Origin of the sequence: Niveispirillum sp. SYP-B3756 (genome assembly GCF_009495745.1) — a bacterium.
GTDB lineage: Bacteria > Pseudomonadota > Alphaproteobacteria > Azospirillales > Azospirillaceae > Niveispirillum.
Genome location: NZ_WIDQ01000001.1, coordinates 729,150 through 785,179, shown reverse-complemented (window position 1 = coordinate 785,179; position 56,030 = coordinate 729,150). Strand labels below are relative to the sequence as shown.

Sequence of the window (56,030 nt, the reverse complement as noted above, 5' to 3'; positions counted from 1 at the left end):
CATGGCGCCCAGCACCGACAGGTCGATATGGCCGCCACGGATCATGGCGAAGCTGTCGGCACTGCTGAAATAGCTGCTATAGGGCAGTTCGGTGATGGTCTGCTTGCCGGCATTGATCAGGTCGGCATCCTCTTCCCCCTCAAACGGGAAGGGGCCCATGCCCAACATGCCATTTTCCGACTGCAAGGTGACATGCATCCCGGCAGGGATATAGTTCGCCACCAGGGTCGGGATACCGATACCCAGATTGACATAAAAACCGTCGCGCAGTTCCTTCGCAGCGCGGGCGGCCATTTCATCGCGGGTCCAAGCCATATTGCTGTCTCCTTGGTCCTTGTTCCCTCAGGCGCCGGGCGGGCGCATCCGCGCCCTTGGCTTGCGCGCCACGTGGCGCGGGCCGGCAGTCGCCGGCCTACCCGACGCCCGCCAGGGCGGGCATCGGGTTAATCGCGCTTACGCGTGGTGCGCTGTTCGATGCGCTTCTCGTGGCTGCCCTCGATGATGCGCTGCACGAAGATGCCGGGCGTGTGCACATGGTCCGGGTCGATGGTGCCGACATTGACCAACTGCTCCACCTCCGCCACGGTGATCTTGCCGGCCATGGCCATCATCGGGTTAAAGTTGCGCGCCGTCTTGCGATAGATCAGGTTGCCTTCCGTGTCGCCCTTCCAGGCCTTCACGATGGCCAGATCGGCGCGCAGCCAGCTTTCCATCACATAGGTTTCGCCATCGAACTGGCGCAGTTCCTTGCCTTCCGCCACCAGGGTGCCGACACCCGTCTTGGTGAAGAAGGCGGGGATGCCGGCCCCGCCGGCGCGGATGCGTTCGGCCAGCGTGCCCTGGGGGTTGAATTCCAGCGCCAGTTCACCCGACAGATATTGTTGCGCGAACAGCTTGTTCTCCCCGACATAGGAGGAGACCATCTTGGCGATCTGTTTGGTTTCCAAAAGCTGGCCCAGGCCAAAGCCATCGACGCCGGCATTGTTGGAAATCACCGTCAAGCCCTTCACGCCCGACAGTTTGATGGCGGCGATCAGGTTTTCGGGAATGCCGCACAGGCCGAAGCCCCCGGCCATGATGGTCATGTCGTCGCGCAATACGCCCGCCAAGGCGGCGACGGCATCAGGATAGACCTTCTTGCTCATCGGATCTCCTGTCGGCCTCCCTATCGTTGGCCCGGTCAATGCATCGGGTTGCGGCTGCGCGGGCATTCTACCACCCACCTGCCATGGATGGGGATATGCTCAGGCCCGCACCCTGTCAATCTGACACAGTGCTAACAATTCATCCATTGATGAATTTGCTGTGGATAACTTGCCATGCGGCGGAATTCTGGCTGTCATGGCGGTGGTGCCATGGCATGGGACGGCTGCTTGTCCGGTGGGTGGACAGGGTGGGGGGCTTGGCGTTACAGCAGCTTTTTTAAGCCTTGGTGCCTGTGAAAATGTCCTCCGACTTCCTGCTTTCCACCTTCATCGCCTTCTTTGTCACCATCGACCCGATCGGGCTGGGGCCGATGTTTGCCGGCCTGACGGCGGGCATGGACACCCGTCTGCGCCGCCGCACGGCCATCAAGGGCGTGACCATCGGCACCATCCTGCTGTTCGGCTTTGCCTTTGTCGGCGACCTGCTGCTGAAATCGCTGGGTATCAGCACGGCGGCCTTCCGCATTGCCGGCGGCGTGCTGCTGTTGCTGGTGGCCATTGAAATGGTGTTCGCGCGTGAAAGCGGCCTGCGCACCGCGACGGAGGATGAAAAGCAGGAGGCGCGGCACCGCGCCGATATCTCGGTCTTCCCGCTGGCCATCCCGCTGATCGCCGGGCCGGGGGCCATGACCTCCACCGTGCTGCTGATGGGTCGCGCCCAGGGTGACCCGCTGATGCAGGTGGCGGTGCTGGGGGTGCTGGCGCTGGTGCTGCTCTCCACCCTGGTCTGCCTGCTGTTCGCGGGCGAGGTGTCCAAGCTGCTGGGCGTCACCGGGATCAATGTGATCAACCGGGTGCTGGGTATCCTGCTGACGGCGCTGGCCTGTCAGTTCGTCATCGATGGGATTATTGAGAGCGGGATTATGCGGTAAGGGGTGTCTGGAAGATTGCTCTTCTTTTTCAGAACCTTACCATTCCATTTCCGTCATTCCCGCGAAGGCGGGAATGACGGTTAAAGGGCTGGAAAAGCCGCATGGTTTCAGCGTGAACGCTGTTGGGGGCGTGCGCCGTTGGCACCCGCCCCCCTTATCAATTCTTGATCGGCACCTGGAGTTCCACCGCCGCATCGCGGCCATCGGTGATGTCCAGGGTGCGGAAATCGAAATCGCGTTCCGGGCCCTTGAACACATCATATTCCAGCACCCGGTCCACGCTGTTATCGGCATGGAAGGTCAGCACCTTGGGCTTGATGCTGTAAAGCTGGTCCGGGGTGACGCTGGCGGAAGCGGCGATGATCACCTCATCCCCCTTCTGGCAAGTGCGGGCGGCGGCCCCGTTCAGCACACAGGCCTTGGAGCCCGGTTCGCCGAAAATCACATAGGTGGAGATGCGGGCACCACTGCTCTTGTTCCAGATTTCCACGAATTCCAGCGGATAGATGCCGGCCAGGGCGCACTGTTCCGGGTCCAACGTGATGGAGCCGTGATAATTGAGATCGGCGCCGGTAACCCGGATGCCGTGGAACTTGGCGCGGACGATCTTGATCATGGTGGCGGTCATTTCCTTGGAATGTTCTGCGCGGCTTTCCGATACTCAGCCGATGCGGTCGGCCACCGGATGTCGGTTGGTGACGATGGTATGGGAAATCCGGCAGGCTTTGGCAATGGTGCTGGCAGCCTCTGATGCTGCATCGGCGCTGCGCGCGTGGATCAAGGCCAGCGGGCGACCGGCCTGCCGTCCCACGACAGATCCCAACGGTGCCATGCCTGTCAGGCCCACGGCCGCATCAATACCATCGCTGGGCCGCACCCGCCCGCCGCCCAGCCCCACCAGAGCCAGCCCGATGGCGCGCACATCCTGGACCGCCAGGAACCCCTCTTCCAAGGGCCAGACCGGCAGGGTCACCGGGGCCTGGGCCAGATAGGCCTCGGGCCGCTCCAGCAGGTCGGCCGGGCCGCCCAAGGCTGTCACCATGCGGGCGAAACGTTCCGCTGCGGCCCCGCTATCCAGTGCTTGGGTAACCTTGGTTTCGGCGTCGGCCAGATCGGCAGCCAGCCCGCCCAGCAACAGCAGTTCGGCGGCTTGCGCCCGCGTCACCTGCCACAGCCGTTCATCGCGGGCACCGCCGGTCAGCAGGGTCAGGCATTCCCGCACCTCCACCGCATTGCCGGCACTGTCGCCCAGCACCTGATCCATATCGGTCAGCAGTGCGACGGTGGGCAGGCCGGCCCCCTTGGCGGCTTGCACCAGCGCCTGGGCCAGCGCTTCCGCGCGGGGATATTCGGGCATGAAGGCGCCGGATCCGAATTTCACATCCAGCACCAGCCCCTGCAGCCCGGCGGCCAGCTTCTTAGACAGGATGGAGGCGGTGATCAGGTCCACGCTTTCCACCGTGGCCGTGACATCGCGGATGGCATAAAGCCGCCGGTCTGCCGGGGCAATGTCCGCCGTGGCACCGACAATGGCACAGCCGACCGACGCCACCACCTGACGCAGCAAGGGCGTGTCAGGCTGGCCGACATAGCCGGGGATGGCGTCCATCTTGTCCAGCGTGCCGCCGGTATGGCCCAGCCCACGCCCGGAAATCATCGGCACGAAGCCGCCGCAGGCGGCGATGATGGGGGCCAGGATCAGGCTGACCTTGTCGCCCACCCCGCCGGTGGAATGTTTGTCCAGCACCGGGCCGGGCAGGGCATCGGGCCGCCAGTCCAGCACGCTGCCCGATGCCGTCATGGCGCGCAGCAGGGCGATGCGTTCGGGCAGGTCCATCCCGCGCAGATAGACGGCCATGGCGAAGGCGGCGGCCTGCCCCTCCGACACGCTGCCATCGGCGATGCCGGTGATGAAGGCGGCGATCTCCGCCGCTGTCAAGGCACCGCCATCGCGTTTGGTGCGAATGATCTCCTGCGGCAGAAAAACGCTCAAAGCCTAACCCTTTTCAGTTCAGCGCGGCCCCCGCGCGGACAGGCCCCCTAGCGCGGGCCACCGCGCGGGCACGCCATGGTGATGGGGTCAACCCGGTAGAAACCGTCCAGCCCCGGATGCAGCGGCGCCGACATGCGCAGCGCCACCGGCCGCAGCAACGGCACATCCCGACCGCCCTTCTGCAAGACAGTGCGGTTGGGGGTACTGGTCAGGGCGCGGCCCAGGGCGCGGGCCAGATCCTTATCCACCGCCGGGCCGGCGATCCAGACCACCGGCTGCATCAATGTATCCACCCCCTTGATGCCAGGGTAGGCCCCATCGTCGATATGGCCGACGGAACCGAACGGATGCAGGCCGGACAGGCGGCCCACCGCATCACCGGCCACCGGCAACAGGCGCAGAGGCGGGGCATCAGTGCGGGCGGTCAGATCGGCCAAAGCGGCATCGGGCACAGCGGCGATGCGGAACAGCGCATCCAGCTTGCCATCGGCCAGCGCTGCCAGCGCCTCCTCCCCCGCCAGTTCCACCCCCCGGATATCCTGGCGGCGCAGGCCATGGGCGGACAGGGTGCGGTCGGCCAGCAGCCGGGCGGGGCTGCCGGCGGGGCCGATGGCCACGCGCTTGCCCTTCAGCCCGGCAATGCTGTCGACCCTGGCATCGGTGCGCACCAGCACATGCAGCGCCTCGTCATACATTTCCCCCAGAATGGTGATGTTGTCGGGGTTGGCGGATTGGCAGCGCGCGGCATAGACACGGTCGGCCGGCACCAGCCCGGTTTCCAGGCGACCCGTTGCCACATCGGCCACGATATCGGCACTGCGCGCTTGGGCTTGGGCCAGCGCCACCATGCCAGGCACGCCGCAGGCCCGGTCATCGGCACAGGCCGGCATTCCCGGCGGGCGCGACAGCATGGCGGCCAGGGAGGCGCCCATGTCAAAGCCCCGCTCGCCGGTTTCCACCACGCCAATGCGCAGATAGCGCACCACCAGATCGGGATCAGCCGGCGGACGCGCCAGAGCAGCCAGACCCAGCAGGGGCAGGCAAAGGGGAAGGATCAGCCAGGATTTACGGGACATGGGTGCGAAACGCCGGGCGCAGCCAAAGTTGGCCCACATCGCCCGGAACTCAAGGGTAAGTCAAATGCCGCCAGCGGATGGCAGCAATCTCCCGCTATCGGTCGGATATCACAGGGGCACTTGACGATTTGTAAAGTTTCGCGCGGGGCGTTGTGTGCCCCGTCACCCTGCCTTGTCGCAGGTTGCACGATCATCGGACAGCGGGCGGCAGGTCAGGCCGCCATTGCTTTTGAAATTATTGTTGCCGGTGCGGCGGACGGAAACATTGTTGGTGAACTGCACCCAGCCGGCACTGCCCCAGTGCGAACTGATGCCGTTGGAAAAGGACAGGGCACCGTTCTGGCCCTTATAGACGGTGGTGCCGTCCATATAGCGGATGCGCCCTTCCTCATCCTCCGTCGCCACGGCACCATTGCTGCATTTCACCACCGGGGTAGCGGCCGCGTGCCGTTCGCAGGTCAGCGGGGACTGCCCGCCGGAGAGGATCATGGCGTAAAGCGCCACTTCGAACACGTTGAGAGCCATCCGCCATCCCCTTCCCGTTATTGTTCAGCAGCGGCGACCGTCGCCGCGCGGCATGTGCCGCGTTAAGCCAAGCCGTTGGCATGTTGGCACCGGCGATTGAGGGCCGTGATCATTTTGATCACGGCAACTTAAACTCACTTACCTGCCACGATAAAAAGTCGCCGGAACGGGAACAAGCTGTTGCCGTCCCTCTCTGTCGGATAGGCCGCCCTTAGCCTTTCGGCATAGAGATCGCGGAAGGTGGCGGCCATATCCTCATCCAGCCGGGCCATGACCGGCAGCAGGGTGGTACCCTTCACCCATTCCAGCACCGGATCGGTGCCGGGCAGGACATGCAGATATTCTGTTTCCCAGATATCAATCTGTCGGCAATGCGGGCGCAGCAGCCGGTAATAGGCATCGGCCGCCTGCACGGTTTCATGGTGCAGCGCCCCTTTCAGCGCCTCGGCCCAGGGGCCGTCACTGGCCAGTTCCTGCAAAATCCGGTGCGAAGGGGCGTTGAAATTGCGCGGCATCTGTATTGCCAGCACGCCATCGGCCGCCAGGGCGCGGGCCAGTTGCGGGAACAGGGCGTGATGATCGGGCAGCCAGTGCAGGGCCGCGTTGGAAAAGATCAGGTCGACCGGCCGGCCCGGCCGCCATTGCGCGGCATCGCCTAGTTCCCAGGTGATGCCGGACGGCTCGGCCGCCGCCTTGGCCAGCATGACCCGGTCATTATCCACGCCGGTAACGCGGGCGCGGGGATAATTCTGCCCCAGCAGCCGGGTCAGATAGCCGGTGCCGCAGCCCAGATCGACAATCTGGTCAGGTTCCAGCGGCGGGATGGCGGCCAGCAGGTCCAGGCCCGGCCGCTCCCGGGCGGCGCGGAAAAGCTCATATTGTGCTGGATTCCAGGCCATGATGTCCCTTTGCTGTTGCCTGTGCCGCCGGCACGCCGATCAGGGCGCGCACCGGCAGATGGTCGGATGCCAGCCGCGTCTGGCGGGTGCGGATGGCACCGTACCCCGCCAGACGCAGATCGGCCGACACAAAGATACGATCCAATCGCAGCGTCGGCAACTTGGCGTGAAAGCTGCGCGGGGCGGCGCAATCCGGCAGGCGGGCGGAAAGCCGGCGCAGACAGCGGGCGGACGGCAGCCATTCATTCAGATCGCCCATGAATATGGTGGGCAGCGGCGGCACCCCCTCCAGATAGGCCAGGATGCGGGCCACCTGGGCATTGCGCTCCCACGGGTCCAGCCCGAAATGCGCCACCATCACCCGCACTTCCACCCCCGGCGCCAGTTCCAGCCGGGTGGCCAGGGCGCCGCGCGGTTCCCGCATCCGCTCCGACAGGTCGATCGGGTCCACCCCCTTGACCGGCAGGCGGGTCAGCAGCGCATTACCATAATGGGCGCTGCGATGGTGCTTGGTGGGGCCGGCCAGCGCCCGCATCCCCGTCTGTTCGGCCAGATAGGCGAACTGATCCAGCCCCATTTCCCCGCGATGGTGCCAGCCCACCTCTTGCAGGCCGATGGCATCCACCCCCAGCCCCCGGATCACCTGGGCGATGCGGTCGGGCGCGAAGCGGGCATCGATGCCCACACTGGAATGAATGTTCCAGGAGGCGATATGCAGGGGCAGATGGGTGTCCGGCAGGGCCTGATGTCGCTCATCGGGAATCGGTTCCCGCCCCGGCCGATCCTGGCCCTGCCGACCGCGCAGCCGGTTCAGCAGGGCAATGGCGGGGGCGATGCGGCGGGGGGTGGGGGCGTGGCTCATGCGGTGTTTCCGGTGCTGGATAAACAGCATCATAACGCCATTACATGGCATGTCGCGCCACGACCGCGCATAAAAAAAGGCGTCCGGGCCGGAGCCAGACGCCTTTGAAGCAGCCATCGCCCGTCCAGGACGGGCGATGGGTGACCAGACCGATCAGGCAGCCTGCTTGCGCTGTTCACCAGCAGCAACGAAGGTGCGGATCATCGTCTCGATGATCTCGGCCATTTCTTCGTTGGACTGCGCGGTGACCAGGAAACGGTCAACGACGATGGCGTCTTCCGACCAGGTGGCGCCAGCGGCTTCCAGTGCCGCCTTGACGCTTTCCGGACCGGTGACGGCGCGGGTCTTCACCCGGTCGGCCACGGCCAGCAGTTCCACGCCACGGCCAAAGGCGGCGACGCCCTTGCCGGCATCCATGAAGCTGCCGATGATGCGGCGGGTGTGCGGGTTGCTGGCCAGCTTGGCCACCGAACGGTCACCGCCCGGCAGGACCAGCAGGTCGAAATCCGCGGCCAGAACATCGCCGACATGGCGGTCGGTGGGGAAATAATGGCCCCAGGCGGCGCCGTGCCAGCCATTCACCAGGCCCTGCTCGGGGGAGATGATCTTCGGCTTGGCGCCAGCCTTCAGCAGGGCGCGCTGCGGCTCGGTCATTTCCAGCTCTTCGAAGCCGTTGGCCACGAGGATGGCAATGTTCTTTCCGGCAAGCAGTTGATCGGTCAAGGTCTCGTCTCCTTCAAGTTGGTCCGTCCGGGTCTTCGGCTGCCATGCCCCCATGGGGTGGACAGGGAAGACGGGACGGCGATGCCACGGCCGGGCCGTGGCACAAATTGCGCGTCATGCCGAAATTAGCGCCGATGCCCGCGCGACCGGTGGCCAGGGGAGATATGGGCCGAACGGCCGATCTGTTCCCACCCGGCAATTGCGGGGTGGGGCGGCCATGGCACCCCCCGGCTCCAGCCTGGGAACGGGGGCGGTTTACGTCTTTTTCTGCATGACGCGCTAATTGGCCTTTTGGCGGCGCAACGTCAATCCGCAATTCAGGTAGGGCAGCCATCCCGAAGGCTGCTGTGCGGGAAATGAAAGCCGGTCCCGCACTGGCTGGGCGACTTTATCAGTCGGTTTTCGGCCGCTCAACGCTGAGGGCGCCGCACCATGACCAGATCCAGACCATCCTCCCGATCCGCCATGAATCCGGCGCGCTGCAACATGCCGGTGGCGGGGTTATCATAGAAGATGGCGGTGCTGATGCTGTCGCCCGCCATATCGGCCAGGGCGCAGATGGCGCGCAATGCCTCCGCCCCCAGCCCCTGGCCGCGTCGCGCCGGCAGGATCACCAGTTCCAGCAGGGTCATCCGCCCCCTGGCATGGCGGTCCAGCACCACCAGACCCACCGGCTCGCCCTTGTTGAACAGCAGCAGGGTCGCAGCCTCTGGATGGCCGCGCCGGTAAAGGTTCAGCCTTCCTTCGACCTGGACCGTGATCATCATGCCGCGCGCGGCCGGGGGGGTGCTGCTCAGCATCTCCTCCGCGTCGGCATGGATGATGCGGCGCAGCGCAGGCCGGTCGCTGGGCAGGGCAATCTGCACAGACAAGCGTTCAAACCGGGCGGCCAGCAAGGCCGCGAGATCTTCGTCAAGCGCGTCCAGCATCTGACACCGAATAGGGAATGACCATATCAGGCTACACGCATAGCGCGTCCGCCTCGCCCTGACCTGTGAACTGCTTCACAGGTCAGGGAAACCTTTTCCCGTTGGTGTCGGCGGCAGGATCAACCGGCAGCGGGCAGGGGATGGTCGCGGAAGCGCTGGCGCAGATCGGTTTTCAACAGCTTGCCGGTTGCGGTATGCGGCAGCGACTCGACAAAAACAATGTCGTCGGGCAGCCACCATTTGGCAACTTCTCCGTCCAGGAAACGCATCAGCTCGGCGCGTTCCACGCTCTGCCCCGGCTTGCGCACCACTACCAGCAGGGGGCGTTCCACCCATTTCGGGTGCGGCACCCCGACCACGGCGGCTTCCAGCACTGCCGGATGGCCCATGGCGGCATTTTCCAGATCGATGGAACTGATCCATTCGCCGCCAGATTTGATGACATCCTTGGCCCGGTCGACGATGCTCATCGCCCCGTCCGGGCCGATCACCGCGACGTCGCCGGTGCGGAACCAGCCATCAGGGGTAAAGGCGCCGTTATTGGCCTTCTCGTCCTTGTAATAGGCCTTGGTGATCCAGGGGCCGCGCACCACCAGTTCGCCATAGGCGGTGCCGTCGTGCGGCTGGTCGGCACCATCCGGCCCGATGATGCGCATTTCCACGCCATAGATCGGGCGGCCTGCCCGCATCTTGGCATCATGCTGCTGTTCCAGCGGCAGGGTTGTCTCTGCCGGGGACAGGGTGCCGATACTGCCGACAGGCGACAGTTCCGTCATGCCCCAACCCTGGAAACAATCGATGCCGTGGCTTTCAAACTCTTCCAGCATGGTGCGCGGCATAGCCGATCCGCCCACCGTCACCGCCTTCAGGCTGCTGAAGCGGGCGCCGCTGCTGCGCAGATGCGCCAGCAGCCCCAACCAGACGGTGGGCACGCCGGAGGAGACGGTGACCTTCTCCGTCTCCATCAATTCATAGATGCTTTTGCCATCCAGCCGGGGCCCGGGCAGCACCAGCTTGGCCCCGATGATGGCGGCGGCATAGGGATAGCCCCAGGCATTGGCGTGGAACAAAGGCACCACCACCAGCACATTGTCGCGCGCCCGCACCCCTAAGCCGGCAATGACGCCGAAGGCGTGCAGCACCGATGAGCGATGGCTGTACAGCACGCCTTTGGGGTTGCCGGTGGTGCCGGATGTGTAGCAGAGGCCGCAGGCCGTATTCTCATCGAATTCCGGCCAGTCATAGCTTTCCGGCTGGGTTTCCAGCAACGTTTCATAACAGAGCAGGCGGGGGATCGGGCTGCTGGCCGGCATGGCGGCGGCCGGGGCCAGCACCACTACCCCCTCCACCCCCGTCAGCCGGGGCCAGAGCTGTTCCAGCAGCGGCAGGAACATCGGATCGATGAACAGCCAGCGATCCTCCGCATGGTTGATGATATAGACGATCTGGTCGGGGAACAGGCGCGGGTTGATGGTGTGGCAGATGGCGGCGATGCCGGGCAGGGCGTAATAAAGCTCCAGATGCCGGTGATCGTTCCAGGCCAGGGTGCCCACCCGATCCCCGGCTGCTACGCCCAGGGATTTCAGCGCATGGGCCAGTTTCTGCGTGCGGACCCAGGCATCACGCCAGCAATAGCTGTGCGGTACCTCTGTGGCGAAACGGGCAGTAATGATCTGGTCGCCATAATTCTGCGCCGCATGGCGCAGCAGACCGGTCGTCAGCAGCGGCCGGTCCATCATCAAACCCTGCAACATACGCTATCCTCCCAGTGCCGTTATTTTTGGCTTTGCTGAGGGATAGAGTGGGGCCGTGGAGATGCTTTTTCCAGGGTAAATTTAAACGCTTGTTCCATTTCCCCGCTTGTAAGGCGGCGGTCGCCATTTGGTATCAGGTGATCTGGGAAAGGATTTCCTCAAGCTCGTTGAAGTCCGGCATATATTCGGTGGGTACTTTCTTACGCGCCGCCTCAATGGAAACCTGCGGGGCGTAACCGCCCAGATGGGCGACGATGGCGGTTTTGATGACGCCATAGAACTGGCTTTCCTCATCCGCGATGCCCTTCAGCCGGCCAGCGATGGGGGCGGCCAGACAATAGGCCAGGAAGATGCCCATGAAGGTGCCGACCAAGGCGCCGCCGATCAGTTTGCCCAGCACTTCCGGTGGCTCGGTGATCGAGCCCATGGTCTTGATGATACCCAGCACGGCCGCCACGATACCCAGCGCCGGCAGCGCGTCGGCCAGACCCTGGATGGCGTGGGAGGAATGCTGATCCTCATGCTTCATCTTGTCGATCTCCTGCTCCATCAAGGTTTCCATTTCGATGGGGTTATCCACCCCAATGGAAAACATGCGCAGGTAATCGGCAATGAATTTAACCGTCGTCTCACTCTTCATCACCGCCGGATAGGCGTTGAAGATATTACTCTCCATCGGCTTTTCGATATGCTGTTCAATGGCCAGCACACCCTTGCTCTTCATCGTCTTCAGGATTTGATAGAGCAGGGAGAGAAGCTCGATATATTCTTTCTTATGAAAACGCGATCCGCCGAAGATCTTCTTGATATCCTTGCCCGAGGCCTTGACCGTATGGGCATTGTTGGTGATCAGGAAGGAGGAGACGCCGGAGCCGCCGATGATCATCACTTCCTTCGGCATGGCCTCAATGATGATGCCCATCTTGCCGCCGAAGATGACATAGCCACCAAAGACGCAGAAGAACACGCCGACCAGACCGATAATGGCGAACATACAATGCCCCGGTAGTAGAGGGATGGCATCCCGAAGAAAACCCGCCAGAGGGTAAACCAAAGGGGGGCCAAAACCAACCGGCCATCGGGTCAGGTCGCAGGGGCATATCGTCCACCTGACGGGCATGGCGGCGGCACCGGCAGGGCGCAGCGGGTTGGTTGGGGAATGATGTGGCAAACCGGTGCAAAGGCCGCTCGCCTGACCGGCCTCCTTTCCGTTCCCTCAACCCTCCGTCAAAGGTCTGCCCCATGCGGAAATATCTTCTGCCCCTGGCTCTCGCGCTTGGTCTGGCCCTGCCCAATGCTGCCTTGGCCGGTCCGCCCGTGACGGCGGCGGTGGGCGCTGGCTGGGGCATGGCCGACACTCTGCCCAAGGTGCGCGTCTCCTATCCCGGCGGGGTGGTGGCCATCCCGGACCTCACCTATGCCGTGCTGCCCGGCTATCGCCCGCTGACGCTGGACATCTATATGAAGACGGGGGCCAGCAAGCGGCCGCTGCTGGTCTATATCCATGGCGGCGGCTGGGCCATGGGCACGTCGCGCCAGCTGGCGGCCTTTGCCGATTTTCCCGCCGTGCTGGCCGATATGGCGGCGCGCGGCTATGCCGTGGCGGCGGTGAATTACCGGTTGAAGGCGGAGGCGATCTATCCGGCCCAGGCGCAGGATGTCGACAGCGCCATCCGCTGGCTGCGCGCCCATGCGGCGGATTATGGCATCGACCCCGCCCGCGTCGGCGTGTTCGGCGATTCGGCGGGCGGGCATCTGGCAGCCATGGCGGCGGTGGATTGTGACCGGTCGGTACCACTGGAAAAGGGTGATTGCGTGCAGGCTTCCGTGCCCTGGTACGGCATCTATGATTTCACCGTCACCGACCGGCCCCGCCCGCCGGAAGATTTCAAACCGATCCATGATTTCCTGGGCTGCAAGGATGCGGCTGATTGCGTTGAGGAGATCAAGGCCGTCGGCCCGATCAATTATGTCGATGCGCAAGACCCGCCGATGCTTTTGCTGCATGGGCAGGCCGACGCGGCGGTGCCGGTGATCCAGGCCCGGGTAATGCTGGAAAAACTGCGCGCCGCCGGGGTGTCGGCCCGGTTGGTGGAATATCCCGGTGCGAACCATGGCTGGATGTCTGCCACCCCGGAAGCCACCCGCGACACCCATCTGAAGGCTCTGCAGGCGACATTGGATTTCTTCGACGCGGTGCTGGGCAACAGCGTCACGCCGTAACAACCGCTTGCATCATGCCGCAGCACCCACGGGCCAGCGGTCGCTGGCCTCCAAGGGGCATGATCCAAGCCCCTTGGTATCAGTTGTCGGCGTATGTGTCGCGCAGGCGGGGGGCGTCGTTGATGGTTTGGCGCAGATTGGCCGTTTCCCGGTTGTTGGGGCTGGAGGCCATGTCGGCGCGCGACAAGACGCCATCGCCACGCGGTTCTGCCTTGGGTGGTGTACCGAATTTGGCGCGCAGCCTTGCATATTCCTGACGGTGGTAATCGTCGGATTCCTGGAATCCCGGCTCCCCATTGCGGGGGGCTGTCACAATCACCGCGTCCTCCTGCTCGGCAGGGGTGCCGGGTGGTGGTGGTGGCGGCTCATTGGCGGCCAGGGCCGGCAGGGCAATGCCCAGCAGCAGCCCGGTCAGGGGCAGGACAACGAACCGATGCCATGACGGCGCGAAGGCAAGCATCCGCATTTTCTGGTCCTTTCCCGTCTGCACCATCCCTCAATTAAAGATGGGGACGGGCAGGGGATTTGCCATCCCCCCTGTCTTTCACGCCGGGGGAGGCGATTCCCGCCGCGCTGCGTCAGTCGCCACCGTTCCATCAGTCAAGAATTTTGACCGATGGGATCATTCCTGCCAGTCACCCAGCAGCGGGCGCATCCGCAGGCTTTCTTTGTTGCGTACCCGCACCTTGCCATGCACGTGATCAGGTTTGGCATCACGCGGACCGCCCACACGCACCGGCCGTTCAGCAAAGCGGCCCAGGGAAATCATGCGGTCATAGGTGACGATGGCGGCGGCCACGGCGACATTGACGCAGAATTTGGTCGGGATCTTCACCACATGGTCACAGCGGGCCAGCATGGCGGGGGAGAGATCGCCCCGTTCCGAGCCGAACACATAGGCTGCGCGCAGCGGGTGGCGGAAGCTGGGCAGTTCCGCCGCATCGTCGGTCAATTCGCAGCCCACCAGCTGGCAGCCGGCGGGTAACATCATCTCGGCAATGGAATCCCAGCCGTAATAGGGGACATGTTCCACCCCGCCCGACGTATCGGTACGCCGCAACGCGTCCACATCCACCACGCCATTGACGGTGAACACGAAGCTGGCACCAAAGGCATGGGCGGTGCGCATGATGGTGCCGACATTGCCGGATTTGCTGATACCCTCTGCGCCCAGGGCGAAATAACCACGCATGATGACCTGACAGGATGATTTAAAGGGGAGCTGCTGCCAGTCCTTGGCACGGGGACGGCCCTTGGGGCAAGGCCCCGCCCCGCCCTGGTGGTCCGACATGCTTCTATGACATTTCCCCCACCGAGAGCGGCGGGTTGATGGGCAGATGGATCAGGAAGCGGGTGCCATGGCCGGGAATGCTGGCCAGATCAATATCGCCGCCCAAGGCCCCGGTGACCAGATTATGTACGATATGCAGCCCCAGCCCGGTGCCGCCGCTGTCCCGCCGGGTGGTGAAGAAGGGATCGAAGGCCTTGGCCTGCACTTCTGCCGACATGCCGATGCCATTATCGGTGATAGCGATGGCCAGCCGGTCCATGCCCGCCCGCCCGGCGGCGATCAGAATCTGCGGCGCTTCCACCCCGGCAAAACCATGCACCACGGCATTCTGCACCAGATTGGTCACCACCTGCGACAGCAGCCCCGGCATGGTGGTCAGCATCAGCCCCGGCTGGGCATCAATGGCCACCTTTACCCGGCTTTCGCGCAGCATCGGGTCCAGGCTGCGCACCACATCGGCCAGATAGGCAGCCAGATCCAGGGTGCGCGTCGCCTCGCTGCTGCGATCGGCGGAAACCTGCTTGAAACTGCGCACCAGTTCGGCGGCCCGTTGCAGGTTGCCGGTCATGATACGCAACCCCTCCTGCAGCTTTTCCAGGAACTGGTTCATGGAAACGCGGGTCAACGCCCCGGCCTGGAAAGTATCGGCGACCTGCTCCCGCTCCTCCTCCAGATGGGTGGCCAGGGTGAAGGCGACGCCCAGGGGCGTGTTGATCTCATGCGCTACCCCGGCCACCAACTGGCCCAGAGAGGCGTGCTTTTCCTGCTGCACCAGCCTGTTCTGTGTCAGGCGCAGTTCCGACAGGGTGCTGTCCACCCTGGCATAGGCGGCAGCATTGGACAGCGCGATGGCACCATAGGCGGACAGGCTGCGGAAGATCAGCCGCTCCCGCTCCCCATAGGCGTTTTCCTGCGTCGATTGTACCGTCATCACCCCGATCAACCGGCTGCCTGCCAGCAGCGGGGCCAGCAGCAGGGTGCGCATGAAGCGGGTGCCGGGAATATGCGAAGGGGCGTCGGTTTCATGGGCACTGCGCTGGATCAGCAGTTCCTGCCGGTCGCGGGCGCAGCGGGCCACGACAGAGACGGGATCGGACAGGCTGCGCCAGATGGTGGGCAGGGGCCGCCCCAGTTCCAGCCCATAGCGCAGCTCCAGATGCTCGCCCCCATCATCCATCAGATAAAGCGCGAAGGAATCGAAAGCCAGCAGGGTGCCGGCATGGCGGTGCAAGGCGTGGAACACCGCGTCGGCGTCCAGTTTGGCTGTGATCTGCTGGCCGATGCGGCCCAGTAATTCCAGCGTCTGGGTCGCCTCATGCAGGGCGGCGGCACGTGCTGCCTCCGCTGCGGCCAGATGGCGGTGATACTCGCCCTCCGCTTTCAGTCGCTCCGTTTCAAAGCTGGCCTGCATGGCCAGCAGCCGGTCGCTCACCTCCCGGCTGCGCAGCAGGCCGCGGGCCTGGCAGGCCCGGCGCTCAAAGGCCAGCGCCTGCCCCAGATCGCCCGCTGCCTCATAGGCCGCAGCCAGGGCTGAGAGCAGGTTGGCCGGCACCGTATAGCCCTGAATCGACTCGGCCAGTGCCAGTGCGCGGGACAGCAGATGGATGGCTGTGGTGTGATGGGGGGCCAGGTCCGGCACCGGGGGCGGCAGATCGGGGAAGCGGCGATGCAACTCCGCCTGCGCCATCAGCAGTTCGATCTCCCGCCAGCGATTGGCGCAACCCGCCAGCAGCGCCGTCGCCTCGGCCATCGCAGCGGCGGCTTCCTCCCGCCGACCCAGGGCAGACAGGGCGCGGGACCGACCGGTCGCGGCTTCGGTCTGCAGGTCTGCCTGTTCCAGCTCTGCGGCGATATCCCCCATGCTTTCGAACCAGCCCAGGGCCAGAGCCGGTTCCCCGACCTCCATATCCAGATCGCCCAGATGCTGGCAGCAGATGGCATAGTTGCGGGACCGGCCCAGCGGGGTCAGACAATCCAGCGCTTCGGTCAGCAATTGCCGGGCGCGGCCGGTCTGGCCCAGACGGCGCAGCGTGTCACCCAGCCCGCGCAGGCATTGGCCAAGCGCTGCCGGCCAGCCGGTGCCGCGCGCCAGTTGATGTGCACGCTCCCGCCAGACAAACTCCGCCACATAATCATTGAGGTTGGAGAAGGCACCGGCGGCATTGGCGGCCAGCATCACCGCCAGCCGAATCCGCCCGGCCAGCAAGGCCAGATCACAGCCGCGCTGATAATGGCGCTGGGCGGTCAGGAAATTGCCGCGCGCAAATTCCAGCCCGCCATGGCAATAGGCGACCACCGCGTCCAGCCCCGGATGTTCCAGCCCCGGCACCACCGGCAGTTCCGCCAGCCACTGTTCTGCCGCCGCCTCGGCATCCTCTGACAAGGCGTCGCGGGCCATCCAGGTGCGGGCGATGCGCTGACGCATCCTGTCGCCGCTATGCTGATAATGTTCCCAACCCCGCCGATGGGCGCTGATGCGCCGCCGGGACTGGCCCTGGTCGAAGGCCAGCAGCGCTTCCACCATGCAGGCATCCCCCGCCCCCAACGGGTCATCGATCTCCCGGAAGCTCTCCTGGGCACCGGCCAGCATCGCCTCCGCCCCCGCCAGATCGCCCAGCAGCAGCCGGCATTCCGCCTTGGTCAGCAGCAGGCGCGCCGTCAGGCGCCGCAATTCCCGCTCCTGGGCGCAGGAGGCGTGGTGCAGCAGGTCCATCGCCTCGTCCACCATCGCCATCGCCGCGTTGGTGTCGCGCTGGCGCTGGTACCAGGCCAGCGTCGTCAACAGCACCAGCCGTTCCAGCGGGTCATGGCTGTCGGCAAGCTGGTTCTCTGTCACCAGCACCTGCTCGGCCAGTCCATGCAGATCCAGATGCCCGACCAGGGGCCGGTAATCGATCGGAACGATGCTTAACGGATTTGTTGCAGCGGATGAGTCAGAGGGGGAGGGGCCGCCTGGTGCTGCCCCTGGTATCCCGGAATCTTCGCCCATCATCCCGCCGTTTGCCATGGCGCTTCCGCGATCCGTTACCAACCGGGCTTACGGCGCCGCGCCGACCCTTCGGCTTAAGGTTGCATTTTATTCAAAATCTTTGCAACCCATGCATAAGGCTTAAGATACCATTGACCATGGTCGATGGTCATTGGAAATGAATGATGTTTCAAAACCGTTTGGGGTGCGCGGCCACCGGTCATGACCCGTGGCCTTGAGACGATCATCGGCTGAACAAAAAGGCCCCGCCGGTGGCGGGGCCCTTGCAGTTTTTGGGGAAGAGATAATCAAGAGCGAGAACCTGAAAGGGCTCCGCCCCCGACCCCTGCCACCCACCAGGAGGGGCGGGGGAGGCGGGCCGGCATGGGCCGGGGACGGATACCCTGATCGCCAAAATCGATGGTCGGACGGGTGGGCGCCGTCCGCCGTCAACCCGATGCCGATGGGGCGTCGTATCGGGTGGCGATATTGCTTATACGTCACACTCAAGAAAAACATTCGCCGCTGTTGCAATTTTTTTCGGGCTTTTTTATGCAAGAGGGGAGGCCCCGGCCGACAGCTTCCCGCAGACCTGCCCGTATAAAGTCTGGGCAGCCGAACATGGCCGCACATCCAGACGGCTCTGACGGGAAGAGGTACCTGGCGGGGCACATGGAACCAAGGTGTGACGATGAAGGTTGCCGTGCCGACTCCCAAGGATGTGGTGGAGCCGTTGCTGGATGACGACACGCTGTTGGCCCGCATAGCCAACGGCGACAGGGTGGCGTTTGCGGTGCTGGCCAACCGGCACACGGCGCGGGCCCTGGCCGTGGCCCAGCGTATCCTGGGCAGTGCCGGGGAAGCGGACGAGGTGGTGCAGGAAGCTTGGGTGCGTGTGTGGGCGCGCGCCGGGCAATGGCAGGCGGGCGGCAGCGCCCGTTTTTCCACTTGGCTGCACCGGGTGGTGGTCAATCTCTGTATCGACCGCCGCCGCCGGCCGGGCTTCGCCCCGCTGGAGGATGCCCCGGAAATGGCCGATCCGGCACCGGGTGCGGAATCCGTGATTGCGCGGCGGGAAATGTCGGCACAAATGGCATCGGCCATGGCTGATTTGCCGGAACGGCAGAGGGCAGCCATTTCCCTGTGCTATTATGAGGAGATGAGTGCTGCGGAGGCGGGACGGGTGATGGAGCTGTCCGTCCCCGCCGTCGAGTCGCTGTTGGCACGGGCACGACGCGCCTTGCGCGGTCGGCTGGCAGCGATGGGGGTCACCGGGGTGGGGGAGAATGAAGGATGAACCGAACAGACAGGATGGCTGAACCCGAAACGGGCGCCATGAATTTGGCCGCCTTTCGGGAGATGCTGGATATGCATGGCGCGGCCATGCGCCGCTGGCCGGCCGTACAGCGCGCGGCCGCGCAAGCGCTGCTGACCCGTTCCAACGCGGCGCGGGTGGCCTTGCGGGAAGCGGCGGCGCTCGATGCGCTGCTGGATGCCATGCCGGCGCCGCAGGTGGATGCCGCCCGGCTGGACCGGGTGGTGTCGGGCGCGCTGGCGGCATTGCCGCTGCCGGGGCCGGCGGTCAACAGTAACCGCAAACCGCAACGCCCGGCGTCCCGCTGGGGGCGGGGCCGATTGCTGGCGCTTTTATGGGGGCTGTTGCCCTCCCCCGGCTGGTCGCGCGCCGCCAGCCTGGCCAGCTGCACGGCCTTCGGCCTGCTGGTGGGGATGCTGACGCCGCTGCACGCCAGTTCCGCCAGCACCAAACCGTCGGGTGCCACCATGGCATCCCACGCTGTGGAGGAGACAGGCAGCAGCCTGCCCGCGCTTTTCCTGGCCCCCTATTCCCTGGAAAGCCTGTTTGAATGAGCGGCCAGAACCTGCTGCGGACCGCCCTGCTGGGGTCGGTCGGCCTGAACCTTTTCCTGCTGGGCATGTTGGTGCCGGACTGGCTGGGCCATAGCCGGCAGCAGGTGCCAGGCCCTGGCGGCCCCGGTATCACCGGCGCCATGCCGGGGCCGGCGCGTGACCTGATGCTGTTCCGCCAGTCGCTGAACGACCTGCCCCCCGCTGATGCGGATATTTTGCGTGACGTGCTGGAAAAAGGTGGCGGCCGGTTCAGGCTGGCCGGGCCGGAGGTGCGGGGCCAGTTTGAAACCATGCTGGAACTGATGAAGGCGGACCCGTTCGACGCCCCGGCCCTGCTGGCCGCGTTCGAGCAACTTTCCGCCAAGCGGGACGTGCTTGACCGGGCGCGCGTGGCGGAACTGGTGGAAGCCCTGGCGAAAATGTCGCCGGAGGGCCGGCGCAAACTGGCCGACTCCCGCTTCTCCCGCCGGCTTGTCGAAGGTGGCGGGGCGGAGGGGGGACCGGGTGACGGGGTGGGCCCCCATCCCGGCGCCATCCCGATGAACCGCGACCACATGCTGAACCCACCGCCCCCACCACCGGGGGAGCCGGTGCAGCGGTAATTGCTGCCGGGCCGCTCATTGTCTGCCTGAAAAGTTATCGTGCTTTTCGAACTCTTACCATTTCCCCACCGTCATTCCCGCGAAGGCGGGAATGACGGTTAAGTGAGAGGCCTTCCCCGATTGCGCGGGGGAGGCAGGGAAGTGACAGGCGGGTCAATCTACACAAGCGCGGAACGAAAAAGGGCCGTTGCCCCCTACCCTTTCTTCGGCACACCGCGCGCCAGCGGGTGGTGGCGTTCCACCGTCTGTTTCAGCCGTTCGCCCACCACATGGGTGTAAATCTGGGTGGTGCCGATATCGGCATGGCCCAGCATCTTCTGCACCGAGCGCAAATCCGCCCCATGGTCCAGCAGATGAGTGGCAAAGCAATGGCGCAGCACATGCGGGCTGACCTTGGACGGGGGCAGTCCCGCCTCCATCGCCAGTTCCTTCAGCAACTGGCCGAAACGCTGGCGGGTCAGCACCCCCGCCGCCGCGCGGGAGGGGAACAGGTAATGCTGCTGCTTGCTCTCTCGCCCCGGTGTCATGAAATAGGGCCGGTCGGGCAGATAGGCCGTCAACGCCTCGCGTGCCGGCACGGAAAGCGGCACCAGCCGTTCCTTGCCCCCTTTGCCGCGCACCACCAGGGCGCGGCCATCGCGCATCAACGCCGCCACCGGCAACCCCACCAGTTCGGACACGCGCAGGCCGGTGGCATAGAGGATTTCCAGCAGGGCATTCAGCCGCCGCCCCTCCGGCGCGCCCCGGCGGGCGGCGGCGGCCAGCAGGGCCACCACATCCGCCTCCCCCAATATCTTGGGCAGCGGCCGGCCCTGGCGTGGGGTGTCCAGCACAGAGGCCGGGTCTTCTGCCCGCACCCCTTCCGACACCAGGAACTTATAATATTGCCGCAGGGCCGACAGCCGCCGCGCCACCGTGCGCACGGATGATTTTGCCTTCACCTGATCGGCGGCCAGATGGTCCAGATAGGCCCGCAGATCATCGCTGCTGGCCCGGTCCAGCGCCGGGCGGGCATGGGCGGCCAGGAAGGCGGCGACATCGCCCAGATCGCGGCGATAGGCATCACGCGTATTGGCGGAGGCGGCCCGTTCCGCCACGATCATGTCGAGAAACCCATCCACCCAGGGCGGCAGCGGGGCCGGCGCCTTGCGCGGGCGGCCGGGGCGTGCCTTGGCCCCGGCCGGTTTTTCCCCCGTTGTCGCCATGGCTCAGCCGACCGGACGCAGCAGAGTGGCCATGGCCTCCACCGCGATGCGGCGGGCCTGATCCTTCAAGCCGGCACGGTTGAGATTGGCGACAATCTCAGCAATATCCGTCGCCGCCGCACCCGCCACCCCTTCCGGCCCCAGCAGCGCCACCGCATCCAGCCAGACCGCCGCCTTGGATTTGCCACCCACCGGGCTGCCATCGGCGAAGGGGGGAAGCGGATCTGGCGTGCGTTCCAGGGCCGACAGGATCAACAGCACCTGATCGGCCTGATCGCGCGCAGCATTGCCGCCCAGATCGCGCAGCCAGCGGGTCTTGTCGATCTCCACCTCCCGCACCAGCCCATAGGCGGCGGCCAGCGGCCAGAGCCGGGCAAAGGCCCCTTCATCCTTGTTGGCGTTGTAGTCATCGCGGGCCAGGGTGATCCAGGGGGCCGCCGCCTTGGGATCATCCTGCAGCAGGGCCAGCCGGGCCACCAGCGGGGCCACCACGGCAAACCCCACCGTCAGGCGGAAATCCGCCGTCTGTTCCAGCAGCAGCCGGCCATAGGTACCCGCCTGCTGGCTGGTGCTGCCGGCCAGCATGGCGGCCTTGAACAGGCCGGCCTTGGCGGCAGGGGTCGGTTCGGCGCGCAGCGCCTTCACCAGTTGGGCGCGGAACAAAGGGGTGGCCTTGCGGGCGGCGGCCGCCGTCATGGCCTTGGCATCACCGCCTTCCACCTGTTCATAAAAGGCGGCCAGGGCCGCGGCCTCCATGCCGCCCAGCACGGCAGCGCGTTCCGCAAACCCCACCCGCTGCACGAGCGGGATTTGCTCGGCCCGCGCCAGAGCCGCCAGGGGACCAACAGCGGCCACCTTCAGATCCGGCGGGGGCAGGCGACCGGATGCCAGCATCAGCGCTAGTTGCGCCGGGCTGGGTTCCGTCACCCCCTTCACCGGGGTTTTCTGCCCGGCGGCGGCCGTTTCGGTCAGGCGGAAGAAAATATCGTCCTTGTCGCCCTGTTCGCGCAGGATATCGATGCCCAGCAGGGCCATGTCGGTATTGCCGGCACCGATCTGGCAGACCATCTGCCACTTCTGCCAGGAAGCATGGTTGAACCGGCCGAGAAATTCGCCGACACGGGCGCAGGCCCGTTCGCGGTCGCCGGCCAGCCAGGTCAATTCCATCCAGGCCGTGGCCGTCGCTTCGTCCTTCAGCGGTTCGTTGGTCATGTCCAGCAGGGCGTCGGCCCCGGACAGATCACCAATACGGGTCAAGGCTTCCACCCGCAGGGCGACCAGACTGCGCGCCGCCGGTTCCCCGGCGGGCAGGTCTGCCACGCTCAACAGCAGCCGGCGGGTGCCATCGCGCAGCGCGGGGGAGGTCAGGCCGGCCGGGATGCCCGCCAGCAGCGCTTCGGCCTCCATCCGGGAGGTGCCAGCCCACAGATCGGCGGGGAAGCCGCCTTCATTGGCGCGCAGGGTGCCAACCCCATCCGGGTCGGGGGCCTTCAACTCCTCCACAATCATGCCGCTGGGGGCGCGGGGGCTGGGGGCATCGCCGCCCGCCCCGTCCACCGGGGGAGTGTCCATTGGCAGTGCGCTGCGCCCGACCCCGTCGGTGACAGGGGCCGCCAGCGGATCGGGCGAGGGGCGGTCGGGCGAGGGGGTGACCGATGCCGGCAGCGGATCGGCCGGCCGGGACTGGGGGAACAGGGGCACAGGCGCCCCCGATTGCGCCAGGGCAGGACCGGCCAGCAGGCCCAGCGCCACCCCGGCCAGCAGCAGCGCCCGCACCGGCGCCCTGCGGCGATCAGCCGAACCGGTCATTCGGTATCACCCGTTCCACCGGCTGCGAGGGTGCCGGCATGTCCCAGGTGGCCAGGAAGGCGAAACCACCCACCCCCGTAACCAGGACCAGCAACAGCAGGATCGACAACAGCTTGCTCATGAACAACCGGTTCCAGGCGCGCCACGGAAAAGGAACGACCCCGCCCCCGGCGCGTCGTAACGGGGGCCGATCGGGCCGGTTGCCGGGCCCCCGCCACAGGGGCGGGGCCGGCCCCCCGGCCTTGGGGGATGCGGATGGCGGTCGGCCCATGCTATGGAAACCGCCGACACCGGCCAAGCCAACCCCGCCACCATACCGCCCGGTGCCGGGGCTGGCAACGCTGCCACATTCCGGCCGCCTTCATTGGATCAGAAAGCCCATGTCCGCCAAAAGCTCCGGCCCCGCCATTCCCAAGACCATCGTGCTGATCGGCCTGATGGGGGCCGGCAAGACCAGCATCGGCAAGCGGCTGGCCGCCCGGCTGGGCCTGCCCTTCGTGGATGCCGATCAAGAGATCGAACGGGCCGCCGGCTGCACCATCCAGGAAATATTCGACCGGTTCGGGGAGGCGGGGTTCCGCGACGGGGAACGCCGCGTCATCGCCCGGCTGCTGGAACAGCCGCCGGTCCAGGTGCTGTCCACCGGCGGCGGTGCCTTCATGGATGCGCAGACCCGTGCCATGATCCGCGACCATGGGCTGTCGGTCTGGCTGCGCGCCGACCTGGACCTGCTGGTCCAGCGCACGGCCCGGCGCGACCATCGGCCGCTGCTGCGCCAGGGCGAACCACGGGAGGTTCTGGGCCGGCTGATGGAAATCCGCTACCCCGTCTATGCCGAAGCCGACCTGACCGTGGATAGCGATGACAGCCCGCCCGACCAGACCACCGAACGGGTGCTGGCCGCCTTGCGCACCCATCTGGCGCTGGGGGACGGGGTTGCAGCCGATGGACTTCCCATCACCGCCCCGGATGCCTAATCTCACTCTATAAGAATATTACACTCCCCTGCCCGGAAAGTGCCCTTCCATGTCGCACCCCAGCACCAACCGCTGCATCGTTCCCGTCGCCTTGGATGACCGCGCCTATGACATCCATATCGGTGCCGGCCTGCTGGCCGATGCCGGGGCGCTGATCCAGGCGGTGGTGCCGGGCCGGCCGCTGGTGGTGCTGACCGACAGCCATGTGGCCGAACGGCACCTGTCGCCGCTATTGGCCTCCCTGGCTGCCAGCGGCGCCCGGGTGCTGGAACCGGTGGTGGTGCCGGCGGGGGAGGCATCCAAGGAAATGTCCCGCCTGGGCGAGGTGATGGACGCGCTGCTGTCGCGCGGGATTGAGCGCAAGACGGTGCTGGTGGCGCTGGGCGGCGGCGTGGTGGGTGATCTGGGCGGTTTCGCCGCCGCCATCGCGCTCCGCGGGCTGGATTTCATCCAGGTGCCGACCACCCTGCTGAGTCAGGTTGACAGTTCTGTGGGCGGCAAGACCGGCATCAACAGCCGCCATGGCAAGAACCTGATCGGCGCCTTCCACCAGCCGCGTCTGGTGCTGGCCGATACCGACACGCTGGCCACCCTGCCCAAACGCGAGGTGCTGGCCGGCTATGCCGAGGTGGTGAAATACGGGCTGATCGATAATCCCGGCTTCTTCCAATGGCTGGAAGAGCAGGGCCAAGCCATCGTGGGCGGTGATCCCGCCCTGCTGGCAGAGGCCATCCGCGTGTCCTGCTTGGCCAAGGCCGCCATCGTGGCGCAGGACGAAAAGGAATCGGGCCTGCGCGAACTGCTGAACCTGGGCCACACGTTCGGCCATGCGCTGGAGGCGGAGGCCGGTTATGGCGACGCCCTGCTGCATGGCGAAGCCGTTGCCATCGGCATGGTGATGGCGTTCGACCTGTCGGTGCGCATGGGCCTGTGCCCGGCCGAAGATGCCGCCCGCGCCCGCGCGCATCTGGCCGCCGTCGGCCTGCCGGTGACGGCGGCGCATCTGGGCGGTGGCACCTGGACGGCGGAAAAGCTGCTGGCCCATACGGCCAAGGACAAGAAGGTGAAGGATGGCCGCGTCACCTTCATCCTGACGCGCGGCATCGGCAAGGCCTTCCGCTGCGCCGATGTGGCGCTTGATGATGTGAAGGCGGTCTTCGCCGCTTCCCTGGCTGGGTGAGGATGACATGACCGCTGCTCCCTTCTCCATCCCCCGGTTGATCGGCCATCGCGGGGCTGCCCGCCATGCCCCGGAAAACACGCTCTCCGGGATGCGCACCGCCGCGCTGCAGGGCGCGCTGTGGGTGGAACTGGATGTGAAGCTGACGGCGGACGGCGTGCCCGTGCTGCTGCATGATGATGATCTGGACCGCACCACCAACGGCCATGGCCCGGCGGCGCAGATGGATTTCGCCGAAATGCGGAAGCTGGATGCCGGTTCCTGGTTCTCCCGCGAGTTTCGCGGCGAAAAGGTGCCGACCCTGGCGGAGGCGATCCAGGCGGCGCAATTGCTGGATCTGGGCCTGAACCTGGAAATCAAGCCCTGCCCCGGCCGCGATGAACAGACGGCGGGCATCGCCCTGTCGCTGGCGCTGGGCATGTGGCCGGCCGACCGGCCGCCACCGCTGATCAGCAGTTTTTCCGTGGAAGCGCTGGAAATGGCGAAAACCGTGGCCCCGCACTGGCCGCGCGGTTACCTGATTGATAAGGTACCGGCCAATTGGGCGGAGATTGCCGACCGGCTGGACGTCTCCACCATCAATATCAATGCGAAACGGGAAACGGCGGTAACCGTCGCCGCCTACCGCGCCACCGGCCGCCAGGTGCTGGCCTATACGGTGAATGACGCGGAAGAGGCGCGCCGCCTGTTTAGCTGGGGCGTCAAAGGCCTGTTCACCGACACGCCCAAGGGCCTGCTGCATGGACTGACGGGGCAGGGCTGAGGCGGTGAGCCCCTTTTTTTGCCTGCTCTGATCACCGTTTCTGCAACAGATCCCACTTGTTGCCATAGAGATCCTGGAACACGGCGACGCTGCCATAGGCTTCGTGCCTTGGTTCTTCCAGAAATGTCACCCCGGCGGCCCGCATGGCGGCATGGTCGCGGCTGAAATCATCGCTGTGCAGGAACAGAAAAACCCGGCCGCCGGCCTGGTTGCCGATGGCGGCTTCCTGCGTGGGCCCCACCGCGCGGGCCAGCAGCAGGCAGGTGGCATTATCGCCGCGCGGGGCCAGGCGCACCCAGCGCTTGCCGCCGCCCAGATCGCTGTCTTCCAGCAGGGTGAAGCCCAGCTTGTCGCGGTACCAGCCAATGGCCTCGTCATAATCGCGGACCAGCAGGGTCAGCGCACCCAGATGCGAGGCCATGGTCGGGTTGCTCCTCAATCAATGGAAATTGCGCCCTTCGCCAAACACCTTGGCGGCCATGGCATCGGGCAAAGGCGGGGGCAGGGGGGATGGCGGGGCGGCATCCTGCCGTGGCTCCCCCACCTGACGCAAGCCATGCAGGTGGACGGACAGGTCGGTCAGCTTTTCCGCCACCAGATGGATCACCTCGCCTTCCTTTTGCAGCCGGCCCCGGATCGCCATCAGGGTGGCGGCCATCAGGGGCCGGCGATAGCGTTCCTGGATGCTGGTCCAGACGATGGCATTGGCGGTGCCCGTCTCATCCTCCAGCGTCACGAAGATGACGCCCGATGCCGTGCCCGGCCGCTGGCGCACCAGCACCAACCCCGCCAGTTCCACCCGCCGCCCGTCGGGCAGGGTGCGCAGGTCTTCCGCCCGCACCAGCCCCAGCCCGGCGAGCGCCGGGCGCAGTAACTGCATCGGATGGGCGCGCAAGGTCAGTTGCAGGGTACGGTAATCGGCCCAGACCTGTTCGCCCACCGGGATGGGGGGTAGAATCACCTCCGGCTCGTCCCCCAGATCGGCGGGGGGCTGGTTGTCGCCAAAGCGCGCCGCTTCTTCCGCGATCAGGAACAAAGGCAGCGGCTTGTCGCCCAGCCGCTTCACCTGCCAGAGCGCTTGGCGCCGGTCCAGGCCCAGGCTGGCAAAGGCATCGGCATCGGCCAGCCGTTCCAGCACCGACACCCGCAACCCGGCCCGTTTCCAGACATCGCGGATGGTGCGATAGCCGCTACCCCGCCCTTGCGCGATGGCCAGGGCATCGGCTTCCCGCAGGCCGCGTACCTGGCGGAAGCCCAGGCGCAGCGGCGGATGGGCTCCGCGCCCTTCCTCCAGCGTGCAATCCCATTCCGACCGGTTGATATCCACCGGCCGCACCTCCACCCCATGGTCGCGCGCATCGCGCACCAGTTGGGACGGGCTGTAGAAGCCCATCGGCTGGCTGTTCAGCAGGGCGCAGGTGAAGATCGCCGGGTGATGGCATTTCAGCCAGGAGGAGGCATAGGCCAGATGCGCGAAGGAACAGGCATGGCTTTCCGGGAAGCCGTAATTGCCAAACCCTTCGATCTGGCTGAAACAGCGTTGGGCGAAATCGGCATGATAGCCATTGGCGATCATGCCGCGGATGAACTCGTCGCGGAACGCCTCTACCCCGCCCGTCTTCTTGAAGGTGGCCATGGAACGGCGCAACTGGTCGGCGCGGGCGGGGGAGAAACCGGCCCCGACAATAGCGATCTGCATCGCCTGTTCCTGGAACAAGGGCACGCCCAGCGTGCGCACCAGCACGGCCTTCAGCGCCGGGCTGGGATATTCCACCGGTTCCAGCCCCTGGCGGCGGCGCAGATAGGGATGCACCATATTGCCCTGGATGGGGCCGGGGCGGACGATGGCCACCTCGATCACCAGATCATAAAAGGTATTGGGCCGCAGGCGCGGCAGCATGGACATCTGCGCCCGGCTTTCAATCTGGAACACGCCGATCGTGTCGGCCCGCTGGATCATCTGATAGGTCTTGGCATCTTCCGGCGGCACATCGGCCAGCCCGAAGGGCCGGCCCTGGCGCTGGGCCAGCAGCTCGAACCCCCGGCGCAGACAGCTCAACATGCCCAGCGCCAGCACATCGATCTTCAGCAGGCCCAGCGTTTCCACATCATCCTTGTCCCATTCCACCACGGTGCGATCCGCCATGGCGGCATTCTCAATGGGCACCAGTTCATCCAGGCGTGACCGGGCAATGACGAAGCCGCCGACATGCTGGGACAGGTGGCGGGGAAAGCCGCGCAGTTCCGCCGCCAGTTCCATGCACAGCGCCAGGGTGGGGTCGGCGGGGTCCAGGCCGGCCTGCCGTGCCGCTTCGTCCGGCTGCACATCGCGCCAGTTCCAGCCCAGCCGCACCAGCGCGCCGATCACATCATCGGACAGGCCCAGCACCTTGCCCACCTCCCGGATCGCCATGCGGGAGCGGTAGCAGATGACGGTGGCGACCAGCCCGGCATGGTCGCGGCCATATTTATTGTAGATATACTGCATCACCTCCTCCCGCCGCTCATGCTCGAAATCCACGTCGATATCGGGTGGCTCGTCACGGTCCGGCGAGATGAAACGTTCGATCAGCAGCTCATTCACCGCCGGGTCGACGGCGGTGATGCCCAGGCAATAGCAAACAGCGGAATTGGCCGCCGATCCGCGCCCCTGGCAGAGGATTTCTTTCGACCGGGCAAAGCGCACAATGTCATGCACGGTCAGGAAATAGGGGGCGTAGTCCAACTGGGCGATCAGCTTGAATTCATAATCCAGCAGCCGTCGCACCTTTTCCGGCACGCCCGCCGGGTAGCGCCAGTCGGCCCCGATCAGGGCCAGTCGTTCCAATTCCTGCTGCGGGGTGCGGCCATCGGGGACGGGATCGATGGGATAATCATAGCGCAACTCCCGCAGGCTGAAATGGCAGCGGTCGGCCAGTTCCAGCGTGGCGGCCAGCGCATCGGGCCGGGCGGCGAACAGCCGGGCCATGGCCTGATCGGTTTTGGGATAATGCTCGGCATGGGCCGGCAGGCAGCGCCCGGCATCGGCCAGTTTGCGCCCATGCTGGATGCAGGTCAGCACATCATGCAGGCGCTGGCGATCCGGGCTGTGGTAACGCACATCATGGGTAGCCAGCAGCCCGATGCCCAGCCCATCGGCCAATTGCCCCAGCCGCACCAACCGGGGCCGGTCATACCCCTGGTAAAGCGGGGCCACCGCCAGATAAAGCCCGGCGGCGGGCAGGGCCTGGAAGCGCACCAGATCGGCCTGCAGCCGGGCCAGCCGTGCCGGCAGCGGTCGGCCCGGCGGGGCAAGGACGGCCAGGATCATCCCCTCGCAGGCCGCTGCCAGATCGGCCAGGGAAAGATGGGTTTCCCCCTTGCCCATGCGGCGTTTGCCCAGGGTTAGCAGCCGCGTCAACCGTCCATAGGCGGCGCGGTCGGTGGGGTAGCAGAGCAGCGGCGGCGCATCGGCCAGGTTCAGCCGGCACCCCACCACCAGCTGCATCCGCTGTTGTTCACACGCCGCCATCATGCGCACGGCCCCGGCCAGACTGTCATGGTCGGTAATGCCAATGGCCTTGCGCCCCAGGGCAGCGGCGGCCAGCACCAGCTCTGCCGGGTGGGAGGCCCCGCGCAGGAAGCTGAAATTGCTGGTCACTTCCAGATCAATATAGGTGGGGGCGGGGCTGGTCATGGGAACAGCCCGTGCAGGAACCAGCGCGGCACCTCCTCCGCCGTGCGGAACAGCCAGAGCCGGCGGCCATCGGCCAGTTGCAGGCGGAAATAATCCCGCCCGGTGCCGGGACGGGCACGCCACCAATCGGGCCGGATGCGCTCCGGCCCTTCCATCCAGTCAACCCCATGCCGCCGCCCTCGCCAGACCAGGGCGGCGGCTTCAGGTTTTTCCACCGGTTCCGGCGGGTCCAGCAGCAGCAGGGGGCGGGGGGCCTCCACCTGCCAAGTGCGCGGGCGCGGGGTGTGGGCACGCGGCTGGGCTTTGGGCCAGGGGGTGGGGGTGTTGTTAATCTCTCCCTGCCCCCTTCTCTCATCGCCCCCTTCGCACACCCCACCGTCACCCATGCTGCGGCCGGGGTCCAGATTCATAGAGCAAAGCGCCTGTGGCCCCTGGACCCCGGCCTGCGCCGGGGTGACGGTAGAGATAGGGACAACGCTTTTCGAGATTTCCGCTACTGGGCTGGCGGCGTTTTGTCCCCCCATCCCCCCACTGGCAAACCCCATCGCCCGTTCCGGCTGATGTTCATCCTCCGCCAGGGGCGGGCCGATGCGATCGGGGCCGAGGCGGTTGCACAGCCGATCCAGCAGAAAGGTCAGGGCGAAGGCATCGCCGCTGCCCAGGGCTGTTTGGCTCGCGGTGAAGCGATCCGTCACCGTCGCCGTCAACAGCATCATTTCGATACCAAAACCAGGCTCTGCCTGATCCAGCCGCTCCCGGAATAATCGTTTCAGTATCGAAACATCCCGCAACGGCTGCCCGGTTCCCAGGGCCAGGGTCTGCTGGCTGGCATCGCTGCGCACCAGCAGCAGTTCCAGCCGCCTTGCCCCGCGTCCACCCGCCTCCAATTGCTGGCACAGGTCGCGCAGCAGCCGTTCCAGCCCGGTATCGATGGCGTCGCGGGTGAAGATCGGTTCGGCCAGCGGCAGCCGGGCTTGCCATTGCGGCGGGCGGGCCTGCGGGGCAACCGGTTCCGCCCCCAGCCCCAGCAGCCGGTCCAGCCGGCGGGCGGGGGCGGTGCCGTAGCGGGTGGTCAGGGGCGCGCGGGGCAAGCGGTGCAGGTCGGCCACCCGTTGCAGCCCCACCCGCGCCAGATCGGCGGTCAGCTCTGCATCCAGCCGCAGGGCGGCCAGCGGCAGGGCCAGCAGTGCCTCCCACGCGGCACGCCCACTGGGCAGAATCTCATCCGCCCCGGCCGGCCGGTGGCGGGCCCAGCCCCAGGCGGCGGCGGGGCTGTCGGTCAGGGCCAGCCGGTGGGTCAACCCGGCCCGGCGCAGCCGCTGCGACAGGTCGGCCAGCAAGCCCGCCTCTCCATTCCAAAGGTGCGCGCAGCCGGTGATATCCAGCACCAGCCCGTCAGCCCCATCGCTGGTGGCCTGCGGTGTATAGCGTTGGGCCCACAGGGCCAGCCGGCCCAGCTCCGCCCGGTCGCCCGCCGGGTCGGCCGGTGGGGCGGCCAGGGTGGGGCAGAGGGCGCGGGCATCGGCCAGCAGCATTCCCACCGACAGGCCATCGGCACTGGCCAGGGCATTGACGGCGTGCAGCCGGATGCCACCCTGGCCGGGCAGCACCAGGGCCAGCGGGCCGGGATGGGTGCCGCCAGGGCTATTCCGCCGCTGCCACCGGTCCGTCGGCCAACGGCTCAACCAGATGCAGACGAAACGCCGCGTCATCCCATACCACCTTCCATGTGCCTGAATCGGCGGCTACCCCCATCCGGCCGCCGCCGCGTGCCCGCAGCAAATCCACCTGCCAGCAAGGCCGCCCCCAATCCCCCTCGCCCGGCCGGTCGGGCAGGGCGCGCACCCGCCAGCGGGTCAGCGCGGTGGAAGGCGGCGGGCGACCCTGGGGTGGCAGGATCAGCAGTCCCAGCATCCCGCCTTCCTCCGCCGCCAGTTGCAGCCGCCGCCCGGCCACCGGGGGCGGGGCGATGCCATCGCCCACCACGGCCCCCAGCCGGGGGCAGCGCAACGCCTCTTCCAGCACCCAGAGCGCGTCCTCCAGCGTACGGGGGCGGGCCAGGATCAGCCGGTCGGGATCGGCCCCCAGACAGACCAGCCCCGGCGCATAGGGCTTATCAGCGGGGGCATCGGGCGGGGGCAGGCGGCACCACAGCACCGGTCCTGCCGCCGCCGGCAGCCGTGCCAGCAGGCTGGCAACAAAGCCATGCGGGGCGGCATCGGCCGCCTCCCCCAGAAACTCATGCAGGCCGCCGCGCACCAGCCCGCCCCCGGCCAGCGCACCATCCAGTGCCGCCAGCCCCAGCGACAAGGCTTCCTGCCCCGCCGGGGCGCGGATGCGGTCCATCACGGACAGCCGCGCACGCAGCGCGGCAATGGTGTCGGCACGGTTTGTCATGCTGCATTATGTTCTTGTTATGTTCTGATATTCAAGTGCTGAAACGGATAGGGTGGGGATGTCCTGCCAGCCATGCTGGGGAAGGCAACCGCATCATTCAGCTTCTTCGATGCGAAATGGGCATTATAAATCGTGCACGATATAATCGTTACCTTATTATCGCATGGCTCCAAGTCAATTTAATAAATAGTGCACGATCTAATTTGACACTATCAATCTCTCACCAGCCGACGCAAACCGCGTCGCGCCGCAGAGACAAAGGGAGATTTCACATGAACACGCTCCGTTCCACCGTCGCCGCCATTGCCCTTTCTGCCACCGCTATGTTGGGCAGCACCCTGCCGGCGGCAGCATCCGCCCCGGTGCTGGAAGCCGGCACCCAGGCCTTCGTGGATGCCGTCACGGCGTCGGGTGGCAAGCCGATCTACAGCCTGTCTTATGAAGACGCCCGTAACGTGCTGGCGGGTGCCCAGGCGCAGAAGCTGGCCAGTGCCGCCACCCGGATACAGGATACCAGCTTCCCGGCCGGCCCCACCGGCAAGGTGAATGTGCGTATTGTGCGGCCCGCCGGGGCCAAGGGTGACCTGCCGGTGGTGATGTACTTCCATGGCGGTGGCTGGGTGATGGGCGATCGCAACACCCATGACCATCTGATCCGCGAATTGTCGGCCGCCGCCAATGCCGCCGTCGTCTTTGTCGATTACGACAGGGCACCGGAATTCAAGTTCCCCGCCATCAATGAACAGGCCTATGCCGCCGTGGAATATGTGGCGCAGCACGGCCGGTCGCTGGGGCTGGATGGCAGCCGGCTGGCCGTGGCGGGCGACAGTGCCGGCGGCAACATGGCCGCTTCCATCACCCTGCTGGCCAAGGAACGCAAGGGCCCGAAGATCAGCCATCAGTTGCTGTTCTATCCGGTGACCGATGATGTGTCAGCCAATGCCTCCTACCAGGCCTTCGGTGAAGGCCCGTGGTTGACGGAAAAGGCCATGCATTACTTCCTGGATGCCACCTTCCCGGCCGACACGCGCAACAGCCCCATCGCTTTCCCCCTGAAAGCGGATGTGGAACAGCTGCGCGGCCTGCCCCCGGCCACCATCCTGGTGGCGGAAAATGATCTGCTGCGGGAAGAAGGCGAAGCGTATGGCCGCAAGCTGACCCAGGCCGGCGTTTCGGTGATGAGCACCCGTTACAACGGCACCATCCATGATTTCGTGATGCTGAACGGGTTGGCCAATACACCCGCCGCCAAGGCCGCCATTGCCCAGGGGGCCGCCGCACTGAAGGCTGCCTTTGCCACCAAGTAACCGTGCCAGGATAAAGCCAAAAGGGGGGGGCAGTGCTGTCACCGCCCCCCAATGGTATGGCGGCACCCAGCCGGCCGTCGGCTTCAGATCAAAAAAAGGCCCGCACCTGGGAACCAGGGCGGGCTTTTAAGTCTTGGCAGTTGGATCCTGCAAAATAATGACAGGACGAAGGAATGAATGCGCTGAATATGAAGGGTCGTCAACAGTAAAAAGAGAATTTTTCAAAGAAAAGAGTTTTCCAATACTTTAAATGAGGCAAAATAAAACCATTGCCGGACTTGCGACCGGCGTCGGATTGGCAAGGATGGATTTCGGGTGTGCCGGGTCGCGTGCACCCGCCAGGGGGCGGTGCAGGATGGCCGGATCAAACGGTCGGGGGGCCGGTGGGCCAGGGGGTGGTCAGGTCGCTGGCGCTGGGCGGCGGGGCGCCGCCAATGGTCAGCGCGATGATGCGGCGGCGCAGCGGGCAGTTGAGGCCCGGTTCCGCCGGCAGGCCGTCATTGCCGGTATCATCGCTGAAGGGGGTGGGGGCTGGTGCCTCCGCCGCGGCGGACAGGGCCGCCAGGAGCAGGGCGTCATCATCATCCTGAACGGGGGGGGCGGCCGGATCAAAAGCGGCGGCGACGGTCATCATCTGCTGGATCACGGGCGCAGCCGTCGCTTCCCCGCTGTTGGTGGGGACCAGCAGCAGGACAGACAGGCTCAGCAGCAGGATCAGCAGCCGATGGATGCGCACGGCGCGATGATAACTCCCCGTTGGTGGAGGATAGGGTTTATCCTCATCCCAAGATCATGGTCATGGAATCGGGCCAAGGTCCAGCGGCCAACCCATGCCGTCGGTATGTGGGCGCCATCAGGCCCGCTGCCAAGCACCCCTCCCCGCCTGTTGAACGGGGCTGCCGGGGGATTTTGTCACCTGTACGGACCGGTCAGGATGATATAGCAGCAAGACGATCCCGTTCCCCTTTGCCGCCGGCCTCGCCCCATGCCCTATGACCGTATTGATGATGAAAGCATCGCCGCTCTGATCGTGGAATTTTATGGGGAGGCGCGGCGCGACCCGGTGCTGGGGCCGATCTTTCTGCGCATGGTGGGGGAGGATGATGCCGCCTGGGCCCTGCATCTGCGCAAGGTGCATGATTTCTGGTCCTCGGTGATGCTGGCCACCGCCCGCTATGATGGTCGGCCGATGCAGACCCATGCCATGATCGAGGGGCTGGGGCCGACCCATTTCGCCCGCTGGCTGGTGTTGTTCGGCATGGTGGCCGACCGGCTGTTTGTGCCCGATGCCGCCGCCGTGTTCCGCGCCAAGGCCGACAAGATGGCCGTGGCGCTGCAGAACGGCATCGCCCTTGCGCAGGGCTAGGTGGATGATTATCTGGGAATGAGCATTCTGGTCTGTGGTCGCATTGCCCGTTATATCCCTTAAGGCTCCTTATAGTGATCCCACCTGTCCCGCCCGATTCTGACCGGCTTTGCGCGCATCTGGCGCGGTTGCTGCGCCATGGGCCGGAGCGGGCCAAGGCGGCGCTGCTGCTGTTGCTGCTGGCCCTGGCCGGCGGCTTGGGGCTGGCGGGTTTGCCGGGAGCGGAGGCAGAACGGGCGGGCACCAGCGCCAACAGCAGTGCCAGCCGCAGCAGCGTTCCCTCGGCACTGCTGGCCATCGCTACGGTGGCGGAGCAGGCAGCGCCGACGCCTGCCGGTACCGGCGGTGGTGCCCTGCTGCCCCCGGCGGCCCCCGCCCTGCCACCCCCGGCTTTCGCCGGGTTGCTGTTACTGGGTCTGGGCCTGTGCTGGGTGGGCCGTTCCATCCGCACGGGCCCGCGCCAGCCGACCGGGCCTCCCTGGGCATTTTCCCGCTGAACCTGCTTCATCGGCACCCGCCTGTCGGGTGCCTGCGCTATCGGGCGGCCATCACCGGCCTTGAACCCCGCGTGCCATGAATGCGCACGGCCGGGGCCGCCCCCTGTTCGGGAAAGTGTTCGACCATGAAGAAGTCGTTTTTCATCTATGGCGGTGCCATTGCCACGGCCCTGGGCGTGATGAGCGTCAATCGCCGCTGGGGTGGCTTTCTGTTGCTGATGACCCTGATCGCCTGGTTCCTGCACAGCGTTTTCGCCAGCACGGGCGATCAGCAGCGCCTGTAACCAGCACCCTGGATAGCGGTTAATGACCGGCGGTTGCTGCCTGCAACCGCCGGTTTGCGTTTCTGCCTTCTTGACGCGGCGCGCCCACTGCCCACATAGCAGGGACCGTTTTCGTTCAGGCAGGCAGCACCCAAGCGATGAGCCAATCTTCCTCCCATGATCCGATCCAGTGGCACGGCACCACCATTCTTTCCGTCCGCAAGGGCGGTACGGTGGTGATTGCCGGCGATGGCCAGGTTTCCATGGGCCAGACCGTGATGAAGTCCAACGCCCGCAAGGTGCGCCGTCTGGCCGGTGGCTCGGTGATGGCCGGTTTTGCCGGCGCCACCGCCGATGCCTTTGCCCTGTTCGAACGGCTGGAAGCCAAGCTGGAACAGCATCCGGGCCAGTTGACCCGTGCGGCGGTGGAAATGGCCAAGGACTGGCGCACCGACCGTTACCTGCGCCGGCTGGAAGCCCTGATGGCCGTGGCGGACAAGGATGTTTCCCTGATCATCACCGGCAATGGCGATGTGCTGGAGCCGGAGGATGGCATTATCGGCATCGGTTCCGGCGGTTCCTATGCGCTGGCCGCCGCCCGCGCCCTGATCGATATTGACGGGCTGGACGCGGAAACCATCGCAAGGCGGGCCATGAAGGTGGCCGGCGATATCTGCGTCTATACCAACCACACCGTCACGCTGGAGAAGATGTGACATCATGACCACACCGTCCCCCCTGGCCAATGCCTTCTCCCCGCGTGAGATCGTTTCCGAGCTGGACCGCTATATTGTCGGTCAGAATGAGGCCAAACGCGCGGTCGCCATCGCGCTGCGCAACCGCTGGCGCCGCCAGCAACTGGATGCCGGTCTGAAGGATGAGGTTCTGCCCAAGAACATCCTGATGATCGGCCCCACCGGTGTCGGCAAGACGGAAATCGCCCGCCGTCTGGCCAAGCTGGCTCACGCCCCCTTCCTGAAGGTGGAAGCCACCAAATTCACCGAGGTCGGTTATGTCGGCCGCGATGTGGAACAGATCGTCCGCGATCTGGTGGAGGTCGCCATCGGCCTGTCGCGCACCCGCCTGCGCAAGGAAGTGGCGGCCAAGGCCGAACTGGCGGCCGAAGAGCGGGTGCTGGATGCGCTGGTCGGCAATGGTGCATCCCCCGACACCCGCGCCAAGTTCCGCAAGATGCTGCGCGAAGGCAGCCTGAACGAGAAGGAAATCGAGATTCAGGTGGCCGACAATGCCGTGCCGGGGATGCCCAGCTTTGAGGTGCCGGGGATGCCGGGTGCCCAGATGGGCATGGTCAATCTGGGCGATATTTTCGGCAAGGCATTTGGCGGCGGTCGCACCAAGACCCGCAAGATGAGCGTGTCGGAAAGCTACGATCTGCTGATGGCGGAGGAGAGCGACAAGCTGCTGGATAATGAGAAGGTGACGGCCGACGCCATCCATGCGGTGGAACAGAACGGCATCGTCTTCCTGGACGAGGTGGACAAGATCTGCGCCCGCAGCGAGGCGCGCGGCGGCGATGTTTCCCGCGAAGGCGTGCAGCGCGACCTGCTGCCGCTGATCGAGGGCACGACCGTGGCCACCAAGCATGGGCCGGTGAAGACCGACCATATCCTGTTCATCGCGTCCGGCGCCTTCCACATCGCCAAGCCCAGCGACCTGTTGCCGGAATTGCAAGGCCGTCTGCCCATCCGCGTCAACCTGACCCCGCTGACCCAGGCCGATTTCCGCCGCATCCTGACGGAGCCGGAAGCCAGCCTGATCAAGCAGTATGTGGCCTTGATGAAGACCGAGGAGGTGGATCTCGTCTTCGAGGATGCCGCCATCGACGAGCTGGCCCGGCTGGCGGCGGAGATCAACCGCACGGTGGAGAATATCGGCGCCCGCCGGTTGCACACGGTGCTGGAACGGCTGCTGGAGGAGATCAGCTTCTCCGCCACCGAAAAGGGCGGCCAGACCATCACCATTGATGCCGCCTATGTGCGTGAACAGCTGGACGGGCTGGCGCAGAATACCGACCTGTCGAAGTTCATTCTGTAAAGGGAACCTGACCTCCCCCCGTATCAGGGCCAGCGGCTTTGTCCTGATAGGGGGGGATATCCATGGAATCGGCGTCCATTTCGTCCAAGCTTCTGGATCGCCGCCGGCTGCTGGCGCAGGCGGCGACCCTTGGCGTTCTGCTGGTGGCCGGGCGGCCCCGTCTCCTGAATGCCGCAGCAGCGCCCCCGCCGGTGGACCTGCAGGATATCACTGCCCTGATCCAGGCAGCGATCCAGCGCCATGGGCTGGACGGGGTGTCGGCCGTGGCGCTGCATCATGGGCAGACCCTCTATCGCGGCTATTTCGGCGATATCGGCCCGGCGACACCGGTGCCGGTGGCCTCGGCCAGCAAATGGGTGGCCGGGCTGCTGGTGATGTCCTTCGTGGCAGAGGGACGGCTGCGGCTGGACCTGACGCTGGGGCAGGCCGGCATCGCCCCGAACGGCACCCCAGCGGCTGCCATCACGCTTGCCCAACTGATGAGCCATACATCCGGCCTGCCCACGCCCAGTCCCCGGCGGCAGGACCGGCGCTATGCCACGTCGGCCGATGCAGCCCGCGCTGTGCCCGGCCTGGACCTGTCCGGCACGCCGGGCACCGTCTTCGCCTATGGCGGCCTGTCCATGCAGGTGGCGGGTTTTCTGGTGGAACAGGCGGGTGGGGCCGATTGGAACAGCCTGTTCCGCCGCCGCATCGCCGATCCGCTGGGCCTGTCGCCTGCCTGCCGCTGGGGTGATAAATGGGGGGTGGCCGGCGGGCTGATCGCCACGCCGGATGATTATGAACGCATCCTGTGTATGATCATGGCCAAGGGGCTGAGCCCGGCGGGTCGCCGCATCCTGCCGGAAAGCGCCTTCGTCGCCATGGAGCGCAACCTGTCGGCCAGTGCCAAGCGGCTCAGCCTGCCCGACGCGGCGGAGTCGCTGGCCGGTTACGGTGTGGGGTTGTGGTGTGAAACGGCGGCATCCGATGGTTCCTGCCCCATCATTTCCAGCCCCGGTGCCTTTGGCACCTATCCCCGCATCGACCGCCCGCGCGATCTGACCATCCTGCTGGTGGTGAAGGACCGGCTGCGGCGGCTGGTGGATGAGTGGCGCGGGGTGATAACGGCCCTGACGGCGGTGGCGGACCGGCAGAACTGACCCTCCTTTCAGGTTCTCCCTTTCGTCACCTTTGCAACTGATCCGCAGAATGGTTACCCTGCGCGCCAAAATGCGCCGCGCCACCAGGGCCGGCCTCTGGACGGAGCGACAGGGACGATGCTGCAAACCCTTCCCCTCTATTTCACCTTCCTCGGCACCTCCGTGGCGCTGCTGGCGGTGGCGGTGACCATCTATATGATGATCACCCCCTATCGGGAGATCGCCTTGATCCGCCAGGGCAATACCGCCGCTGCGGTCAGCCTGGGCGGCACCGTCATCGGCATGGCCATCGCCCTGTTTTCCATCGCATCGGGTACCTATGCGGTGCTGGACCTGTTGATGTGGGGCGCGGTGGCCCTTGTCTGCCAGCTGGCGGTGTTTGGTATCGTCTGTCTGAAGCTGCCGGGTTTCCGCCAGGGGATCGAAGAAGACCGGCTGGGCTATGGCATCACGCTGGCCACCTTCTCCATCGCCATGGGCATCCTTAATGCCGGAGCGCTCTCGGTCTGATCCCGCCAACGGTATTTTTCACTAACCTTGGTGTGGTTTACCCCTTTTGCGCGGATTGGCGGCTTCCCACATTTGCCCCATCCGATACCGCATTCGCGTCTTCATTCAGGAGTTGTCAGCAATGATGCAGTTCTTCCGCACGCTGTTGGGCGTCAAGGGTGAGAAAGTTGGCCGGCAGATCGTGGATGCACTGGTCGAACTGGACCCCAAGAGTGCTTCCACCGCCCAGTTGCGGGTGATGGAAACCGACCTGGACAAGGCCGGCAAGCTGCTGGCCAACCTGCGGGTGGAGCTGCAGCGCGAACACAAGGAAGCCGTGGAAGCGCGGGAGAATTATAACCGCCGTCTGGCCGCCGCCGAACATCTCAACAGCCTGCTGGCCGGCACCACCGATGAGGTGAAGCGCGCCAGCCTGGAATCCAGCCTGGCCAATCTTTTGACCCAGCTGGAAACCCTGGAAAGCGAAGTGCTGATCGAGGAGCGGGAGGCCGATGAGGCCGAGGCATTGGTGGCGGAGGCCGAACAGGCCTACCGTGAAAAGGCCAAGATGCTGACAGAGGCCAAATCCGCCCTGACCAAGGCCGAGCGTGACATGGAGCGCGCCAAGATCCAGGAAGAGCGGGAGAAGGAGCGCGCCAACCGCGCCGCCCAGGTGGCCGGCCTGCGCGGGGAGGGCGAGGGCTCCAAGCTGACCGTGGCGGTGGATGCCATGCAGCGCCGCGCCCAGCAGGCCCGCACCAATGCCGAAGCCGCCCGCATGAAGGCCCAGGCCCTGACCGACCTGTCCAGCCGCACCAGCGAAAATATGGGTGATGCCAATATCGAAGCCGCATTGAAGGCCGTGGGCAACAGCAGTGGGGCCGGTGGCGCATCGGTGCAGGAGCGTTTGGCCCGCCTGTCCGGCAAGCCGGCGGCCCTGGCTGCCCCGGCACCGGCCGCTGCCCCGGCCGATCCTGCCGCATTGCCCTGGCCCGGCAAACAGGGCTGAGCCCGTCTCCGATACCGCCCAAGAAAGAAGTCACCGCGATGACCGACAGCCAGCACCCCGCCCCCCAACCGCCGCCGCGCAAGCGTCGCCGGTCCGCCTATATCTCCACCTTGCTGGTGGGTAGCGCGGCGGCGGTGATGCTGGCGGCCTGCGGCGATGATGCTCCCCAGCAGACGGAGGCGAAGATTTTCCCCTCCGTCCAGGCGTGTGAGACGGAATTCAGTGTCGAGGAGTGCAACGCGGCGTTTGAACAATCGCGTCAGTTGCACCAGCAGAACGCCCCGCGCTTCAATGACATGAACAGTTGCGAGGCGCAGATGGGGGCAGGGGCCTGCCAGTCTACGGTGGTCGCCCAGCCCGATGGCAGTGTCTCCAACGTGTTCGTGCCGGCCCTGATGGGCTTCATGCTGGCCCGTGCCCTGCAGCCGCAATCTAATTACGGCTATATCGGCGGGGGCAGCCGGGGATATTACTATCCCCGCCCGGTCTATGTGGACCGCGACGGCTATATGCGCAGCGGCAATGCCGATATCGGCCGCTGGTCCGGCGGCTCCCGCGACAGTTTCAGCCGGTCGTCGGTGCCGACCACCGTTTCCACCACGGTCAGCAAATCCGGTCAGGTGGGCACGCCCTCGCGCACCACCACGCGCGGCGGCTTCGGCAAATCCTCCTCCAGCTTCAGCGGTTCAGGTTTCAGCGGCGGCGGCTGACCGCCCGCCGTACCCTTTCTCCAGGATGTGACCCATCATGCAGCGTATGTCGATCCGTCCCCGCCCCGATTGGCGCGCCAAGATGGAAGCGCTGGGCTTTGATTTCCACACCATCCCCAGCCCGGAAGACCCCACCGGCATCTATTGGGATGAAAGTGCTTATTGGCTGCTCAGCGAAGCAGAGGTTGATCTGCTGGATGAGGCCAGCGTGGAACTGCACAAGATGTGCATCTCCGCCGCCCAGCGCATCATCAAGGAAAAGCTCTATCCGCTGCTGAACATCCCCGCCAGTGCCGTGCCCGCCATCGAGGCATCCTGGGCACGGCGGCAGGAAGGGCGGGAATTCTCCCTCTATGGCCGGTTCGATCTGGCCTATGGCGGGGCGGACCATGGCGACGGGATGCCCAAGCTGCTGGAATATAATGCCGATACGCCGACGGGCCTGTATGAGGCGGCAGTGGCGCAATGGGCCTGGCTGGAAGATGTGTTCCCGGAAGGCGACCAGTTCAATTCCATCCATGAAGGGCTGGTCGATGCCTGGCGCGGCTTGCTGCGCGCCGACCGCCGGCTGGCCGCCGATGACGGGCGGCGCGGGGCCCATGAACAGTTCCTGGCCCTGCACCTGACCTGCGCCATGCCGCATACGGAAGATGAGGGCACGCTGCGCTATATCCAGGATACGGCGACGGAGGCCGGGCTGGCCACCAAATCCATTGCCCTGTCGGATATCGGCTGGACCAATGAGACCAGCCCCTGGGACCGGTCCAGCCGGTCCTTCTTCACCGATCTGGAAGATCAGGAAATCACCAGCCTGTTCAAGCTGACGCCCTGGGAATGGCTGGTGACCGATGATTTCGGCGGCAACCTGCTGGATCTGGTGGCGCGCGACAAGATCCGCGCGGTGGAGCCGGCCTGGAAGATGCTGCTGTCCAACAAGGGGCTACTGGCCATCCTGTGGGAAATGTACCCCTATCACCCCTATCTGGTGGAGGCGCATTTCGACCGCCGCGCCTTTGCCCCCGGCACCCGCGTGGTGGCCAAGCCGCTGCTGGGCCGCGAAGGGGCCAATATCTCCGTCGCCACCCTGGGGCCGGGCGGTGCGCTGACCGGTCGCCCGGAACTGGAAACCGCCGGGCCCTATGGGAACGAGGGCTATGTCTATCAGGCCTGGTCACCCGTTGCGTCGGCCAAGGGACCGGACGCCAAGGGCGTGATGCGGGACCATTATGCGGTGATCGGTTCCTGGATGGTGGGCGATGAATGCCGGGGCATCGGCATCCGCGAAGACACCAACGTCATCACCCATAACAGCTCCCGCTTCGTGCCGCACCGGTTTGAGTGAGGGGGCGGCAGCCCCCAAGTGACATCAGGCCGGGGGTGGGTGAACCCCCGGCATTTGGCTGAAGGAAGAAAGAGGGGAAAGCCAGTCCGGATTCTGGTCGACCATGTCGAGCGGACGGCCACAACTGTCGCTCATTTCCCGATGATTCAGCCGCGTTTCAAAACACGCAAATAGTTTTTCCAGGTTCCGATACCCCTCCAGCGTCGAGATGCCATGCCCGCTTTGGTGGGCAACATGCAGGCAGACATCCCAGCCAGCCGCCTGCATCGCCTTTTTGGCTTTTCTGATCTGTGCGATGGGGGCCTTTTGATCTTCGCCACCATGATGGATGAATATGGGCCCGGCAAAGGGGGTATTGGTTGCCGGCTGCCAGAGGCTTCCCTTCTGCATCCACGGCCCTTCGCTCCACGGTGTCTGAAGACCGCCCAGGCGTTGCTGACGGCTGAAAGCCCCCTCTACATCCACAACGGCGCTGAGGAGAAAGACCCCTGCATAGCGCTCCGGATGCCGATTGATCATCTCCAGGGCGATACGGCCCCCCAGGCTTTCCCCCAACAGAACCACCCGCCGCCCGGCGAGGTGAAGCTGTTCCAACACGGCTTCCACATCCTGCGCCAGGATCGGCCCCAGATTTCCCCGGCCGGCATGGAGCAGCGGGCCGCCATAGCCGGCCGCCCCGCGATATTCAGGGGCGATGACCTCCCAGCCCCGCTGCGCCAGCGAAAGCGCGATCGGCCAGCGGGGGGACATCTGGCTGTTCGGTCCCCCATGGATATAGACCAGAACGGGTGGGGCGGGACCATCCGGGATGGCCGGTACCTGGGTGGTAAAGCGATAATAGGGAAGATCGAAGCCAGCGCCGCTGGGCGCCGCCAGAAATTCCGTGCGAACCTGAACGCCATCGTCACAACGGATCGGCAAGGGCCGAACCGTTCCGGTGGCCGTCTCCACCAGCAGATAGGCGCTGCGTCCTTCCACACTGGTGGCATTCAACAAAAGCCGGCGCCCCGCCGGCCCCACGGCCACCAAGCTCAACGCTGCCAGCTCATGCCCCTCTGCCCAATCCCGCAAGGCCTGTTGCACAGCCGCATTATTCCCCTGCAGCAGGGTGATTTGCGGCACCCCATAACCATGAATGAAGCCGATCACCCGGCTCTGGTCGGGTGAGAGGATCATTTCCTCTACATCTCCCCGGGGCAGGGACCAGATCAGGCTTCGTTTGTCCGCCTTCAGATCATAATGGATCAGCCGGACCCCACCTTCGGGGGGATATTCCCGCATGACCAACCCGGCAGGTTCTCCATTCGGCTTGAAAAAGCTAATCTTATCAATGCTGATGGTTGGAACTGTACGTGTCCATTTTGTAGAACCCCCTGCGAAGACCGAGAACTTTAAGGCATTATTTTTGTATTCCGTGCTAAAATAATTTCCCTTCCGAAAGCGAATTCTTGGATATTTTTTATTGTATTTTTTGATTAAAACCCGATCATTGTTTTTGGCTGAAATCTCATAAATTAACATAATATTTTTTAAATATATTTGAGAGTAGTATTTTGATTCATTAACTCCATTTATGGTGATCGCGCTATTTTTACCATAGCGCTCTAAATCATCATTACGTATTATTTCCATAATTTTTCTATCTTTATCGTATTTCAATATGCCGTTTTCTTTCCATTCATTGTCAGTTTTTATTGCAAAATTACTTGGCGTGAAGGGAAGGGTGATGGTTCCATCATATTTATAACTTGATATTGCATTTGAGTTATCGTCAATAATATGAATTTCACTTTCTTGATTTTCAGCTTCAGGATTGTATTTAGAGGACCAGAATGCCTCCCCTGTCTCCGTAAAACTATATATAGCATATTCACATCGAAGAATTCCATTGTAACCAATAGATTCTCGCGCATGGGCGGCATTTTCTACCGATAACGTAATAATAACTAAAAGAACAAATTTATATATACCCATATTGGATACTCTGTCGTAAAACCTGTGATGATGTATTTTACACAATTTTTTTTGCAGATAAAGAAAATGAGGCTGGGTGCTTCCCAGCCTCTGTACTCACACCCCCCGCGCCACGATCCGCCCCACCTCGGCCAGCACGGCGTTGCGGCCTTTGCTGTCCAGGTCGGCATTGCGGTAATAGCTGGTGATCAGCAGCGGGGCGGTGGCACCCTTGGGCCAGACGATGGCGATATCGTTGGTGGCATCGTCCCATGATCCCGTCTTGTCCCCCACCTTCCAGCCCGCCGGCAGCCCGGCGCGCAGGCGATTGTCGCCGGTGGTGTTGGCGATCAGCCAGTCGGTCAGTTGCTTGCGCGACGGGGCCGACAAGGCATTGCCCAGCAACAAAGTACGCATCAGGCCCAACATGGAAATCGGCGTGGTGGTGTCCCGCACCTCACCCGGTGGGACCAGATTGGCCGCCGGTTCGGGGCGGTCGCAGCGGGTAATCGTATCGCCCAACTGGCGCAGCCAAGCCGTCAGGGCTTCCGGCCCGCCCGTGGCATCCAGCAGCATATTGGCGCCCGTATTATCGCTCCGCGTGATGATGCCATGGCAGAGGGCGGCGATATCCAGGCTGCCGCCGGCATGGGGTTCCGTGGCCGGCGACCAATCCAGCAGCTTTTCCTTAGGCGGCACGGGCAGGGTACGGTCCAGCCGTTCCCGGCCCGCATCCACCAGGGCCAGCACATGGCCGGCCAGCAGGAATTTGAAGGTGCTGCACATGGCAAACCGCTCATCCCCCCGCCAATCCATGGCGCGACCGCTGGCGGTATCCAACACCGCCACGCCCAGCCGGCCACCCCTGGCCCGCTCCAGCGCCTCGATATCCTTCCTCATGCCGGTAAAGCCGGTGGCACTGCCCGTGTCGGCCTGGGCCATGCGGTAAACCAGAGGAGCCGTCACAGCGGCAGCACCCAGTAAAGCCATATTTGTCAATAAATTACGCCGTTCCATCTTGCACATCCCCGTTGATTGGCTGGGAACAGGGTAGGCATCTGGTGGGCTTACGACAAACTGTGTAAAATCGGCAAAGCCATTAGAAAAATTAGGGCATAACACCATGACCCGCCCCCATCTGCCGCTGAACGCGCTGCGCGCGTTTGAGGCATCGGCCCGGCATCTTTCCTTCACCAAGGCGGCCATTGAGCTGTGCGTCACCCAGGCCGCCGTCAGCCATCAGGTGAAGGGGCTGGAGGCGCGACTGGGGGCGAAGCTGTTCCGTCGCCTGCCGCGCGGGCTGGTGCTGACGGATGAGGGCATCGCCCTGCTGCCCGGCGTGCGCGACAGCTTCGACCGTATCGGCCGCCTGCTGCACCGGTTTGAGGTGGGGCGGGTGACTGAGGTGCTGTCGGTGGGCGTGGTGGGCACCTTTGCTGTTGGCTGGCTGCTGCCAAGACTGGCCGATTTCCGCGAACGCCATCCCTTCATCGACCTGCGCATCATGACCAACAATAACCGGGTCGATGTGGCGGCAGAGGGGCTGGATGCCGCCATCCGTTTCGGCGATGGTGCCTGGCATGGGATGGAGGCGGTCAGCCTGTTTGAAGCACCGATGAGCCCGCTTTGCTCGCCGGCTACCGCCGCCCGCCTGCGTCAGCCGGCCGATCTGGCAGGCGAGGTGCTGCTACGATCCTACCGCGCCGATGAATGGCCGCACTGGTTCGCCGCCGCCGGCTGTGATTGCCCGGCTGTGCGTGGCCCGATCTTCGACAGTTCCTGGTTGATGGTGGAGGCGGCCTTGCAGGGCCATGGCGTCGCCCTGGCCCCGGCGATGATGTTTTCGCGGGAGATTGAGGCCGGGCGGCTGGTGCAGCCCTTTGCCACCGGCACCGTCAACGGGCGTTACTGGCTGACCTGGCTGAAATCCCGCCCGGCCAGCCGTGCCTTGTCGGCCTTTGCCGACTGGCTGGGCGGTGACAGCCCGGCTTGATGCCCGGCTGTCACCACTTGCTTTTCAGGGTGGGTGCCCGGGCTCAATATCCGCTGGCGATACGGTCGACCAGCTGCTTCACCGTCGGCACGAAGCCATCCTTGTACCAGGGGTCGCTGGCGAAGCGGTAGGCATTGTGGCCAGCGAACATCAACTGGTTTTCCACATCTTCGGAATGGGAGATGTTCTGCAGGGTCTTCTGGATGCAGAAGGAACGCGGGTCGGCGCGGCGGCCGGTGGTGCCTTCCTCATTCTGCGACCAGTTGGAGAAGGCGCAGGCCGACAGGCAGCCCATGCAATCCACCTGATCCTTCAGGATGCGGCGCGATTCGTCCGGCGTGACGAAGACCAGCGTATTGTCCGGCGTCTTCAGCCCGGTGCTGAAGCCCTGGGAAATCCAGCCTTCCGCATGGTCCTTGTCGGCCTTGGTAACATAGACCGGACGGCCACGGGGGCCCAAAGCCAGTTCATCCGTCAACTCGCCCACCGGTTCCACCGAAAACGCGATCTGCCGATCGGAGCGCTGGCGCAGGTTTTCCAGGAACGGGTTGCGCACCGCCGACGAATAAAAGCCGGTGGGGGAGAAACGGTTCAGGAAGACATCGCCGGCCTTGAGCGTCAGCAACCGCTGCTTCCAGGCTTCCGAAATCGGGCTTTCCTGGGTCAGCAGCGGGCGGGTGCCGAACTGGAAGGCCACGGGGCCGATTTCCGGATTATCCAGCCAATGTTCCCATTCCGACAGCCACCAGACGCCGCCCGCCATGATGACGGGGGTTTCGGTCAGGCCGAAACTGTTCATCATCTGGCGCAATGCTGCGACACGCGGATAGGGATCTTCCGGCCGCTGCGGGTCTTCGCTGTTGGACAGGCCGTTATGGCCGCCGGCCAGCCAGGGGTCTTCATAGACCACGCCGCCCAGCAGATTGGGGAACTTGTTGAAGGCGCGCAGCCACAGCGCGCGGAAGGCGCGGGCCGAACTGACGATCGGGTAATAATAGACGCCGAACTTGGCCGCGATTTCCGCCACCTTGTAAGGCATCCCGGCGCCGCAGGTCACGCCATGCACCAAGCCCGGCGCCCCTTCCAGGATGCCGTGCAGGATTTCCTCCGCCCCGCCCATTTCCCACAGCACATTGACATGCAGCCGGCCCTCGCCGTTCGACATTTCATGCGCAATGCGGGCCTGGGCGATGCCACCCTGGATGCCATAGGCGATCAGTTCCTCATGCCGGCCGCGCCGGGTTTTGGAATGATAGACCTGATCCAGGATATTGCCATCGGCATCATAGCTGTCGGCATTGACGCCGGAGAAGGTGCCGACGCCGCCCGCCGCCGCCCAGGCGCCGGAGCTTTGCCCGTTGGACACGGCAATGCCCTTGCCGCCTTCAACGAGCGGCAGCACTTCCTTGCCGGATATCAGCAGCGGCTTAAGCCCCTTCACCTTGAACCTCCAACTCAACCAAGCATGTTTAGCGCTCGCGCCAGCGGGGGCCGGTACGATTTCATGGCGTGCATATAGGAAAAGCTATCGTAGCGGAAGGGGCACTGGCCAGTCTGCCAATATTATGCTGACGTAGGGGAAGGTGGCGGGGAGGCCACCCATGCCCAAGGAGGCCCGGTAATGTCCATGGAATCAACCGCCCCCAGCCCGCGTGACGGGCTGGTGACACCCTGCCTGCGCTATCACGACGCCAGGGCGGCCATCGACTGGCTGACCCGTGTGGTCGGCTTTCAGCCGCATCTGGTGGTGCCGGGTGCGACGGAGAATGAGATCATCCATGCCGAGCTGGTGCTGGGTGCAGGCATGGTGATGCTGGGATCGGACAAACAGGATCAATATGGTTTTCGCGCGCCCGACCCGGACGGGCGGGGGGCTGCCTGCCTTTCCCTCACCATCCAGGATGTGGACGGGCTGCTGGCGCGGGTGCGGGCGGCGGGGGTGGAGCCGCTGGAAGGCGGCATCAGCGAGACCAGCTATGGCAGTCGCGCCTTCACCATCCGTGACCCGGAAGGCCATGTCTGGCATTTCGGCACCTATGACCCCTGGCAGCCGCCGGCGGCATAAGCAAATCCAGCAGGGAAAGCCACCCCATGTTCGATCTTTCCGCCTATCTGGCCCGCATCGGGCTGGACGGTTCGGTATTGCCCGTTCTGGCCGGGCTGCACGCCATCCATACCGGCCATACGGCCAACATCCCGTTTGAGAATCTGGATATCCAGATGGGGCTGCCGATCCGGCTGGAACCGGAAGCCATCTGCGCCAAGCTGGTGGGCCAGCGTCGCGGCGGCTATTGCTTTGAACAAAACAGCCTGTTGGCGCTGGCCCTGGCAGCTGTCGGCTTCACCCCCCGCCGCCGGCTGGCGCGGGTGCGCATGGGCGGGGAGCCGGGCGGGCGCAGCCACCTGCTGTTGCTGGTGGCGGTGGAGGGGCAGGATTACATTACCGATGTCGGCTTCGGTGGCTCCTGCCTGGCCGAACCGCTGCCGCTGCTGGCGGGGGAGTATGACAGCGGCGGGGAGCGCTGGCGCCTGCGCCCGTCCGACTGGTCACCCGGCTGGGAGCTGGAACTCCGGCGCGACGGGGAATGGTTAGGGCTCTATTGGTTCGGGGATGAGGCGGTGGTGGATGCCGATCTGGCCTTCGGCAATCACTTCACCGCCACCCACCCCAGTTCCCGCTTTGTGCAGAACCGCGTCGCATCGCGCACCACCCTGCGGGAACGCCATACGCTGCTGAACGGCCAGTACCGGCGACGGCTGGATGGGGTGCTGGTGGAGGAACGGCAGATCAGCGACGAGCGGGAATTCCGCGCGTTGTTGGCAGAGCGGTTTTTCATCGACTTACCGGATGATGCCGTGTTGCGCCCGGTGGAAGGGATCGGGGGTTGATAGGACGCCGGGATTAAGAACCACTGTCATTCCCGCGAAGGCGGGAATCCATACGACAGCACGGATTTTGGATTCCCGCCTTCGCGGGAATGACAGTAAAGCAGGCAAAATGATTGGGGAAAATCCCACTCTTCCCTGCCAATGCACCTGGGCGCTCCCCAAAAAACAAAACCGCCCGCCTCCGATGACGGAAAGCGGGCGGTTTCATCAGAACTGACCATCCCCCGCCAGCCGGCAGGGGATATGCCAGCGGATCACAGATCCTTGGCGATCTTGTTCAGGCGCAGGCGCAGCGCGTTCAGCTTGATGAAGCCTTCGGCATCCTTCTGGTTATAGACGCTGTCGGCCTCAAACGTCACATAATCCAGCCGGTACAGGCTGTTGGGGCTCTTGCGACCGACAACGCGGGCAGCACCCTTGAACAGCTTCAGCCGGACCATGCCGTTGACGCGTTCCTGGGTCTTGTCGATCAGGGCCTGCAGGGCCTCACGCTCGGCGGAGAACCAGAAGCCATTATAGATCAGCTTGGCATAGCGCGGCATCATCTCGTCCTTGAGATGCATGGCCTCGCGGTCCAGCGTGATGCTCTCAATGCCGCGATGGGCAACGGACAGCAGCGTGCCGCCCGGCGTCTCATACACGCCACGGCTCTTCATGCCGACAAAGCGGTTTTCCACCAGATCCAGGCGGCCAATGCCGTGCTTGCCGGCCAGGCGGTTCAGTTCCGTCAGCAGGTTGGCCGGCGACAGCTTCACGCCATTCACCGCGACCGGATCACCACCGACATATTCGATCTCGACATATTCCGCCTCGTCCGGGGCCTTTTCCGGGGCCACGGTGCGGGTGAACATGTCCTCATCGGGCTCCACCCACGGATCTTCCAGCGCCTTCCCCTCGTAGGAGATGTGCAGCATGTTGGCGTCGGTGGAATAGGGGGCCTCGCCGCGCTTGTCCTTGGCGATGGGAATCTGGTGCTTTTCCGCGAATTCCAGCAACTGGGTGCGGCTGTTCAGATCCCATTCGCGCCAGGGCGCGATCACCGTCACATCCGGCTTCAGGGCGTAATAGCCCAGCTCAAACCGGACCTGATCATTGCCCTTGCCGGTGGCACCGTGGGACACGGCATCGGCACCGACCTGATTGGCAATCTCGATCTGGCGCTTGGCGATCAGCGGGCGGGCGATGGAGGTACCCAGCAGATAGGTGCCTTCATACAGCGTGTTGGCCCGGAACATCGGGAACACGAAATCCCGCACGAATTCTTCGCGCAGATCATCGATGAAGATGTTTTCCGGCTTCACGCCCAGCAGTTCGGCCTTCTTGCGGGCGGGCTCCAGCTCCTCCCCCTGGCCGAGATCGGCGGTGAAGGTGACCACCTCGCATCGGTAGGTCTCCTGCAGCCATTTCAGGATCACCGAGGTATCGAGGCCGCCGGAATAGGCGAGCACGACTTTCTTCACGCCGCTCTTCATGGGAAATATCCGTCACGGTTTCATGTTGAACCGGGCAGGGACGTTAGCGACAGCCCGTGCCGCTGTCCAGTTCCGCCCCTTGGCCCAAGGGTGCTTGCAACCCAGCTTTTCCAAAAGGGCTGGCGAGGCGGCGGCTTCGTGATACCAAGAAGCCGATCTCGACTCGATATAAAAATGACCTTGGGAGTGATGGCGGATGAGCAATGGTGCCAAAATCGTGATTGCCTGCCTGCTGGCCTTGCTGGTGCTGGCCGTGGCCACGGGTGTGCTGGCCTGGGGGCAGGTGGATGACGGGCAGCCGATCAGCCTGCATGGCATCATCGCCCTGGTGCTGGGCGGTCTGGGCTCCCTGGTGGTGGGGGGCGGGCTGATGGCTCTGGTCTTCTTCTCCAACCGCTCCGGCCACGACCAGGCAGTGCATGAGGAGACGCGGCGCGCCATGGGAGAAAGGGCCGACCCGGACAATTAAATTTCCCCAAACATGATTTATCACAGCCTGCTGCTGCCCCATATTGGTATGGACAAAAAGGGGTACCTCCCCCGCTTTAACCATATCCGGAAAAGGTCCAGCCGCGTCCCATGGCCCTGATCAGCAAAGCCTTGCTTCTTATTGACGAGGAACGGTGGTCGCCGCGGTACCGCTATGGCTTCGCGGTCATCAGCGTGGTGATTGCCACTCTGCTGCGGCAATGGGCGGACCCGTTCATGCCGGCCGGCTATCCGTTCCTGACCTATTTCCCGGCTGTCATCCTCACCGCTCTGGCGGCGGGCCTGTGGCCGGGGATTGTTGCCTCCCTCCTCTCCGGGCTGACGGCTTGGTTTTTCTTCATGCCACCCGTCCGGGCTGTTGCCTTGGACGGGCCCAACGCCTTTGCCTTGGGCTTTTTCTTTCTGGTGGTGGCCATTGATATCGCCATCATCCATCTGATCCGGCTGGCCCTGACCCAGTTGCGGCGCGAACGGGAACGGGCGCTGCGGGCGGAGGAGACTGCCCTGGACCATGCCCGCCAGCGGGAGGTGCTGTTTGCCGAACTGCAGCACCGCGTTTCCAACAATCTTCAGCTCGTCTCCGCCCTGCTGGCCCTGCAACGGGCGGACATCACGGATGAAGGTGCGCGGCGGGTGCTGGCCGATGCGGCGGCCCGGCTGGCCCTGATCGGCCGCATCCACCGCCGCCTGCATGATCCCAACAGCAGCCAGAGCGATCTCCCCCTGTTCCTGCGCGAGCTGGCCGACGATCTGCTGGCCGCCGCCGGGGTGGAGGGCGTGAATTGTCAGGTCAGCGCGCCGTCCCTGCCGCTTTTGTCGGAAAAGATGGTGCCGCTGGCCCTGATCGTGGCCGAACTGGTCAGCAATGCCATGGAACATGGCTTCAATGGACGCGATGGTGGCCGGATCGATCTGGTGGTGACCCCGATGGAGGGCGACCGGCTCTGCCTGATTATCAGCGATGATGGTGTGGGCCTGCCACCCGGCTTCGATCTGGCCCGCACACAGAGCCTGGGGCTGCGGCTGGTGAAATTGCTGGCCCAGCAGATCGACGCCCGGTTTGAAATGCGCAGCGGCCGGGGCACGGAAGCCCGGCTGGTGTTTCATCCGGGATAAGGGGCTATCTACGCCATTGCCCCCGGCGGCGCAAGACATCACGCAGCAGGCTTGGACGGTCGCTGATCAGCCCGTCCACCCCCAGATCCAGCAGATATTCCATCTCCGCCGCCTCATCCACCGTCCAGACATGCACGGGCAGCCCGTGGCGATGGGCGGTGCGGATGAAGGCGGGGGTGACGATGGGCAGACCATGGTGGTGCTGCGGCACCTGCAGGCAATCACTGCACGGCCGCCCCAACGGCAGGCCGTGCGCGCCGAACCAGACGCGCGCCACCTGGGCCGGGCCAGCGCTGGAACAGAGATCAGGCCCCAGCGCCTGTCGCAGCCGGGCCAGCCGCGTCCCGGAAAAAGAACCGACGCAGACGCGGCCCAGCGCGCCATGCCGGTGCAGCATGTCGGGTAAAGCCAGGGCGGCGCGGTCGCTTTTGGGATCAATGTTCAGGTGCAGGTCGGGCCAGCGTTCCAGCACCTCTTCCAGCAGGGGGATCGGTTCCTGCCCGGCAATACGGGCCTGCGCGATGGCGGACCAAGGCAGCGCGTCCAACCGCCCCTGCCCATCGGTCAGCCGGTCCAGCACCTCATCGTGGAAGACGACCAGCTGGCCGTCGCCCGTCAATTGCACATCGGTTTCGATATAGCGGAAGCCCAGATCGATGGCACGGGCAAAGGCGGCGAGGCTGTTTTCCGGCGCTTCCAGCCCGCCGCCGCGATGGGCAAAGGCGATGGGGCCATCGTGATCCAGATAAGGGTGCCGCCCATGGCGCCGCATCGGAAATCACCCTGCCGGCGGTTTTTGGTCCAGCCGCGGCCAGCGGGACAGCGCCATGTACCACAGGCCCGCCGTCAGCAGCGGGAACCAGAGGAAGACCACCAGGGCCCAGAGCGGGTTGCGCCCGATCTTGCCCAGCGCGATCCCGGCCATGCAGATGGTCCAGGTGATGGACAGCACCACGATCAGCGTGGCCAGCCAACCGGGCAGAAACAGGAACAGTTCCACACTGTCACCAAAAACCGGCATGGCTTATTTCCCCTTCTGGGCGGCGGCGGCGTCGCGGGCGCGGCGCAGCCTTTCACGCGGATGCAGCTTTTCCGGTCGTGGCGGCAGGGTGGGCCAGGGCTTGAAGGCCAGCAGGCTGGTGAAGATGGGCCAGCCCAGCACCGGCAGCGCCAGCCAGACCACCCAGCCGCGCGGCAACCCGGCCCGGCCCAGCAGCCGGATCGCCGGCCAGACGGCCAGCGCCGCCAGCCCGAAATGTACCAGCAGCGTCCATTGCCATCCGTTCACGCCAACCCCGCCCGCTTTCATTCAAGATCCGGTTGGGGACATAGCATGTCTGCCGGGCGCGTCAACCGGGCAATGCCAGGGGGCATGGGACATGACCCCTGGCGGCCGGCGACCGCAGGCCCACGGGCCTGCGGTCGCGTGAGCCAAGTCGGCGGAAGCCGCCGCCTGACGACTGAGGGCGCATAAAAAAGCCCGGCCTTGAGAAAGGCCGGGCGAAGGGGGAAATCCGGTGCAGCTGTCGCAAGACCGTCCCGGATTTCGCCAGAACGATGATCAGAACCGGACGCGGGCACCGGTCATGACAGCCAATGCATCGTAATAGGAGACGTTGGGCCGGTCATACTGATGGTTGCGCACACCGGCATAGAGGTCGGTGGACAGCGCATCGATCACCTGCACCACATAGGCGCCATAGGCCTTGCCCTTGGCCCCACGCACGGCGAAATCATCCTGGGTGAAATAATCCACCGAGAAGGCCGTGGTGCCCAGATCGTTCAGCTTGGCGAGATAACCCACCTTGCCGTACCAGAAATTGGTGTCGAACCCGGCCTTCTGCTCCCGCGTGCCGGCGGCGAAGGTCACATTGAAGCCGTTTTCCAGCCGGGCGGAGACGGAGCCATTATACTGGTTGCCGAAATCGAAGCCGGCGACATCGCGGCTGTCGGAATTGGCATAGGCGACGGCACCGGCCACCATGGTGGTGCCGATCTTGCCATTATAGCGCAGGGCCGCATCCATCGCCCCGCCCTCGGTGACGCTGGTGGACCCGACAAAGCCGCCGGCGAAGGTGGGGGTGTCATAGCGCACCCGGTCTTCGCGGTGCAGGCCGTCCAGATCGTTGAACAGGCTGTTGACGGTGCCGACGGTGGCATTGGTGCCCTTGGCCCGGATGCCGATACCGCCGAAGGTGGCGCCGACATCGGCGTAGCCGCCCATATTGGCTGTGCCGGACAGATCAATTTCCGACGTGATGTTGGAAGCCGTGTCGCCCTGGCCCACCCACAGGCGACCCAGGCTCTTGCTTTCAATGAAGAATTCAAGCTTGCGCTCATTGAAGGCGAAGGCGCCGCTGTCGGTGTGAAGGCCGGTGGAACGGCTGTTGGCGGAAATCGCTTCCAGCTCGATATCGGTGCCGGCACTCCATTCATCATTCAGCTTCGCCACACCGGTGAAGCGGATGCGGGTAGAGGCACCGTTATTGTCGGCGAAGATGAAATCGTTGCTCACGCCATCATCGGCATAGGTCACCATGCGGTTGACCCAGCCGGTCAGCGTCAGCTTCAGCTTGCTGTTGCCAGACTGCACAATCTGCGGTGCCTTGAAGGCGCTGGCAGAGACCAGCGGCATATCCTTAGGTGCTGCGGGCGCGGCGCTGGCCGAACCGGCAGCCGCAGCAGGGGCGGCGACGGGGGCGGCCTTTTCCAGCTTCTCAATGCGGGACAGCAATTCCTTTACCTGGGCCTTCAGCGCATCCACCTCCCCGGTTTGCTGGGCGAAGGCGGGGGAAGTGGCCGACATGGCCACCAGGGCAGCACCAGCAAACAAAGCTTTGGCGGCAGAAGATTTCAACTTCATCGTGTATCCTCCCAGGATGTTGCCCTATCTGAGCACTTCGTTTCTTACAACAAAATGACAGTAATGTTACGCGTCACAAGCGTGAGATTTGTTGATTTGCCCCTTTGCAAATCACTGTGACATCACCGCAACAGAGCCATCATTGTGCGATATATCGGGAAAATGGCTGGAAAGAGCGTTTGAATTTTTGATTATGAAATCCAGCGATGATTATTTTTAAATATCTTTAATAGTTCGATAACCCCGACCTTTGGCGGGGGCGTGGAGACAAGAGAAGGACACAAAAAAGGGGTGCCAAGGCGGGCACCCCTTTGTTTGACGGAAGAAGGAAGAAGGAAGAGGGAAGGGGAATTGCCGGCCAGCGACGCCTATTGCCGACGCACAGGTGCAAACAGCCGGTCATCGGGCTGGGTTTGCGCCGGGTCCAGCACCGGCAGGGCCTGCACCTTGGCGAACAGAGCCGTCAGATCGCCCGCCGTGGCGTCGAACAGCTGGTCATAGCTGTCGAGCACGAAATAGGTCTGTTGATAATCATCAATACGGTAACGGGTGCGCATCACCCGTTCCAGGTTGAATCCCACCCGGTGCGGCTGCGGGCTGTCAAGGCAATAGCGGGTCTCCCCGTGGGAGGAGAGCATCCCCGCCCCATAGGCGCGCAGGCCATGGGATGTATTGATCAGGCCAAATTCTACCATATACCAGTAAAGCCGGGCCAGCGGCTCCAGCGCCCCTGCGGCAATGGCCAGCGCACCCTGCTGACCATAGGCCTGCATGTAATCGGCAAAGACCGGATGGGTCAGCAGCGGTACATGGCCGAAAAAATCATGGAACACATCCGGTTCCACCAGATAATCCATCTCCGCCGGCTGCCGCAGCCAGTTGGTGACAGGAAAGCGCCGGTTGGCCAGATGGTCGAAGAACTCCCTCTCCGGGATCATGCCGGGCACAGCCAGCAGCCGCCAGCCCGTGGCCCGGTCCAGCAGGTCGGAGGTGCGGCGGAAATCGGGGATGGCGTCGCGCGCATCCAGCCGGGCCAGCCCGGCGGTGAATTCCGGGGCGGCATAATCGGCCAGCAGGGCCGCCTGCCGGTCATAGAGCGCCCGCCACAGCGCGTGGTCGGCGGTGCTGTAATGTTCCCAGCCCTGATCAATGCTGTAATCATCCGCCACCTGGCGGTAATCGCCGCGCAGGCGGCTGGCGGTCTTGCCGCTGGCGGCTACGGCACGGGTAAAGTCGGTATCGTCGCGCATGGTTGCCTCCCATCGCCCCTCTCTGCC

General features: G+C 64.8%; 56 protein-coding genes (1 of these 56 only partly in view). 24 read left to right on the top strand and 32 right to left on the bottom strand.

What is annotated here, in order from left to right; translation table 11 throughout:
- Together GE253_RS03720 and GE253_RS03715 are read right to left on the bottom strand one after the other, a co-directional pair.
- Nucleotides 1-315 carry the 5' end (the start) of a CoA transferase subunit B gene (locus GE253_RS03720; protein WP_153202734.1) on the bottom strand. The gene continues 360 nt to the left of window position 1, outside the view, so only the first 315 of its 675 coding nucleotides appear in the window; its start codon is at nt 313-315; its stop codon lies off the left edge, out of view.
- A gap of 128 nt (nt 316-443) precedes the next feature.
- Nucleotides 444-1,145: a CoA transferase subunit A gene (locus GE253_RS03715; protein WP_153202733.1), complete on the bottom strand. Its 702-nt coding sequence runs from the start codon at nt 1,143-1,145 to the stop codon at nt 444-446.
- A gap of 299 nt (nt 1,146-1,444) precedes the next feature.
- Between GE253_RS03715 and GE253_RS03710 the strand changes: the two genes are divergently transcribed.
- Nucleotides 1,445-2,077 (top strand): MarC family protein, encoded by a 633-nt coding sequence (locus GE253_RS03710; protein WP_153202732.1) that lies wholly within the window; start codon nt 1,445-1,447, stop codon nt 2,075-2,077.
- Nucleotides 2,078-2,234: 157 nt separating this feature from the next.
- On the opposite strand, the gene panD is transcribed toward GE253_RS03710, so the two are convergent.
- The 10 genes from panD to motA all read right to left on the bottom strand — a co-directional run bounded on the left by panD (nt 2,235) and on the right by motA (nt 11,832).
- Nucleotides 2,235-2,693, bottom strand: a complete 459-nt coding sequence (gene panD, locus GE253_RS03705; protein ID WP_153202731.1) for an aspartate 1-decarboxylase — start codon at nt 2,691-2,693, stop codon at nt 2,235-2,237.
- Between the two features lie 45 nt (nt 2,694-2,738).
- Nucleotides 2,739-4,070 (bottom strand): thymidine phosphorylase, encoded by a 1,332-nt coding sequence (gene deoA / locus GE253_RS03700; RefSeq protein ID WP_153202730.1) that lies wholly within the window; start codon nt 4,068-4,070, stop codon nt 2,739-2,741.
- 47 nt (nt 4,071-4,117) lie between these two features.
- A complete protein-coding gene (locus tag GE253_RS03695; protein ID WP_173012470.1) occupies nt 4,118-5,146 on the bottom strand; it encodes a TAXI family TRAP transporter solute-binding subunit in 1,029 nt (342 codons plus the stop codon).
- Between the two features lie 162 nt (nt 5,147-5,308).
- The gene (locus GE253_RS03690) at nt 5,309-5,671 is read right to left on the bottom strand and encodes a hypothetical protein (RefSeq protein ID WP_153202728.1); all 363 of its coding nucleotides are present in this window, start codon (nt 5,669-5,671) and stop codon (nt 5,309-5,311) included.
- 134 nt (nt 5,672-5,805) lie between these two features.
- Nucleotides 5,806-6,570 (bottom strand): methyltransferase domain-containing protein, encoded by a 765-nt coding sequence (locus GE253_RS03685; protein WP_153202727.1) that lies wholly within the window; start codon nt 6,568-6,570, stop codon nt 5,806-5,808.
- Nucleotides 6,545-7,432: an endonuclease/exonuclease/phosphatase family protein gene (locus GE253_RS03680; RefSeq protein WP_153202726.1), complete on the bottom strand. Its 888-nt coding sequence runs from the start codon at nt 7,430-7,432 to the stop codon at nt 6,545-6,547. The genes GE253_RS03685 and GE253_RS03680 overlap by 26 nt, the downstream gene beginning before the upstream one ends.
- 153 nt (nt 7,433-7,585) lie before the next feature.
- Entirely contained in the window at nt 7,586-8,155 is a 570-nt protein-coding gene (locus GE253_RS03675; RefSeq protein ID WP_153202725.1) for a DJ-1/PfpI family protein, read from the bottom strand.
- Between the two features lie 410 nt (nt 8,156-8,565).
- Entirely contained in the window at nt 8,566-9,084 is a 519-nt protein-coding gene (locus tag GE253_RS03670) for a GNAT family N-acetyltransferase (RefSeq protein WP_153202724.1), read from the bottom strand.
- A gap of 119 nt (nt 9,085-9,203) precedes the next feature.
- Entirely contained in the window at nt 9,204-10,838 is a 1,635-nt protein-coding gene (locus tag GE253_RS03665; protein WP_153202723.1) for a long-chain fatty acid--CoA ligase, read from the bottom strand.
- A gap of 133 nt (nt 10,839-10,971) precedes the next feature.
- Nucleotides 10,972-11,832, bottom strand: coding sequence for a flagellar motor stator protein MotA (gene motA / locus GE253_RS03660; RefSeq protein ID WP_153202722.1), 861 nt, complete (start codon nt 11,830-11,832; stop codon nt 10,972-10,974).
- A 248-nt stretch (nt 11,833-12,080) separates the two neighbouring features.
- On the opposite strand from motA, the gene GE253_RS03655 reads away from it, so the two are divergent.
- Nucleotides 12,081-13,061 carry an alpha/beta hydrolase gene (locus GE253_RS03655; RefSeq protein WP_153202721.1) on the top strand — a complete coding sequence of 327 codons (981 nt, stop codon included), beginning with the start codon at nt 12,081-12,083 and terminating at the stop codon, nt 13,059-13,061.
- A gap of 79 nt (nt 13,062-13,140) precedes the next feature.
- On the opposite strand, the gene GE253_RS03650 is transcribed toward GE253_RS03655, so the two are convergent.
- The 3 genes from GE253_RS03650 to GE253_RS03640 all read right to left on the bottom strand — a co-directional run bounded on the left by GE253_RS03650 (nt 13,141) and on the right by GE253_RS03640 (nt 17,359).
- On the bottom strand, nt 13,141-13,527 hold the full coding sequence (locus GE253_RS03650; protein ID WP_153202720.1) for a hypothetical protein: 387 nt from the start codon (nt 13,525-13,527) through the stop codon (nt 13,141-13,143).
- A gap of 156 nt (nt 13,528-13,683) precedes the next feature.
- Nucleotides 13,684-14,352: a TrmH family RNA methyltransferase gene (locus GE253_RS03645; RefSeq protein WP_247878447.1), complete on the bottom strand. Its 669-nt coding sequence runs from the start codon at nt 14,350-14,352 to the stop codon at nt 13,684-13,686.
- A 4-nt stretch (nt 14,353-14,356) separates the two neighbouring features.
- Nucleotides 14,357-17,359, bottom strand: a complete 3,003-nt coding sequence (locus tag GE253_RS03640) for a GAF domain-containing sensor histidine kinase (protein ID WP_153202719.1) — start codon at nt 17,357-17,359, stop codon at nt 14,357-14,359.
- A 652-nt stretch (nt 17,360-18,011) separates the two neighbouring features.
- On the opposite strand from GE253_RS03640, the gene GE253_RS03635 reads away from it, so the two are divergent.
- From GE253_RS03635 to GE253_RS03625, 3 genes are read left to right on the top strand one after another with little or no spacing between them, the layout of a single operon-like run.
- Complete coding sequence (locus GE253_RS03635; RefSeq protein ID WP_153202862.1) at nt 18,012-18,617, top strand: RNA polymerase sigma factor; 606 nt, start codon at nt 18,012-18,014, stop codon at nt 18,615-18,617.
- Between the two features lie 14 nt (nt 18,618-18,631).
- The gene (locus tag GE253_RS03630) at nt 18,632-19,189 is read left to right on the top strand and encodes a hypothetical protein (protein WP_153202718.1); all 558 of its coding nucleotides are present in this window, start codon (nt 18,632-18,634) and stop codon (nt 19,187-19,189) included.
- Nucleotides 19,186-19,791: a periplasmic heavy metal sensor gene (locus GE253_RS03625; protein ID WP_153202717.1), complete on the top strand. Its 606-nt coding sequence runs from the start codon at nt 19,186-19,188 to the stop codon at nt 19,789-19,791. The genes GE253_RS03630 and GE253_RS03625 overlap by 4 nt, the downstream gene beginning before the upstream one ends.
- 194 nt (nt 19,792-19,985) lie before the next feature.
- Here the strand turns inward: GE253_RS03625 and GE253_RS03620 are convergent, their stop codons facing one another.
- From GE253_RS03620 to GE253_RS25765, 3 genes are read right to left on the bottom strand one after another with little or no spacing between them, the layout of a single operon-like run.
- Nucleotides 19,986-20,996: a site-specific tyrosine recombinase XerD gene (locus tag GE253_RS03620; RefSeq protein WP_153202716.1), complete on the bottom strand. Its 1,011-nt coding sequence runs from the start codon at nt 20,994-20,996 to the stop codon at nt 19,986-19,988.
- Between the two features lie 3 nt (nt 20,997-20,999).
- Nucleotides 21,000-22,805 carry a hypothetical protein gene (locus GE253_RS03615; protein ID WP_153202715.1) on the bottom strand — a complete coding sequence of 602 codons (1,806 nt, stop codon included), beginning with the start codon at nt 22,803-22,805 and terminating at the stop codon, nt 21,000-21,002.
- Nucleotides 22,789-22,926 carry a hypothetical protein gene (locus GE253_RS25765; protein ID WP_173012469.1) on the bottom strand — a complete coding sequence of 46 codons (138 nt, stop codon included), beginning with the start codon at nt 22,924-22,926 and terminating at the stop codon, nt 22,789-22,791. Before GE253_RS25765 ends, GE253_RS03615 begins: the two co-directional genes overlap by 17 nt.
- Before the next feature lie 259 nt (nt 22,927-23,185).
- On the opposite strand from GE253_RS25765, the gene GE253_RS03610 reads away from it, so the two are divergent.
- The 3 genes from GE253_RS03610 to ugpQ are packed head-to-tail and all read left to right on the top strand — an operon-like array spanning nt 23,186 to nt 25,725.
- Nucleotides 23,186-23,782, top strand: coding sequence for a shikimate kinase (locus tag GE253_RS03610; protein WP_153202714.1), 597 nt, complete (start codon nt 23,186-23,188; stop codon nt 23,780-23,782).
- A 49-nt stretch (nt 23,783-23,831) separates the two neighbouring features.
- On the top strand, nt 23,832-24,962 hold the full coding sequence (aroB, locus tag GE253_RS03605; RefSeq protein WP_153202713.1) for a 3-dehydroquinate synthase: 1,131 nt from the start codon (nt 23,832-23,834) through the stop codon (nt 24,960-24,962).
- A 7-nt stretch (nt 24,963-24,969) separates the two neighbouring features.
- Nucleotides 24,970-25,725, top strand: coding sequence for a glycerophosphodiester phosphodiesterase (gene ugpQ, locus GE253_RS03600; RefSeq protein ID WP_153202712.1), 756 nt, complete (start codon nt 24,970-24,972; stop codon nt 25,723-25,725).
- A gap of 31 nt (nt 25,726-25,756) precedes the next feature.
- On the opposite strand, the gene GE253_RS03595 is transcribed toward ugpQ, so the two are convergent.
- From GE253_RS03595 to GE253_RS03580, 4 genes are read right to left on the bottom strand one after another with little or no spacing between them, the layout of a single operon-like run.
- The gene (locus GE253_RS03595) at nt 25,757-26,146 is read right to left on the bottom strand and encodes a VOC family protein (RefSeq protein WP_153202711.1); all 390 of its coding nucleotides are present in this window, start codon (nt 26,144-26,146) and stop codon (nt 25,757-25,759) included.
- An 18-nt stretch (nt 26,147-26,164) separates the two neighbouring features.
- Nucleotides 26,165-29,401, bottom strand: a complete 3,237-nt coding sequence (locus tag GE253_RS03590) for an error-prone DNA polymerase (RefSeq protein WP_153202710.1) — start codon at nt 29,399-29,401, stop codon at nt 26,165-26,167.
- Nucleotides 29,398-31,113, bottom strand: coding sequence for a DNA polymerase Y family protein (locus GE253_RS03585; protein WP_153202709.1), 1,716 nt, complete (start codon nt 31,111-31,113; stop codon nt 29,398-29,400). Before GE253_RS03585 ends, GE253_RS03590 begins: the two co-directional genes overlap by 4 nt.
- On the bottom strand, nt 31,046-31,798 hold the full coding sequence (locus tag GE253_RS03580; protein WP_153202708.1) for a damage-inducible mutagenesis protein: 753 nt from the start codon (nt 31,796-31,798) through the stop codon (nt 31,046-31,048). Before GE253_RS03580 ends, GE253_RS03585 begins: the two co-directional genes overlap by 68 nt.
- Nucleotides 31,799-32,070: 272 nt before the next feature.
- Here GE253_RS03580 and GE253_RS03575 point away from each other — a divergent pair, with 272 nt between their 5' ends.
- Nucleotides 32,071-33,105 carry an alpha/beta hydrolase gene (locus tag GE253_RS03575; RefSeq protein ID WP_153202707.1) on the top strand — a complete coding sequence of 345 codons (1,035 nt, stop codon included), beginning with the start codon at nt 32,071-32,073 and terminating at the stop codon, nt 33,103-33,105.
- A gap of 364 nt (nt 33,106-33,469) precedes the next feature.
- Here the strand turns inward: GE253_RS03575 and GE253_RS03570 are convergent, their stop codons facing one another.
- A complete protein-coding gene (locus tag GE253_RS03570) occupies nt 33,470-33,841 on the bottom strand; it encodes a hypothetical protein (RefSeq protein ID WP_153202706.1) in 372 nt (123 codons plus the stop codon).
- A 249-nt stretch (nt 33,842-34,090) separates the two neighbouring features.
- Here GE253_RS03570 and GE253_RS03565 point away from each other — a divergent pair, with 249 nt between their 5' ends.
- From GE253_RS03565 to GE253_RS03520, 10 genes are all read left to right on the top strand, one after another.
- Nucleotides 34,091-34,471, top strand: a complete 381-nt coding sequence (locus GE253_RS03565) for a group III truncated hemoglobin (RefSeq protein ID WP_153202705.1) — start codon at nt 34,091-34,093, stop codon at nt 34,469-34,471.
- Nucleotides 34,472-34,545: 74 nt separating this feature from the next.
- Entirely contained in the window at nt 34,546-34,968 is a 423-nt protein-coding gene (locus tag GE253_RS03560; RefSeq protein ID WP_153202704.1) for a hypothetical protein, read from the top strand.
- Between the two features lie 125 nt (nt 34,969-35,093).
- On the top strand, nt 35,094-35,252 hold the full coding sequence (locus GE253_RS03555; RefSeq protein ID WP_153202703.1) for a hypothetical protein: 159 nt from the start codon (nt 35,094-35,096) through the stop codon (nt 35,250-35,252).
- 137 nt (nt 35,253-35,389) lie between these two features.
- A complete protein-coding gene (gene hslV, locus GE253_RS03550; protein ID WP_153202702.1) occupies nt 35,390-35,947 on the top strand; it encodes an ATP-dependent protease subunit HslV in 558 nt (185 codons plus the stop codon).
- Nucleotides 35,948-35,951: 4 nt separating this feature from the next.
- The gene (gene hslU / locus GE253_RS03545; RefSeq protein WP_153202701.1) at nt 35,952-37,286 is read left to right on the top strand and encodes an ATP-dependent protease ATPase subunit HslU; all 1,335 of its coding nucleotides are present in this window, start codon (nt 35,952-35,954) and stop codon (nt 37,284-37,286) included.
- Nucleotides 37,287-37,348: 62 nt separating this feature from the next.
- A complete protein-coding gene (locus tag GE253_RS03540; protein WP_153202700.1) occupies nt 37,349-38,428 on the top strand; it encodes a serine hydrolase domain-containing protein in 1,080 nt (359 codons plus the stop codon).
- Between the two features lie 117 nt (nt 38,429-38,545).
- Complete coding sequence (locus GE253_RS03535; RefSeq protein WP_089288819.1) at nt 38,546-38,938, top strand: DUF350 domain-containing protein; 393 nt, start codon at nt 38,546-38,548, stop codon at nt 38,936-38,938.
- 121 nt (nt 38,939-39,059) lie between these two features.
- Nucleotides 39,060-39,926 carry a hypothetical protein gene (locus GE253_RS03530; protein WP_153202699.1) on the top strand — a complete coding sequence of 289 codons (867 nt, stop codon included), beginning with the start codon at nt 39,060-39,062 and terminating at the stop codon, nt 39,924-39,926.
- A 38-nt stretch (nt 39,927-39,964) separates the two neighbouring features.
- A complete protein-coding gene (locus GE253_RS03525) occupies nt 39,965-40,636 on the top strand; it encodes a DUF1190 domain-containing protein (RefSeq protein WP_153202698.1) in 672 nt (223 codons plus the stop codon).
- A gap of 37 nt (nt 40,637-40,673) precedes the next feature.
- The gene (locus GE253_RS03520) at nt 40,674-41,978 is read left to right on the top strand and encodes a glutathionylspermidine synthase family protein (protein ID WP_153202697.1); all 1,305 of its coding nucleotides are present in this window, start codon (nt 40,674-40,676) and stop codon (nt 41,976-41,978) included.
- A 24-nt stretch (nt 41,979-42,002) separates the two neighbouring features.
- Here the strand turns inward: GE253_RS03520 and GE253_RS03515 are convergent, their stop codons facing one another.
- Together GE253_RS03515 and bla are read right to left on the bottom strand one after the other, a co-directional pair.
- Entirely contained in the window at nt 42,003-43,952 is a 1,950-nt protein-coding gene (locus tag GE253_RS03515; RefSeq protein ID WP_153202696.1) for an alpha/beta fold hydrolase, read from the bottom strand.
- Between the two features lie 96 nt (nt 43,953-44,048).
- Entirely contained in the window at nt 44,049-44,948 is a 900-nt protein-coding gene (bla, locus tag GE253_RS03510; RefSeq protein WP_153202695.1) for a class A beta-lactamase, read from the bottom strand.
- Between the two features lie 106 nt (nt 44,949-45,054).
- Between bla and GE253_RS03505 the strand changes: the two genes are divergently transcribed.
- On the top strand, nt 45,055-45,924 hold the full coding sequence (locus GE253_RS03505; RefSeq protein WP_153202694.1) for a LysR family transcriptional regulator: 870 nt from the start codon (nt 45,055-45,057) through the stop codon (nt 45,922-45,924).
- A 43-nt stretch (nt 45,925-45,967) separates the two neighbouring features.
- On the opposite strand, the gene GE253_RS03500 is transcribed toward GE253_RS03505, so the two are convergent.
- Nucleotides 45,968-47,365 (bottom strand): nitronate monooxygenase, encoded by a 1,398-nt coding sequence (locus GE253_RS03500; RefSeq protein ID WP_348770769.1) that lies wholly within the window; start codon nt 47,363-47,365, stop codon nt 45,968-45,970.
- 180 nt (nt 47,366-47,545) lie between these two features.
- Here GE253_RS03500 and GE253_RS03495 point away from each other — a divergent pair, with 180 nt between their 5' ends.
- Together GE253_RS03495 and GE253_RS03490 are read left to right on the top strand one after the other, a co-directional pair.
- Nucleotides 47,546-47,989 (top strand): VOC family protein, encoded by a 444-nt coding sequence (locus GE253_RS03495; RefSeq protein WP_211101326.1) that lies wholly within the window; start codon nt 47,546-47,548, stop codon nt 47,987-47,989.
- Between the two features lie 26 nt (nt 47,990-48,015).
- Nucleotides 48,016-48,813, top strand: coding sequence for an arylamine N-acetyltransferase (locus tag GE253_RS03490; protein ID WP_153202692.1), 798 nt, complete (start codon nt 48,016-48,018; stop codon nt 48,811-48,813).
- A gap of 254 nt (nt 48,814-49,067) precedes the next feature.
- Here GE253_RS03490 and GE253_RS03485 read toward each other — a convergent pair whose 3' ends face one another.
- Complete coding sequence (locus tag GE253_RS03485) at nt 49,068-50,285, bottom strand: argininosuccinate synthase (protein ID WP_153202691.1); 1,218 nt, start codon at nt 50,283-50,285, stop codon at nt 49,068-49,070.
- Between the two features lie 196 nt (nt 50,286-50,481).
- On the opposite strand from GE253_RS03485, the gene GE253_RS03480 reads away from it, so the two are divergent.
- Together GE253_RS03480 and GE253_RS03475 are read left to right on the top strand one after the other, a co-directional pair.
- Nucleotides 50,482-50,754, top strand: a complete 273-nt coding sequence (locus tag GE253_RS03480; protein WP_153202690.1) for a hypothetical protein — start codon at nt 50,482-50,484, stop codon at nt 50,752-50,754.
- A 110-nt stretch (nt 50,755-50,864) separates the two neighbouring features.
- Entirely contained in the window at nt 50,865-51,890 is a 1,026-nt protein-coding gene (locus GE253_RS03475; RefSeq protein WP_153202689.1) for a DUF4118 domain-containing protein, read from the top strand.
- A gap of 4 nt (nt 51,891-51,894) precedes the next feature.
- Here GE253_RS03475 and GE253_RS03470 read toward each other — a convergent pair whose 3' ends face one another.
- The 5 genes from GE253_RS03470 to phhA form a co-directional block, all read right to left on the bottom strand.
- Entirely contained in the window at nt 51,895-52,662 is a 768-nt protein-coding gene (locus GE253_RS03470) for a glycerophosphodiester phosphodiesterase (RefSeq protein WP_153202688.1), read from the bottom strand.
- 6 nt (nt 52,663-52,668) lie between these two features.
- Complete coding sequence (locus GE253_RS03465; protein WP_153202687.1) at nt 52,669-52,911, bottom strand: hypothetical protein; 243 nt, start codon at nt 52,909-52,911, stop codon at nt 52,669-52,671.
- A gap of 3 nt (nt 52,912-52,914) precedes the next feature.
- Entirely contained in the window at nt 52,915-53,199 is a 285-nt protein-coding gene (locus GE253_RS03460; RefSeq protein ID WP_153202686.1) for a hypothetical protein, read from the bottom strand.
- Nucleotides 53,200-53,451: 252 nt separating this feature from the next.
- Nucleotides 53,452-54,753, bottom strand: coding sequence for a hypothetical protein (locus GE253_RS03455; RefSeq protein ID WP_153202685.1), 1,302 nt, complete (start codon nt 54,751-54,753; stop codon nt 53,452-53,454).
- Nucleotides 54,754-55,121: 368 nt separating this feature from the next.
- Entirely contained in the window at nt 55,122-56,003 is an 882-nt protein-coding gene (gene phhA, locus GE253_RS03450) for a phenylalanine 4-monooxygenase (protein WP_153202684.1), read from the bottom strand.
- Nucleotides 56,004-56,030 lie beyond the last annotated feature (27 nt).

Coding starts and splice junctions, on each gene's coding strand:
- GE253_RS03715 (WP_153202733.1), bottom strand. CDS start 1,145: ATGAGCAAGAAGGTCTATCCTGATGCCGTCGCCGCCTTGGCGGGCGTA.
- GE253_RS03710 (WP_153202732.1), top strand. CDS start 1,445: ATGTCCTCCGACTTCCTGCTTTCCACCTTCATCGCCTTCTTTGTCACC.
- panD (WP_153202731.1), bottom strand. CDS start 2,693: ATGATCAAGATCGTCCGCGCCAAGTTCCACGGCATCCGGGTTACCGGC.
- GE253_RS03695 (WP_173012470.1), bottom strand. CDS start 5,146: ATGTCCCGTAAATCCTGGCTGATCCTTCCCCTTTGCCTGCCCCTGCTG.
- GE253_RS03690 (WP_153202728.1), bottom strand. CDS start 5,671: ATGGCTCTCAACGTGTTCGAAGTGGCGCTTTACGCCATGATCCTCTCC.
- GE253_RS03685 (WP_153202727.1), bottom strand. CDS start 6,570: ATGGCCTGGAATCCAGCACAATATGAGCTTTTCCGCGCCGCCCGGGAG.
- GE253_RS03680 (WP_153202726.1), bottom strand. CDS start 7,432: ATGAGCCACGCCCCCACCCCCCGCCGCATCGCCCCCGCCATTGCCCTG.
- GE253_RS03670 (WP_153202724.1), bottom strand. CDS start 9,084: ATGCTGGACGCGCTTGACGAAGATCTCGCGGCCTTGCTGGCCGCCCGG.
- GE253_RS03665 (WP_153202723.1), bottom strand. CDS start 10,838: ATGTTGCAGGGTTTGATGATGGACCGGCCGCTGCTGACGACCGGTCTG.
- motA (WP_153202722.1), bottom strand. CDS start 11,832: ATGTTCGCCATTATCGGTCTGGTCGGCGTGTTCTTCTGCGTCTTTGGT.
- GE253_RS03655 (WP_153202721.1), top strand. CDS start 12,081: ATGCGGAAATATCTTCTGCCCCTGGCTCTCGCGCTTGGTCTGGCCCTG.
- GE253_RS03650 (WP_153202720.1), bottom strand. CDS start 13,527: ATGCGGATGCTTGCCTTCGCGCCGTCATGGCATCGGTTCGTTGTCCTG.
- GE253_RS03645 (WP_247878447.1), bottom strand. CDS start 14,352: ATGTCGGACCACCAGGGCGGGGCGGGGCCTTGCCCCAAGGGCCGTCCC.
- GE253_RS03640 (WP_153202719.1), bottom strand. CDS start 17,359: ATGGCAAACGGCGGGATGATGGGCGAAGATTCCGGGATACCAGGGGCA.
- GE253_RS03635 (WP_153202862.1), top strand. CDS start 18,012: ATGAAGGTTGCCGTGCCGACTCCCAAGGATGTGGTGGAGCCGTTGCTG.
- GE253_RS03630 (WP_153202718.1), top strand. CDS start 18,632: ATGGCTGAACCCGAAACGGGCGCCATGAATTTGGCCGCCTTTCGGGAG.
- GE253_RS03625 (WP_153202717.1), top strand. CDS start 19,186: ATGAGCGGCCAGAACCTGCTGCGGACCGCCCTGCTGGGGTCGGTCGGC.
- GE253_RS03620 (WP_153202716.1), bottom strand. CDS start 20,996: ATGGCGACAACGGGGGAAAAACCGGCCGGGGCCAAGGCACGCCCCGGC.
- GE253_RS03615 (WP_153202715.1), bottom strand. CDS start 22,805: ATGACCGGTTCGGCTGATCGCCGCAGGGCGCCGGTGCGGGCGCTGCTG.
- GE253_RS25765 (WP_173012469.1), bottom strand. CDS start 22,926: ATGAGCAAGCTGTTGTCGATCCTGCTGTTGCTGGTCCTGGTTACGGGG.
- GE253_RS03610 (WP_153202714.1), top strand. CDS start 23,186: ATGTCCGCCAAAAGCTCCGGCCCCGCCATTCCCAAGACCATCGTGCTG.
- aroB (WP_153202713.1), top strand. CDS start 23,832: ATGTCGCACCCCAGCACCAACCGCTGCATCGTTCCCGTCGCCTTGGAT.
- ugpQ (WP_153202712.1), top strand. CDS start 24,970: ATGACCGCTGCTCCCTTCTCCATCCCCCGGTTGATCGGCCATCGCGGG.
- GE253_RS03595 (WP_153202711.1), bottom strand. CDS start 26,146: ATGGCCTCGCATCTGGGTGCGCTGACCCTGCTGGTCCGCGATTATGAC.
- GE253_RS03590 (WP_153202710.1), bottom strand. CDS start 29,401: ATGACCAGCCCCGCCCCCACCTATATTGATCTGGAAGTGACCAGCAAT.
- GE253_RS03585 (WP_153202709.1), bottom strand. CDS start 31,113: ATGACGCGGCGTTTCGTCTGCATCTGGTTGAGCCGTTGGCCGACGGAC.
- GE253_RS03580 (WP_153202708.1), bottom strand. CDS start 31,798: ATGACAAACCGTGCCGACACCATTGCCGCGCTGCGTGCGCGGCTGTCC.
- GE253_RS03575 (WP_153202707.1), top strand. CDS start 32,071: ATGAACACGCTCCGTTCCACCGTCGCCGCCATTGCCCTTTCTGCCACC.
- GE253_RS03565 (WP_153202705.1), top strand. CDS start 34,091: ATGCCCTATGACCGTATTGATGATGAAAGCATCGCCGCTCTGATCGTG.
- GE253_RS03555 (WP_153202703.1), top strand. CDS start 35,094: ATGAAGAAGTCGTTTTTCATCTATGGCGGTGCCATTGCCACGGCCCTG.
- hslV (WP_153202702.1), top strand. CDS start 35,390: ATGAGCCAATCTTCCTCCCATGATCCGATCCAGTGGCACGGCACCACC.
- hslU (WP_153202701.1), top strand. CDS start 35,952: ATGACCACACCGTCCCCCCTGGCCAATGCCTTCTCCCCGCGTGAGATC.
- GE253_RS03540 (WP_153202700.1), top strand. CDS start 37,349: ATGGAATCGGCGTCCATTTCGTCCAAGCTTCTGGATCGCCGCCGGCTG.
- GE253_RS03535 (WP_089288819.1), top strand. CDS start 38,546: ATGCTGCAAACCCTTCCCCTCTATTTCACCTTCCTCGGCACCTCCGTG.
- GE253_RS03530 (WP_153202699.1), top strand. CDS start 39,060: ATGATGCAGTTCTTCCGCACGCTGTTGGGCGTCAAGGGTGAGAAAGTT.
- GE253_RS03525 (WP_153202698.1), top strand. CDS start 39,965: ATGACCGACAGCCAGCACCCCGCCCCCCAACCGCCGCCGCGCAAGCGT.
- GE253_RS03520 (WP_153202697.1), top strand. CDS start 40,674: ATGCAGCGTATGTCGATCCGTCCCCGCCCCGATTGGCGCGCCAAGATG.
- GE253_RS03515 (WP_153202696.1), bottom strand. CDS start 43,952: ATGGGTATATATAAATTTGTTCTTTTAGTTATTATTACGTTATCGGTA.
- bla (WP_153202695.1), bottom strand. CDS start 44,948: ATGGAACGGCGTAATTTATTGACAAATATGGCTTTACTGGGTGCTGCC.
- GE253_RS03505 (WP_153202694.1), top strand. CDS start 45,055: ATGACCCGCCCCCATCTGCCGCTGAACGCGCTGCGCGCGTTTGAGGCA.
- GE253_RS03495 (WP_211101326.1), top strand. CDS start 47,546: ATGTCCATGGAATCAACCGCCCCCAGCCCGCGTGACGGGCTGGTGACA.
- GE253_RS03490 (WP_153202692.1), top strand. CDS start 48,016: ATGTTCGATCTTTCCGCCTATCTGGCCCGCATCGGGCTGGACGGTTCG.
- GE253_RS03485 (WP_153202691.1), bottom strand. CDS start 50,285: ATGAAGAGCGGCGTGAAGAAAGTCGTGCTCGCCTATTCCGGCGGCCTC.
- GE253_RS03480 (WP_153202690.1), top strand. CDS start 50,482: ATGAGCAATGGTGCCAAAATCGTGATTGCCTGCCTGCTGGCCTTGCTG.
- GE253_RS03475 (WP_153202689.1), top strand. CDS start 50,865: ATGGCCCTGATCAGCAAAGCCTTGCTTCTTATTGACGAGGAACGGTGG.
- GE253_RS03470 (WP_153202688.1), bottom strand. CDS start 52,662: ATGCGGCGCCATGGGCGGCACCCTTATCTGGATCACGATGGCCCCATC.
- GE253_RS03465 (WP_153202687.1), bottom strand. CDS start 52,911: ATGCCGGTTTTTGGTGACAGTGTGGAACTGTTCCTGTTTCTGCCCGGT.
- GE253_RS03460 (WP_153202686.1), bottom strand. CDS start 53,199: ATGAAAGCGGGCGGGGTTGGCGTGAACGGATGGCAATGGACGCTGCTG.
- GE253_RS03455 (WP_153202685.1), bottom strand. CDS start 54,753: ATGAAGTTGAAATCTTCTGCCGCCAAAGCTTTGTTTGCTGGTGCTGCC.
- phhA (WP_153202684.1), bottom strand. CDS start 56,003: ATGCGCGACGATACCGACTTTACCCGTGCCGTAGCCGCCAGCGGCAAG.